Raw genomic sequence first — 56197 nt, 5'->3', positions numbered from 1 at the left:
TGCTACGGTTGCGATAGCGGCGGTTAGGGTTGTTTTACCGTGGTCAACGTGTCCGATAGTACCGACGTTGACGTGTGGCTTGCTGCGTTCAAACTTGGCCTTTGCCATGGGTATTTCCTCTTTTTTTGATGAATCTTTAACAATCAAAGATCGGTAAATAGCTGTTTGACGGCTCATGATGCATAAAAACCATCAAACCGTTGACGCTATGGTTTTACTACTAAAGCTTATTCATTAACAAGGATTGATAGCGGTAATGTTGATAGCGGTAATAATGCCTACAACTTTATATAGAGACATTATACTTGCTTTTCAATCTCTTGCACATTGCCGCGTATTATAACGCACATTGCCAATGCTACTATGTCTTGCTATATCTTATTAGTAAACAGACAGCACTAAAAGGCAACACCTCAGTGTTACCCTTAAATCATTATCTGCCACACTCTATTTATAATTTTCAATATTCTATGATTTCGATAAAACACTTGAATAATAAATGGAGCTCATATTGAGAATTGAACTCAAGACCTCTCCCTTACCAAGGGAGTGCTCTACCGCTGAGCTATATGAGCGTATTCTAGCCAACTACTGGGTTGCACTAAAAAAAATATCACGATACAGCAATAATAACTGACTGTCGTGATGATTGATAGTTGCTGCGATGGTGCATATATGGAGCGGGTGGCGGGAATCGAACCCGCGTCATTAGCTTGGAAGGCTAAGGTGTTACCATTATACCACACCCGCATTTACTCTTATGCTGTTTGACTCTGATAGTGAGTCGTTTAAGATATAGAGTATGCTTGGCGCTAGGACAAACTTTGAAAAAAATATGGTGGTGGGAGAAGGATTCGAACCTTCGAAGCTTTCGCGACAGATTTACAGTCTGTTGGGTTTGACCGCTCCCCAATCCCACCTAGATTGCTTGATATAAAATTACTTTAATTTAAAGCAAATTCATAAAAAGCGACTTTGAAAGAGATGGTGCCGACTGCCGGGATCGAACTGGCGACCTACTGATTACAAGTCAGTTGCTCTACCAACTGAGCTAAGTCGGCTTGTTCTCTTAAAGTGGTGGCTATTCTATCAAATATTTTGACAGACGCAAGCTATTTTTCAGTTTTTTTAGCATTATTTTCATGAGAACCGTCAAACACTTGATTACGTTAGTGTTTTTTCTAACATTAAATCGCACTTTTTATCGTAATTAATATTATCAGCCAAGCAGCAAGCTAAATAGCTTGCTGCTATCTTCTCTACTACCGATTATTTTTACTACCTAAATCAATAATAAAACCTTTTAATTAACTTTATATTTTAATGACTTCTAACAAATGATTCATAAAGTTAATCTATAAACGGACAATTTATACAGTAAATTGGCAAACTGCCAGTGATAATTTAATAACCTTTAAAAGTTACAAGTTATATAAATAGTATTGAGCTGGCAGATGCCTTTTTTAAGGAATTTTATAAACGATTGTTGGCGCTAAAGCAATTATACGACGCCCATATTAAATAACCATAATGCTAGGCCAATAATTAAAACTGCCACAAATACCCATATAAACCAACTGCCGCTGGGCTTTTTCTCAATCTGTCCCGCATTAGCAGGGTTATCAATGGCTTGATCCATGGCATTATTACCCGTTGTGCCAAGGTCGCGAGGTTGTCCCAAATTGGCAGTACCTGAAAACTGCCCAGTAGCAGCTTGCTTGGCACGTAACACATCAGGATCTGCTTCTTCCTGCAAAGCTGTTTTGGTGGTTTTATCATGCATATCAGCGTCTGCTTCTTTCTCTGTTTGAAGAGCTGCCGTCTGTGTTGATTCTCCTACAACAGGGGCGCTCGTTGGAGCTGGTGCTTCTTTAGGCGTCACTACTGTGTGCTCAGTTGACTCAGTGATAACGGGATTCGCTTCAGTCAATGTCGCTGACAAGACTTCATTAATTCCTGTTTCTTTAACGACTGGCTTGTCTAATGTATGTGCAGTTTGCACAACTGCTGCGCTAGGAGTAGCTTGTAGATTATCCTCAGTAGGCAATATCTCTTCGATAACATTTTTTTTAACGACTGGCTCCGCTTCAACAATAGGCGCTATTTCAGTATCAGGACTCAACATCAAAGTTGGTTTATCTGCAACTACTTCCTCATTATCCATAGCAGCCACTGGCGCGCTTACCTGAAAGCTAAAGCTTGCAAAACCTAGCGTATCATTAGCAGCAAGGTTTGTAGATTTATTGGCCTCAATACGCTGGTCGTTGATAAAGGTACCGTTTGATGATTCTAAGTCCTTAACGTACAACTTACCGTTTAATACGCTCAGCACCGCATGATTGCGCGATACCTGCTTGCTGCCGAGCACCACATCATTATCGCTACCGCGTCCCACAGACAAGCTATCACTGACTGTCAATGTCAGAGCACCCAGGGCTTCGGTTAAGGCATCAAGCTGCCATGCTGCGCCATCTGTGGCTACTGGTGTATTGGCATTTTCTGTATGGTTCGTCATGCTATCACTCCTTATTTTTATTAAATGTTTAATGGCTGTCTTTACTTAATCAGTTTCTTTAAACGACTATTTTTTAAATGATAAGTTCAATATTAGCTAAAATTTATTGTTTGCATTATTTAGGCATAAAACGGGGTTTTATAATCCCGCCAAGTTTCTCGTAAGGAATGCTCAGCACGGGCATACCATATGCGTAGGGACTAATAGAGTAATGCTGATAACGAATATCAACCCCTTTATCGGTCAACGTCACATTATCACTTAAAGTAAACGGCCAGTTCTTCTCATAATTTTTGACATCGTTATCGACCGTTTTCACCCATTTTTTATAAGCATCATAAGCCAAGGCTTTAAAGCGAGGTTTTTTGTTGGGCTGCAGCATATCTGCTAATTGGATTTGTTTTTTGCTCTGCTGGTCAAATATCAGATATTCACTATATGGCATGCCGTGAGCGCCACCCGTAAAGACATAGGAGTTTATCTCAAACATCTCGAAATCATTCACATGACCCAAATATTCGGGCGTCACCATTAAGTTATAAACGAAAACGCTGTCTTGCGGCAAATCAGAAAATTGCGAGTTAACAAAACCGTCGATAGCAGCTTTAACTTCTGCTGGGCTACTTTTCTTAGTGATGGACACGGATTCAGTTGGTTTACTATTAACGACCAAATGATTGATACGCTCATTGGTCAGCGTATTTATCCAAGCATGATTGGTATTAAGGTACTTAACCTCAATCTCTGGACAATTATCACGCGCCGCGCATTTTTCTTCTATTTTTTTGGGCAGCTCATACTCTAAATATTCAGTGTGACTAATTAAGCTCCCTGCGTGCGCTGATAGGCTTAATGCGCCAAGTAGCAATCCACTGCTTAACACAGTTATTAAACGCCCCAAGCTGCTCTGAAATGGGAATCGTTGATAGAGTTGTGAATGATTACTATAAACTTGAGTTGCAGATTTCATATAGCCTCTTTAACGTACAAATAAGGTTTATTGATATTCTACCGTAACCATTCTGTAGTATTGTAGCTACACTGTTTGTGTTTTTAAGTACTTAACGCCGATGCTAAAGCTGATATTTAGTTGCAACTGAAAGCTCTTATAATAAAAAAAGACACGATAGCGTGTCTTTTAAAAGTAAGCAGGAAGATTAAAAATCTGATTTTAATGCTCGCGTGTATTACTAAAGCTCACTTCTGGATAGCGGTCTTGCATCAGCTGCAAATTCACCCGTGATGGTGCTAAATAGGTTAAATAGCCGCCGCCATCTATCGATAATTGGTCATGTGCTTTTTTCTTAAACTTCGCCAATGCCACTTCGTCATCGCAATGAATCCAGCGTACAGTCGCAATCGATACTGGCTCAAAAATACATTGCACTTTGTACTCTTCTTTTAGACGGTGCGCGACCACTTCAAACTGTAGGACACCGACCGCGCCCAAGATCAAATCGTTATTAATCTGCGGCATGAACACCTGTGTTGCGCCCTCTTCACTTAACTGCTGCAAACCTTTTTGTAGCGCTTTCGATTTTAGTGGATCTTTTAGAATGACACGGCGGAACAGTTCAGGGGCAAAATGCGGAATACCTGTAAAGTTCAACTCCTCGCCTTCGGTAAAGCTGTCACCGATAGAAATCGTTCCGTGGTTGTGCAAACCAATAATATCACCCGGATAGGCTTCTTCTAACGTTTCACGGTCACCGGCAAGGAAAGTCAAAGCATCCGCAATACGTACGTCTTTACCCAAGCGCACATGCTTCATCTTCATGCCTTTTTCGTACTTGCCTGAGCACACCCGTAAGAAAGCAATACGGTCACGGTGACGCGGATCCATATTGGCCTGAATCTTAAACACAAAGCCGCTAAATTCGGTTTCGGTTGCTGCCACTTCGCGCTCATTGGTCGGGTGCGATTTTGGCGGCGGCGCATATTTAATGAGGGTATCAAGTACCATATTGACGCCAAAGTTACCCAGTGCCGTACCGAACAATACTGGTGTCATCTCGCCCGCCAAGAACGCTTCAACACTAAACTCTTCAAGCGCCATTTGCACCAGCTCAAGCGACTCCTCAAAAGAATCAAACATCAGCTTGCCCAAACGCTCACGAATATCAGGATAATCATAGCCTTCGCGCGTCTCAGCGACCGTCATGTCACCGCCGTGACCTTTTTCATATAGATAAGTTTTGTTTTCGTTTAAATGATAGACGCCAACAAAATCTTGCCCCATACCGATAGGCCAAGTGACCGGAATACATTTAATCTTTAATACGGCTTCGATTTCACTGAGTAGCTCAAGCGGCTCACGAATTTGGCGGTCAAGTTTATTGACAAATGAGATGATGGGCGTATCGCGCATCCGGCAGACTTCCATCAGTTTGATGGTACGTTCTTCGACACCTTTTGCGCCATCGACCATCATCAGCGCACTGTCTACAGCGGTCAGAGTACGATAGGTATCTTCACTAAAGTCGGCGTGACCGGGTGTATCTAGCAGGTTAACCATATGTTCTTTATAAGGGAACTGCATGACCGAGGTGGTGATAGAAATACCACGCTCTTGTTCCATACTCATCCAATCAGACGTCGCATGGCGGTCGGTTTTGCGCCCTTTAACTTCACCAACTACTTGAATCGCTTGCCCCCATAACAGAAGCTTTTCGGTCATGGTAGTCTTACCCGCATCGGGATGCGAGATAATGGCGAAGGTGCGGCGCTTGGCGACTTCTTTGCTTAATTTCTTTGGATCTACGCTCATAATTTCGGCTTCAACGGTTGTGTGATTTAGAAATCAATCTAAATAAATAGGATAAATAATGGGCTTATTGTAGCGGATTTAGCGTCTGGTTGCAGAATTAGCGCATAAAAAAACACTCTCTGAAAGCTAAATAGAGAGTGCTGATATTTTTTATCTTTAGATATTTTTAACTTTAATAATAGCGCTTGATTTCTCTTTCTAAAAAGTCAGCCGCGACATCATTGACTATCGTGCAATCGACCACACCGCGAAAGCTGTTGGTATTTGGATTACTGCTACCTTTGGCCACATAAACGGCTTCATAAATATCTTTACTATATTCCACACCATTATACTGATAAGCCGGTTGGTTTTTATATTCAAAAAACATCACTTGCGCCGCTTTTTGCTTGTTATTTATGCCGACGCCAAAGTTTGAGGTACTATAATCTCTATCATCATTAAAACGCGCTTCGGCTGCTTCAACCCACTTATCAAGCGCGGTATATCCGGTTTTGTCTTTTTCATTAAACGCTAAAAAAGCGCGCTCGCTGGTGACGACTGGAATATAACAAACTGAGCCTGATGGAAACTCTAGGGTGGCTGGGATGTTAGGATAATTATTTAAGCCAGTAATGATGCCGCGACTACTATTTACCGTATTACCTGCGCTATAACTGTCCGCTTTTAAACCTGATAAATCCAAGGTTTTATAAGTGGTTTCATAGTTAAACTTATTATTGGTATTTTTTTCATAGATTGGGCGTTTCACGGTGCGACCATTAACTTCGATATTTTTATGTTCCAGCCGTCCTTCAAATTTATCCGCCAATACTGTTTTATCCAAGGTATTCAAACTCTGATTACTATAGCTATTGACAAGGTTTCTGCTCTGAATCTCATACTTGCCAGTACGGTAGGTTTCATCGATACGTGCAATCGCCGTCGCGCTGGCTTGGCTGTCATAGCTATTAGCAAAGCTCGTCAGCGTTATATTATTACTGCCGCCTGAGCCAAAGAATACGTCTTCTTCTTCGCAGCCGACGAGCGCAAGAGCCATTAAAGAGACCATACTCGGTATCACAATTAGTTTATTCAGCCAGCCATTCATTAAACAGTATCCTTATGATTAGGTGCCCTCATGATAAAGTGCCCTTATGGTTAGGCTTCTTTATCACCCATCCTGAAGATTTTAGTCTAAGACTATTTATTATTAGTTTACATTAATACAGTCGTTATTTATATACTAAAGTCCTGTTGCTGTCGCTACCATAGCCACTTATCAAGCAGGTTTAGCAAGTTACCATATGCAAACTTGCGGTATACGTTTAGCGCTGTCCATTATGCTAATCTAATGGTTTGCTATGTGATAGTGGTTTTCTATGTCAGGTTGCATAGTAAGAAACTGCATAGTGAATAATGTAAATTGATTATAAAAACCAACAACAAAGGATATGTTATGAAAACATTGTATTCTACTCAAGCAACCGTCACTGGCGGTCGTACTGGTAAAGCAAGCCTACAAGATAGTGATTTGACGATTAATATGGTTGCACCGGGTTCTGGTAAAGACGGTAATAATCCAGAGCAATTATTTGCCATGGGTTATGCTGCTTGCTTTGATGGCGCGCTTGCGGCAGTGAAAGGCGAAGAAAAAGCAAAGTTTGACTCGACTACTGAAGTATCAGTAGATTTGATGAAAGGCGAAGGTCTAGACTTTAAATTGGCAGTGAAGATTCATGTTACTGGTGAAAATACAGAACTATCAGCCGATGAATTTCAAAAGCTGGTCGAAAAAGCCAATAAAGTTTGCCCATACTCGAAAGCCACACACGGTAATATCGATAGTAAAGTAACCTCAGAAGTAAAATAAGTCATAAAAATATTAGTTAGTAAGAAGAAAATTAATCAAAGAACTCAGCTGGTCTGGGTTCTTTTTTATTGCCTATGCATTGGCTGTGATTTACGTTAGTACGCATAGTAACTGTTTACTATTTTCACCATCCATTTATTAGTTCGCCATCCATTCGGCAAGAAGGCATTTTATCGTTATAATGAAGTTATCTTTTTATCCAATTTTTTACTCAATATCTGTTTTTACCCAATACTTGCTGCCCAATATTTGATAAGTGACTTTCTATGACCGACAACGATCACAACTCGCACTCGCCTATTAATCCAAATACGCTACCAAACTTTGCGACCATGCCAAATGTAGCGACCATGGATACCAGCCATGTCAAAAAAGAGCAGCCACCATTTATCTTGGTCGATGGCTCTTACTATCTGTTTCGCACTTATCATGCCTTGCCAAAAACCATGCAGAACTCCCAAGGTCTGATAACCAACGCCATACGCGGCACGCTTAATGCGCTACTAAAGCTCATGCGTCGTTACCACCCAACCCATATGGCGGTTTGTTTTGATACCAAATCACCAACCTTTCGCCATGCGATGTCGGAAGACTATAAAGCCAATCGTCCAAAAATGGATGTCGAGCTTGCCGAACAAATTCCTTATATCCATAGTTTGGTCGCCGCCTTAGGAATCCCGTTATTACGTATCGAAGGCGCGGAAGCCGATGATATTATTGGCACCCTCGCCCATCGTGCCGTTGCCGAAGGTCATCACGTGGTTATCTCGACCGGTGATAAAGACATGATGCAACTGATTAATGATTGCGTCATATTAGAGGACAGCTTCACGGGGAAAATCACCGATAGCGCAGGCGTGGTGGAAAAATTCGGCATCAATCCTGAGCAAATGATTGATTTTCTAACATTAATGGGCGACTCCTCTGATGGCATCAAAGGCGTACCCGGTATTGGTAAAAAAACCGCCAAAGATTTACTTAATGAATATGGCAACATCGACAATATGCTTAAAAACGTCGCCGACATCAAAGGACGCGCTGGCAAAAATCTGGTCGAATATGCCGACGACATTCCTTTTAATGCCCAGCTAGCGACTATCGTTACCGACTTAGAAATCGGTCAAGACTGGCAAGATTTAAAAATCAATACCGACCCGTGTGCCCATATCGATGAGCTACGCGCGCTCTATACTGAGCTTGAATTTAGAAACGAGCTGGCATCACTTGACCATCCAAATCATCCAGCTAATGGGAACGGCGCGCAAAGTGTTGCTGACAGTCAGGCGGATGCCGAATCACAAGCACAAATCGCTAAATCCTTACAGTCAAACACCATCGATAATGTCACCGACAGTAAAAGTCATAATAAAGCCTGGCATACGATTTTAGATGAGCCTGCTTTTGATAGCTTGGTAAAACTATTAGAAGACGCACCACATTTTGTCATCGATACCGAAACCACTAGCGTTTATTGGCGTCAGGCTAAATTGGTTGGCTTGTCTTTTGCTGTAAAAGCCCATGAGGCTTATTACGTGCCGCTGACTCATAGTTTAGAAGGCGATGAGCTGATTACTAAGCAGCTTGACCGCGATACCGTTTTGACACGCTTAAAACCTATCTTAGAAAATCCAAAAATCGGTAAAATCGGTCAACATTTAAAATATGATGCCCATATTCTTAGCCTTTACGATATCGATTTATTAGGCAATATTCATAAAAATCCTAATAACTGGGCGATGGATACTATGCTTGCCAGCTATGTGATTAACGCGGCAGCTACTCGCCACGGTATGGATGATTTAGCACGGCATTACCTACAAACACAAACCATTAGCTTTGAAGATGTCGCTGGTAAAGGCGCGAAGCAAGTGAGTTTTGATCAGGTGGCTATTGATATAGCCAGTGACTATGCTTGTGAAGATGCCGATATTACGTATCAGCTGTTTGATGTCTTTAGCGAAAAACTGGCTAATGACGAAAACAATTCTAAGCTGCTACACGAGTTAGAGATTCCAACGGCTGAGATACTCTGTCAAATGGAAGCAAATGGCATTTTAATCAAGCGCCCGTTTTTAAACGAGCTATCCAAACGTTTTGATGAAGAGATTATCGCGCTTGAAAAACGTGCGTATGAAGTCGCTGGTGAAGAATTTAATCTTGGCTCACCAAAGCAGCTCGGTGAAATGCTGTTTGAGAAACTAGGCGTTCCGGGCGGTAAAAAAACCAAGTCAGGTCAATACTCGACTGGCGAAGCAGTATTGTCAAAAATTGATCATCCGTTGGTTGAAATTGTGCTTGAATATCGCGGCTTATCGAAGCTTAAAAGCACTTATACCGATGCGCTTGATAATGTAGCAGATGCGGAGACCGACCGTGTGCATACCAGCTACCATCAAGCATTGACCAGCACCGGACGCTTATCTTCAACCGATCCTAACTTGCAGAATATTCCGATTCGTACTGCGACCGGTCGACTGATTCGCCAAGCGTTTATTGCCCCAGAAGGTCGCGTTATTTTAGCCGCGGATTATTCACAAATAGAGCTACGTCTGATGGCGCATTTCTCAGGCGATGAAAACTTAACTCGCGCCTTTAACGAAGGCTTAGATATTCACACGGCAACGGCTGCTGAAGTATTAGGCAAAGCCGTTGAAGAGGTCAGCGCCACTGAGCGCCGCAACGCTAAAGCCATTAACTTCGGTCTGCTCTATGGTATGAGTGCCTTTGGTCTGGCGAAGCAGCTACAGATGAGCCGCGGCGAGGCGCAAGATTATATCGATATGTACTTTGAGCGTTATCCAAGCGTCAAAGACTACATGATTAATACTCGTGCCAGTGCTTATGAAAAAGGTTATGTCGAGACGATATTGGGTCGTAAGCTTTATACGCCTGATATCAATCATAGTAATCGTATGGTCAAGCAAGGCGCTGAACGCGCAGCGATTAACGCCCCACTTCAAGGCTCAGCCGCTGATTTAATCAAGCTTGCGATGATAGCAGTCGATAAAGTATTGCCAAAAGCGCAAGCAAAAATGCTGCTACAAGTCCATGATGAATTGGTGTTTGAAGTTGATGCTGATAAAGTTGCTGATATTCGCCAACTGATTACCGACGCCATGCAAGATGTCCTGACCACAACGGCTGTTGCAAAAGGTTGGAATGTTGACTTTGCTGTACCGTTATTGGTTGAAACCGATATTGGTAGCAATTGGGACGAAGCACATTAATGATTAAAACATAGGCTTTACTCTACGAATTTTTTGACAGAAAAGGCTGGGCATTTTGCCAAGCCTTTTTGTTGTTTGAAATTTACTGAATAATGACCGTATCTCAACAGCACGCTAGATTGAATAGGCGTATTTCATATTCAGCTAACTCTATCAATAATAATCTCAGCATCGCATAATCCATCCATCATCTTCACTTGGCGAAAAAATTGAAACGCTCTATGACCAATCCATTTAAGCTCAATAACATTGCCTGTTATCTTATCCTTAGTCTAAGCCTATACACGCCAGCAATGGCTGATAATTCTCACACTACACCATCAGAGTCAGAGTCAGAGTCAGAGTCAGAGTCAGAGTCAGAGTCAGAGTCAGAGTCAGAGTCAGAGTCAGAGTCAGAGTCAGAGTCATTAAAAAATATAAAAGCTTTAGAAAACACAGAGAATAAGAAAAATATAGCAGCTGCCGCGCCGCTTGATAGTAATAAATCAGATATTAATGACAAAAGCCTTAACCAATTTGGTTATCAAGCTACCGTTAAAACCAATGAGCAAACTGCTAACCAAAATGATGGTCAATCTATCCATCAAGATAATGAACAATACGCTCAAGCATCCAATACAGAATGGGGCTGGGCAGACGAAAAGCACCAAGAGGCTCAAGAGCAATTGAATGAATGGGCTAATGAAATGGATGGTTGGTTTGGTGAACCTGATGCAAAAAAGCCTGCTACCACCAGTCTACGAGTAGTGCTAGATACGCGCTGGGCTAATGATCCGCAATCAGGTAGTGATGTCAGTATTGAGCCTAGAATTCGTGGGCGCTTACGCCTACCTATGTTAGAGAAACGTTTAAGCTTGATTATCGGTGATGAAGATTTGGATGAAGATGCTTTCTTGAAGCAAAGCGCTACAGGAAGCACTTATAAGACCAACCCAGACAAGCTCGTTAACACCAGAAAAACAAGAGAAGAAAATGCCTCCATTGCCCTGCGTTGGTCACGCTTTAGTGATGAGATCGAAAATAAACTCGGAGTAAAAACTGATGTCGATGTTGGTATTCGTTCTCTCGATGATGTTTATGTCAAACTCAGTATGGATAAAAACTGGTATGAGAGCGATAAATTGACGGTAAGCAACGACAATTTTTATCGCTATGGTCTCGATAGTGAACACTATGCCAGAGGCGGCATTACTTTGAAATACGGCAGTGATGCCAACCGCTTTATCAATAATCGCACCACCATCAGCTATCGCAATCAAGATGATGACGAAAGTACCGATTGGGCCAATGACCTCAGACAAGTACAATATTTAGGTAATGAAAAGCAGCTGGCATACGGTATCTCTAGCAGTGGTTATTTTGATGAGGATAAGTCGTCTTTAAACAGTTATGGACCTGCTATCACCTACCGTCAACCTATTTGGCGAGAGTGGTTATATGTGCAAACAGAGCTAAATTATTATAATGATAAAACTGAGAATAAAGACCATTACCTCGCTGCTCTACTGCGTATGGAAGCTTTTTTTTAATGCTTTTTTTAATGCTTAACAGTGCTTATGAATAGCTCATAAATAACTCCTAAATAAATGGTTATTAGTGATGATCAACACGTTAGATAGTATCCCATATAAGCATTTAACTGATTAAACTTACGTTATTTATACTTGCGGCTGACCAGTTAGTATGAATTCATAACGATATTAGGCGAAAGCGAGCGTTATAATAGCGACTAATCAACGTTAATGATTAAACGATTTTCGGTTTAAAGTGAGCCTTCGCGCTCACTTTTTCATTTGTAAAAACCAGGAGCCTTTATTTTGACTTCAGATGGCGTAATCGAACTACCAGGTATCATTATATTATTCGCCTGCATATTTCGCTGTGCTCAATATATGATACAAAGCCAGCTCAAACTAGGTCAATATTTCTGGTTGGCATCCGTATCAGTATTTTTTGCTGTGATACGCCGTGAGTTAAATTACCTGCCTGAGCTCTTCATTCCCAGTGGTTTTTCATTTTTGAACCATTCTTATGCTTGGTGGGAAGACGCTGTACTATTAACGGTCTATCTGCTGATTGTGGGCTTGCTGGCCTATAGCTGGCGTTATCTATGGACAGTATTAAAAAAGGTACCAGTGTCCCTATATATCGCTGTGGTTGCACTGGCATTATTAGAGTATATGGGTGAAAACGCCATTTTTATCCCTGAAAATATGGGTGAAATAGTAGAAGAAATTGCAGAAACCAGTGTTTATCCCATTGCTTTAATTTACTTGTGGCGTTTTAAGCTTATTGATTTTGAAAGTCATGTTTCATATCAGCTACAGCCTCATGAACCATGTAAAGCCAGCTAGAAAGATTCTTAATTAACTTTAATCAGTTAGAAAACGCTTAGCTGAAGCTAAAAGCCTATACACGGCTGCCCAATACTGGCGGCCGTTTTTTTTGACTTTATATACTTACCTTCTTACATTTTTTGCACATCCTGTGACACCTTACTACTACTAGTTGCGATTATAACGCGGCAAACTTGCATGTATCATTTTGATAATTAGTAACGATCACGTTAATAGCATTTATAACTATAATGAGGACATATCCATGGACAATGCAAAAACCCCACTACCAGAAGAGATGGATCATATCGAAGGCGATAGCAACATTGATGATAACGAAGACGGTAGCCAAGAGATTGATTTAAATAATCCTATGCTGCATCTCTTTGATAATGACGATGTGATCGATAATAGCGCAGGATTTCATAATTCTGAAGTTGGTACGGATGCAACTCAAGGACTAACGCCGATGCATCGCCAAAATATCGATGAATCTCGAATTGATGAAGTGTTGGTCGAAGACAATTTAGACGATAAAGATTATCCTAGTATCGTTGATATTGCCGATAGAGATGCGGCAAAGATTTCTAATGATGATAATTTTTAGAGATTACCTATTCGTAAAACAGAAAGTAATTCAGAAAAAAAATACCGAACATAATGTCCGGTATTTTTTTGACTTAAGAAAAGAGTTAAGCCCAACCATCCAACGTCCCTGCCCAACCTTTTACCAATGGCGCACTCATAGCTTCTAACAAATCTATGTGCGCCTCATCAGCATTCAGCGCTGGAATGTAGTGGTATTCTTGACCGCCAGCTGCGATGAAGTTCTCACGGTTCTCAATCGCCAATTCTTCTAACGTTTCTAAGCAATCCGCTGAGAACGCTGGACTGAGAATTTGTACTGATTTTACACCTGATTTAGCCCACTCATCGAGTATGACATCGGTATAAGGCTTAACCCATTCCTGCTTACCAAAGCGTGACTGGAAGCTGATAATCCATTCATCAGGTCCTAATCCCAGTTCCTGTGCCACTTGCGCGGCGGTACATTTACAACGTCTAGGATAAGGGTCGCCTTTATCCATATACGGCTGCGGAATACCGTGGAAGCTAAACATCAGTTTTTCAGGTTTGCCATGTACTGCTTGAAAGCGACGAATACTATCTGCTAATGCTTTGATATATAAAGGATGCGCGAAGTAGTCTTTAACTATCGTAATATTAGGCAAGTTACGCTGCTTAAGCGACCACTTGGTAATAGCATCGTACACTGCGCCAGTTGAAGTCGCTGAATACTGCGGAAATACGGGTAACATCACAAAATGGTCAACACCTTCGCTACGCAGTTTGTCCATCACATCAGGCAAACCTGGATTACCATAGCTCATCGCAGAATGGACAGAAACGCGAAATGGCGCAGCCTTTTGAGCCAAACGCGTATCTAACATCGCTACTTGTTGGTTCAGGATATTGCGCATTGGCGAGTCGCCATCCCAAATACTGGCATAGGCTGCGGCTACCCGCTTCGGGCGACTTGGCAATACAAACAAATTAAGGATAATCGCCCATAATAATTTAGGAATCTCAATCACTCGCGTGTCTGATAAAAACTGACGCAAATAGCGACGTACTGCAGGCGCAGTAGGTTCGTCAGGCGTACCTAGATTGATTAATAAGACGGCAATACGTGGCGGCAATTCAGGTTTCATAATGGCATTATCTATTATCAGGTTACTATTATTGGGATACGTTATGGTTGGATTCTAAGTCTTAACAAGCAAAAAATGCGTCAATTAATGTAAAAGAGAGTATTGCGCTAAAATAGTAAAGACTAAAATTATTAAGCAGCTAATTTAGCAATAGTACTATTAAGCCTTAATTAACCACGCTTGGCAATTATCAAAATATACTAAGCAGATGATAGTCAATCAAATACCAAATCATGGGTAAATAAAAAGGCCTATATTTGTCATCAGTGTAGCATTTTATCTATCAAAAACGCAGGGCAAAACGCTTGAGCTTTGGTATTGCTACACCGTTAATGCGCTAGCTATTTTCACTTTACTTGAAAGACTGCGTATCAAGGTTGTACTCCTACGTGCATCGCCCTACAATAGACCAGCTTATAACAACAAACTAGTTAGACTAATGACTACCGCCATCCTATGTTCGTTTTATTTATAACCATTTTTTTATCCATAACTGTTGTTTTGTGAGGTAGCTTTGAGCGCATGTTCTGATAGTACCAGTGAGCAGTCCACCAACCATTCTGCTAATACGACCGATATCGTCGGCTCGGTAGGTTCAGTTGGTATCGTCACGCCGCAGACTTTTCATTTCGCTGAGCCGTTGACCTTGGAGTGCAATCGCACCCTGCCCTCATTCGATTTAATCTTTGAAACTTATGGCACGCTCAATAGCGACAAATCAAACGCCATCCTGATTTGCCACGCCTTATCAGGTAGCCATCATGCGGCAGGCTTTCATAGTGACGACGATAAAAAAGCTGGCTGGTGGGACAATATGATTGGCCCTAATAAAGCCATCGATACCAACCAATTTTTTGTCGTTTGTGTGAATAACATCGGCAGCTGTTTTGGCTCTACTGGTCCAACGATCATTAATCCAGATAGTATAAGCAATGAGGGTGAACCGCAGGTTTATGGCCCTGACTTTCCACTTGTTACTATCAAAGACTGGGTAAAAACCCAAGCCATGCTCTCAGACCGTTTGGGTATAGAGGTTTGGCATGCCATTGTCGGTGGCTCTATGGGCGGTATGCAAGCCATGCAATGGTCGGTCGATTATCCAGAACGCTTAAAACGCTGCGTGGTCATTGCCAGTACGCCAAAGCTTTCTGCGCAAAACATCGCCTTTAACGAAGTCGCGCGTCAATCTATTCTCTCTGATCCTGACTTTAAAGAAGGACGTTACTTGCAGGAGGGTACTTATCCTCGGCGCGGGCTTATCCTTGCACGCATGGTTGGGCATATTACCTATTTGACTGATGATGCGATGAAAGCCAAATTTGGCCGTGATTTAAAATCTGGCAAATTTATGTATGGCTATGATGTCGAGTTTCAAGTCGAGAGCTATTTACGCTATCAAGGTGAACGCTTTAGTGAAAACTTCGATGCCAATACTTATTTGCTCATGACCAAAGCTTTAGATTATTTTGACCCGACGCGTGATTATCCGTCAGCGGCAGAATTATCAACAAAATCAGCAGAAGCGTTAGAAACCTCTCTCGCAGAATCAGTAAAAGCCGATTCTACCGAGAATGAGCTTGAGAAAACTTTAAACAATAGCACGGATATTGAGCATATTAATATAGCCAATGCAAAAGAGCTGAGCGCGCTGAAAGCCGCCTTTGCTCATACGCAGTGTCAGTATTTAGTGGTGTCATTTACTACTGATTGGCGCTTTGCTCCCGAGCGCTCACAAGAAATTGTCGATGCGCTGATGGCGACCGGCAAACCGGTCAGCTACATCAATGTCGATGCCCCGCACGGTCATGATTCGTTTTTGTTTGATATTCCACGTTATATGGGGGCTGTTAAAGGCTTTTTGACCGCACCATTTATTGCTAATCGCTTAAAAGCCAAGGGAGCACGCTCATGAGAATGGACCATCAATTGGCTGAGCGTTGGATTGCGCCGCACTCACATGTGCTGGATTTAGGCTGCGGTAATGGCGAGCTGCTGGCACATTTACAGCAGAATCGAGGCGTGACTGGCTATGGACTTGAGATTGACGAAGATAAAATTAATGAAGCCATTACTAAAGGCTTATCTATCGTCGAGCAAGACCTCAATGATGGCTTAAGTCGTTTTGCAGATAATAGCTTCGATACCGTCGTTATGGCGCGAGCACTGCAAGCGGTAAAAGCACCTGATGTATTGCTGCTTGATATGCTACGCGTTGCCCGCGAAGCCGTCATCACCTTTCCCAACTTTGCGCACTGGCAAAACCGCCTACATTTGGGCTTAAAAGGTCTGATGCCGGTGTCAGAAGCGCTGCCTTATGAGTGGTATAACACCCCAAACATCCATTTGTGTACCTTTAAGGATTTCGAAAAACTTTGCGCGCAGCATGATATTCATATCATCAACCGCTTTGCGGTCAGTGATTCTGAAAAAGGTCATAGCCCACTGATGACAGCATTAATCAGACAAGCGCCCAACCTGCTAGCAGACGTCGCTATTTATCGGGTCAGTAAACAAAAACCTGATTAACAGCAGGGTTTATGCCCTTGTTATTAACGACAATTTAACTCAATAGGTAATAATTTTAACCTTAATAAAACGTTAATTTATCCTTACGCTCAAGTAACTGTATGATTTTGTTGAGGACAATGAGGTATAAGTAAGCATTAAATCGTGTAATTAGTATTTGAGTTTCGTAAGCTTGGGTGTTAAGCTAGCAAAATAGTGTCAGTCGCACCCCGATTATGACCGTTTATCGGCTCGGTTAGCGCAACTGTCACACGACCATTATTAATTATATTGCTAATGATTAGGTAAGTTGGTTCTGCAAGAATTCACCTAATTGTTATCGCCGTCTAACTGTCTTTAGCGAGACAATTTCTAGCGGTGCAACTTTTCCTTTGCTTATTAACTGCCTAATTTTGGAGCTGCTATGAAATTATTAAAAGCTGCGTTGTTTACTGCCCTGTTCTCTTGTGCGGGCCTTGCCAACGCTGAGTTAATATCAAACGTGCCACTTGACACTTCACGTTTTGAGCTAATGCCTATCAGTGAGCTGTCTGCCAGCGCTGCCCAAGGTAACAATCACGCTCAGTTTTACTTAGCCAAGCGTTTGCAAAAAGGCGAAGGTATAGCTAAAAACACCCAACAAGCTGTCCAGTGGTATACCAAAGCAGCTCAGCAAGGCGTTGCCCCTGCTCAGTTAAATCTTGCCATCATGTACTTACGCGGTGAAGGTGTGCAACCTAACCTACAGCAAGCACGCGGTTGGTTAGAAAAAGCGGCAATGCGCGGTGATAACCGTGCCAGCTATACGCTTGCTCTGCTAGACGAAAAGCAAAAAAATCTAGTCGATGCTTATAAATGGTACGACTTGGCTGCCCGTGACGGCATGCTTGATGAGAAAGTACGTAACAAAGCACGCGGCAAAATCGGTCAATTGGCATTGAACTTATCAAACTCAGACATCGCTAGTGCTCGCAGCAAAGCCGATACTTGGTTTCAGAGTAAGTAACTTTAAACAATAAACTAAACTTCGATTTTACGCATTGAATATAAAAAAAGCTCAGTATTGTACTGGGCTTTTTTTGTTTGCCGTTTTTATTATCTCTCATATCTCTGTGATACTTTATAACGATAAACCCTCCAAAACTTTCTTAAAGTTTGCTACACTACGCGCGCATTAGCCAATTCCATAGTCGCGCTAGTGTTATAGCATTACCAATTAATTTCAAAAAACACCTTAAACCCAATGCACTAGGTTTGCGACCTAGCCAGCAGGAGAAAACATGAGTACCTCACAAATTACTGACGTCAAAGCACCAAACCATGCCACCGAATACGATAGTGTCACCAATAATATCGTCGTTGCCGCACTCTACAAGTTCACGCGCTTTGCCGCTTTTGAGCAATATCGTGAACCAATTTTAAATACCATGCTTGAAAATGACGTCAAAGGCACTTTATTAATCGCGAGCGAAGGCATTAATGGCACGATTTCTGGCACGCGCCAAGGAATTGATAACGTACTTGAATATCTGCGTAGTATCGAAGCGATTGGCAGCTTTACCTTTAAAGAATCTTATACTGATGCGCAACCTTTTTACCGCACTAAGGTTAAGCTAAAAAAAGAAATCGTCACGATGGGCGTAGAGAATATCGACCCATTACAGTCGGTTGGTCGCTACGTCAAGCCAAGCGAATGGAATGCGCTTATCTCAGACCCTGAGGTTATTCTGATTGATACTCGTAATGATTATGAAGTTCAAATCGGTACTTTTCAAAATGCGGTTAATCCAAATACCGAAACCTTCCGCGAGTTTCCAGAATACGTGGCAAAAGAGCTAGATCCTGCTAAGCATAAAAAAGTCGCTATGTTCTGTACCGGCGGAATTCGCTGTGAGAAATCTACAGCATTTATGCGCGAGCAAGGCTTTGAAGAGGTCTATCATTTAGAAGGTGGCATTTTAAAATATTTAGAGGAAATTCCAGCCAGCGAGTCTATGTGGCAAGGCGATTGCTTCGTTTTTGACAACCGCGTCTCGGTCAATCATGACCTAGAGAAAGGCAACTATGAGCAATGCTTTGCTTGCCGTATGCCGATTACTCATGAAGAAATGCAAAGCGCCGCCTATATCAAAGGCGAGTCATGCCCGCACTGTATCGATAAAGCGACCGAGGAACAAAAAGCCCGTTTCCGTGAGCGCGAGCATCAAATGCAGCTGGCAAAAAAACGCGGCGAAGTGCATATCGGTAGCGATGTGATTGATGTCATTGAAAAGCGTAAAGCCGCTAAGATTGAAGCACGTCGTCAAGCGGAAGCTGCGAATAAAGCCAAAGCGTAATAATTAATTTTCAATTTTGACTTTAGACATTAGACGTTTAAAGTATTAGCCATAAAAAAGAGATGCTCTATTAATAGAGCATCTCTTTTTTTATACCAGTCGTAAAATTAAATCATAATGCTTAATTTTAGAACAGGATACGCACACGAATCGTTTCTTCAACGTCTTTTAGCTGATCTAGCGCAGCGGTTGAATCGTTATAATCCACATCCATCACCAGATAACCAACATCACCTTCAGTCATTAAGCTTTGCGCTAAAATATTGATATGCGCTTCGGCAAACAGACGGTTAATCTGTGATAGTACGCCTGGGACGTTTCTATGGATATGTAGCAGACGATGCGAGCCTTCTTTAAACGGTACAGAAACCTCTGGGAAGTTTACGGCAGTTGCAGTATCACCTTGGTCAGAGTATCGAACAAATTTATCGGCAACTTCAAGACCGATATTCGCTTGCGCTTCTTGCGTTGAACCACCGATATGCGGCGTCAAGATAACGTTATCAAATTTACGTAGTGAGGATTCAAACTCTTCATCAGCAGATTTTGGCTCTTTCGGGAATACGTCAATCGCTGCGCCCAATACTTTACCTGACTCAAGCACTGCCGCCAAATCATCAATCTCAACACAAGTACCGCGTGCCGCATTAATAAAGTAGCTGCCGTCTTTCATGTGCGCAAACTGCTCAGCTTTCATCATATAGCGCGTGCTTGGTACATCAGGTACATGCAAGGTGACGATATCAGCGGTTGATAATAGCTCTTCTAAGCTACTTACTTGCACGGCGTTACCAAGTGGTAATTTGGTCACGACATCATGATAAATGACTTTCATACCAAAGCTTTCAGCCAATACCGACAACTGCGAGCCGATAGAGCCGTAACCGACGATACCGATTGTCTTGCCACGTACTTCATGTGAGTTAGTCGCAGACTTGCCCCAACCGCCGCGGTGTACAGTGGCATTCTTTTCAGGGATACCGCGATATAGCATAATGGCTTCAGCCAATACCAGCTCAGCGACCGAACGGGTGTTCGAATATGGCGCGTTAAAGACAGGAATACCCAAATCACGAGCGGCATCCAAGTCTACTTGGTTGGTACCGATACAAAAGCAGCCAATACCGATAAGCTTGTGGGCGTGCTCAAGCACTTCACGCGTCAGCTGCGTGCGCGAGCGGATACCGATGAAGTGAGCGTCTTTAATCTTTTCGATAAGCTCATCTTGATCTAAGGCGTGACTGATATTCTCGATGTTATGATAACCAGCCCCTTCCAATACTTTTAGCGCATTGTCATGTAGACCTTCAAGCAATAAAAACCGGATTTTATCTTTTTGTAGTGATAACGCCATGTGAGAACTGTCCTATAATTGTCTTATAAAAATCATCAGTGGGATAAGTCTGATGGATGAAACGAAAACAGTCTGGATATCTTACACAAAATTTGGCAGCGATGTTAGCAGATTAAATGAATTATTGCTTATCAAGCCTGAAAACTTTTTATGCTATAGTGAATAATGATATATAAACCTTATAGCCAAACCTTATTAAACTGTTTTTTAATGATTTAGGCGAGATAGCTACATACATAGGCGTATGAATTCATATCTATCTATCATTGCTCTACTCGCTCGCTTATACTTATATCAATTATATAAACCCATAAACTTAATTATTTATCTAAACCCAATTACTTATATAAACACAGTTAACACCGCTGAGTTATATCCATTTAGCGATATAATAATCCCTTTTATGCATAGCGCTTACGTTTCTACCGAGATTTGACCATGACTTCTTTAGCTAGCCAAAGCAACACTACCGCCAAAAACGATTCTACAACCCATACCACTGCTGTCCAAAGCATCTTGAGCAGCTTGCTTGATGTGCATCAATTTGACGCCAGCCAAATCAAAACCGATAGCGAAAGCCTAGAACATTGGGGCAAAGACTGGACCAAGCATTTCGCTCCTGCCGCTGCTGCTATCGTCTTTCCAAAGACCACTGAGCAAGTACAAGCCATCGTGCTCCTTGCTAATGAGTATAATGTGGTCTTAACGCCAAGTGGTGGTCGTACTGGTTTATCAGCTGGTGCAGTTGCCGCCAATGGCGAGATTGTCGTTAGCATGGATAAAATGAATCATATCGGACAGTTTTACCCTGCTGACCGACTGGTTGAGATTGAAGCCGGTGTGGTGACTCAACAGCTACAACAATTTGCTGAATCAAAAGACCTATACTACCCTGTCGATTTTGCTTCTGCTGGCTCGAGTCAAATCGGTGGTAATATCGGCACTAATGCTGGCGGTATCAAAGTCATTCGCTATGGTATGACGCGTCAATGGATTATGGGGCTCACAGTTGTCACTGGTAAAGGTGATATCTTGCAGCTCAATCGCGGTATGGTCAAAAATGCGACAGGTTATGACTTGCGCCAATTGTTTATTGGTAGCGAAGGCACTCTTGGTTTTGTCACCCATGCACAAATAAAACTTGAGCGTCAGCCGCAAGACTTAAACGTTATGGTACTGGGTATGGACAGCTTTAATGATGTCATGAATGTACTATCGGCCTTTCAAGCGCAGATTGATTTGACCGCTTTTGAATTCTTTGATGATGTGGCGGTTGATAAGCTGATGGCACATGGCCAAGTACAAGAGCCATTTGAGTCACGTACCAAGTTTTATACCCTGCTAGAGTTTGAAGCGCCGTATGAGCCTATCATGGATAAAGCCATGGCAATATTTGAGGATTGCATGGAGCAAGGTTGGGTCGTTGATGGGGTGATGAGTCAGAGTCTCGCGCAAGCGGAAGAGCTGTGGAAGCTGCGCGAATATATCTCTGAGACCATCTCAGTATTTACCCCTTATAAAAACGATGTCTCGGTATTAATCAGCTATGTGCCTGAGTTTATCACTGAGATTGACCATATTGTCAGTAGCAAGTATCCTGACTTTGAAGTCTGCTGGTTTGGTCATATCGGCGATGGCAATTTGCATCTGAATATCTTAAAGCCTGAGAACATGAGCAAAGATGATTTCTTTGCCGAGTGTCAAATCGTCAATAAATATGTGTTTGAGACGGTACAAAAATACGGCGGTTCGGTCTCTGCTGAACATGGTGTTGGTATGACTAAAAAGCCGTATCTAAACTATAGCCGCAGCGAAACTGAGATTGATTATTTACGCGAAGTTAAAAAAGTCTTTGACCCGAATAATATTATGAATCGTGGTAAGATTTTTGATATGTAATTGGTTCAATTTATTATTATCGTAATAATTTTAATTGCATAAAAAAAGACGCTAAACGTTAAGTCTAGCGTCTTTTTTATAAGAACTTTTATCATCAGTCATAAAATGAAGCAGTATGCTTTACCATCGTAACCGTATGGCTTATAAATATAGCAGCACCAAACCAACAACTAACAACACACTTAAAAAACCTTGCACCACTAAAAAGGCTTGATGCGGCGCAGCGACATGGCGCACCATATTGCCAAGCGCATTATAGGTGATACCTGCCGCTTTGATATGTGGCGCGGTGTCAAAGGTTTTGATAATTTGCAAAAATTGCTCGGTACGCTCAGCTGACCAACCGTGCGGCGCAAATGGCAAATAGGGCGACAGTTGCGCTGCTTGTTTTTTGGTGGCAGGCGACCATAACCAACGCTCCAAAAACAGCAAACGCATCCGCCAGTCCGAGAAGCTACGCTGCTTAACCACTTGTAATACTAGCACTTGCAAGTCTTTATGGCGGCTATCAACAAAGATACGCTGCGTCAGCGCCGCAACTTTGGCTTTTTCGCCTTCTATACATTGTAAAAAATGACCATTGCCATAACATAGCGTACCTGTGATGCCGTGCTGCTCATTGTAATCACGCGCATGAGCCTCTACTTCATCAAATATCGCCGCATTTAAGCGTGAAGCAAGCGTGAGGGTGCTGACATAAACCAACTGTACCAATGCAGTGTCTGCTATTTCATCTAATTTGCTGAATGCATTAGTATGAGTTAGGGGCATAATTAAAATCCTAAAAGGTTACTGTTAAAGGCAACCAAAAAATTCACCACATAAAATGATGCTTAAGCGAATAAAAACTTCGTTCACAAGTGATAGTGAGTCACAAAAACCTAGCAAATAGTTACGCCGTTTGACTGTGATTGCCTACGAGACTTGCTATCATAACCACCTTGCATAGCTACCTTGATAAAGGGCGTGATAAAAAGCATTATTAAATCGGTAGATTGCTTAAAATTGATTTGTCATAATAAGCAATAGGAAATCGAGGCAAAATACAGTGCCAACATAAGCACTTGTGAACAGGCTAAATCGCCTCATTACAATAAATAATGACAGAAACAATGTTTATAACTCATTGTAAATGCAAAGATAATTGATTGTAACGATTATATCAGACTATAGATATGCTTTTATCGACGTTATTAACTGAAAAGTTACCTAAAAATTGGGCGCAGGCGTTTACTTTTCGCAATTGCATCTATGCAAAAACATCTATGAAGAACCTTTTTTACGACTTTTAATAATTGCCTTTTTATAACTATTATTTTTTATCACTACCCTTTTTATCACTATTTTTTTATGAACACCCTTATCAAAATAACATTAACATCGATTGCATATTACTGATTTATTATCACTGATTTACAGAAACGACAGACAGGAACATTATGAGCAAGATAGAAAAATTAGACGACTTTCACCTCACCATTGCTGAGATTAAGAAAAAAGATTATCCGCAACTTAAAGCCTTGATGGATCGTGTCTATGTCAACTTGGGCGGCGCCTGGTCAAAAAACACCATTAACACCTTGATTGATGCCTTTCCTGAAGGACAGATTGCCTTATTTGACCATGACGAGCTGATTGGCATCGTGCTATCTATGCGCGTCGATTACAACAAGTTCTCTAATCCGCATACTTATGATGACTTAATTGGTCATAAAGAAATTATCAGAGACAACCCCGATGGTGATGCTATTTATGGCTTAGATGCGTTAATCGATCCTGAATATCGTGGTTATCGTTTAGGTCGTAGGCTTTATGATGCGCGTAAAGAGCTGTGCCGTCAGTTAAACTTCCGCGCTATCTTAGCCGGTGGTCGTATTCCCAATTATCATAACCATCAAGATTTGACCCCTGGTGAATATATCGAAGCCGTTGAAGCTCGTGAAATTCATGACTCCGCGCTGTCTTTCCAGTTATCAAATGGCTTTATCGTTAAACGTATTTTGACGGCTTATTTGCCAGATGACAAACAGTCTAAAGGCTTTGCGACCTTACTCGAGTGGGCAAATATTTATTATGAGCCGCAAGATTATAAGCCCAATACGCGTAAATCTGAGGTCAGAATCGGCGGTATTCAGTGGCAGATGCGTGAAGTTGAGTCGCCTGAAGAGCTCCTGCAACAAGTTGAGTTCTTTGTCGATATTATGGCTGATTACAACTCCGACTTTGCTTGTTTACCAGAATTTTTTAACGCGCCGTTAATGGGTTTGTGTGAATCGACCGACCAAAACGTAGCGATTCGCTTTTTAGCCGGTTATACCGAATGGTTTAAAAACGAGATTTCGCATTTGGCGGTTAGCTATAATGTTAACGTCATCAGCGGCTCTATGCCGTTCTTGGACGACGACGATACCTTGTATAACGTCAGCTATCTATGCCGCCGTGATGGTACAGTTGAAGAGCAGCGCAAAATTCATATTACCCCGCATGAGCGTAGCGCTTGGGTGATTGAAGGTGGCGATGAAGTCAAAGTATTCGACACCGATGCTGGTCGTATTGGCATCTTAGTTTGCTATGACGTTGAGTTCCCAGAGCTTGCGCGTTTGATGGCACTTGATGATATGGATATCTTGTTCGTACCATTTTGGACAGATACTCAAAACGGCTATCTGCGCGTACGTCACTGTGCCCAAGCGCGTGCGATTGAAAATGAATGCTATGTGATGATTTGCGGTTCTGTCGGTAATTTACCGCAAGTTGAAAGCTTAGATATCCAGTATGCGCAGTCGTCAATTTTTTCACCATCAGATTTTGCTTTCCCGCATGATGCGATTATGGCGGAAACGACACCTAATACAGAGATGGTATTCTTCTCAGATTTGAACTTAGATAAACTGATTCATGTTCGTAATGAAGGCTCGGTGCATAACCTACTTGACCGCCGTGATGATTTGTTTAGCTTAAAATGGAAGAGAAAAGCCAAAATTCCAGCCAGCAAATTGACTGATGAAGAGCGTAGTGAAAATTCAGGCAGCGTGCTTATTGGCGATCCATTGCAAGACCGCGCACAAAAGCCTTAAGCGTTTATTTTAAGAAACAGGCATTAAAAATAAGAACGTAGAAAATATAATAATACGGCTGATGATTCAGCCGTTTATTTTTATCTATCAAAAACTTTAAGAGCAAAAAAAGCAGCCACTATGACGACTGATTCTAATCTTAATATTGAAAAGACTATTGAGACGCCAATAAAAACGCCCAAGCAAAAGATATTCTCTTTTGCTAAAAACCTGCTTATATATAGTTTGGTATTTGCGGTCATTTATATTGCTATTAACTGGTGGCGCCAACCCGTCATGCCGGCCAATCCGCAATTGCAACTGACTGACTATCAGGGGCAGAGCGTTGACTTAGCAGCGCTGAGTCACGATAAGCCGACGCTGGTATATTTTTGGGGAACTTGGTGTCCGGTTTGTCGGGTAACCTCACCCACCATAGATAAGCTTGCGGCGGCAAATAACTATCCTGTGGTGACCATTGCGATTAAATCAGGCTCTGACCAAGATCTACACGGCTACCTTACTGAACACAATTATCGCTTTACCACCGTCAATGACCAAGAAGGTGAGATATTCGCCGATTGGCAAGGTCAAGTAACGCCGTCTTATGTCGTCCTAAAAGACGGTGAGATGACCCAAGGCTTGACTGGTATGCAGCCGCTTTGGTCGCTGAAATTGCGCTTGTGGTTGTCAGAAGTTTTTTAGCGCTTAGCCAATTAGGTATAATCTAATAAATAGACAGTCAAATTTGTGAGACCTATGATTTAATAGACAAGGTATTTATATTGATACAAGTGACTGGTTTTGGTTAAAAATAGGACGATACTGGTCAGCTCTTTTTACCCTATCCGTTTTGTCATATAATAGCTGCCGTTATCATATTCACTTTTCTAATTATTCTGCTATCTTTTAAAGACATTTTTTGTTGCAATCGTCTCATTAGTATTTATGATGGACGTGACTATTTACAATCAAGTTATAAGCAATTCATAAGAAACAAGTTGTAAGCAACGCTCTCTAAGCAACTTTTTCTAAGTGAAATACCAGCATCGATTATCAAATATTTGACCCCATATTATATTTAACCTTAGGCCTGAATTTCAAACGCAACCTCTAACCACCATTTTATAAGACACCTTCTATGACTGATAAAAGTACTGATACACCAAACCAGGATTATAAAGATACCCTAAACCTTGCCGATACGCCTTTTGCGATGCGTGCAAACCTTGCCAAACGTGAGCCAGATTGGCTTGCTGCGTGGGAAGCGGATGACGTGTACGGTAAAATTCGTCAGGCGCGTACGGGTGCGACCAAATATATTTTGCATGACGGCCCTCCATACGCCAACGGTCAGATTCACTTAGGTCACGCGGTCAATAAAGTACTCAAAGACATTATCGTCAAGTCAAAAACCTTGTCAGGCTTTGATGCACCTTATGTGCCGGGTTGGGATTGTCACGGTCTGCCTATCGAGCAAAAGGTCGAAGCCAAAGTTGGTAAAGTTGGTCAAAAAGTCTCTGCGACTGAATTCCGTGGTCTATGCCGCGAATATGCGAGCACACAAGTTGCATTGCAAAAGGCGGACTTTAAACGTTTAGGCGTATTTGGTGATTGGGATAACCCTTATCTAACGATGAACTTCCATCAAGAAGCCAATATCGTGCGCGCCCTTGCCAAAATTTATGATAATGGTCATGTGACTCGCGGTATGAAGCCGGTTAACTGGTGCTTGGATTGTAGCTCTGCTTTGGCTGAAGCCGAAGTGGAATACCAAGATAAAGTATCTGACGCTATCTACGTGAGCTTTGATGTGCTTGATACTGACAAGGTTGCAGCACTAAGCGACATCGAAGGTAACATCGCCGCGATTATCTGGACCACGACGCCTTGGACTTTACCTGCTAACCAAGCCATTTCGGTACACCCTGAGCATGACTATAGCGTGGTCGCGACTGAAAAAGGTAACTTGTTATTAGCGACTGACTTGGTTGAAAGTGCATTAAACGATTTTAAACTGAGTAGCGATGGCATCCTAGCTACCGTATCAGGACGCGAGCTTGAAGGCCTGCGCGCCCAACATCCATTGATTACAGAGCGTCAAGTGCCACTTATCTTAGGCGATCATGTGACCACTGATAGCGGTACTGGCCTCGTCCATACCGCACCCGGTCACGGTCTTGACGATTATATCGTTGGTCTTAAATATAACTTGCCGGTTGAAAACCCAGTCAGTGGTACGGGCGTTTATCTAGAAAGCGCGGCGGTATTTGCCGGTGAGCACATTTATAAAGCCAATCCGCAAATCATTGCCGCCCTGCATGATAACGGCCATTTAATCAGCCATACTAAAATTGAGCACAGTTATCCACATTGCTGGCGTCATAAGTCGCCGATTATCTTCCGCGCAACCCCGCAGTGGTTTATCAATATGGAAACCAAAGGCTTACGTGAGCGTGCACTTGCTGACATTCCTTCGGTCAATTGGACGCCTGCTTGGGGACAAAACCGCATTGAAGCGATGATGACTGGTCGCCCAGATTGGTGTATCTCACGTCAGCGTACGTGGGGCGTGCCAATTACTTTCTTTATTCATAAAGAAACAGGTGAGCTGCATCCAAATACGCTTGAGCTGATGGAAGTGGCTGCACAAAAAATCGATGCGGGTGGCGTAGAAGCTTGGTTTGATGCCAGCTGTGAAGATTTCTTAGGCAGCGAGGCCGCTGATTATGATAAAGCGACTGATACGTTAGACGTTTGGTTTGACTCAGGCACGACGCATTTTGCCGTCCTTGAGCAGCGCGATGAATTAACCAATCCTGCTGATATGTATTTAGAAGGCTCTGACCAACATCGCGGTTGGTTCCAGACGTCACTATTAACATCTGAGGCGATGTATGAGCGTCCACCGTTTAAGCAAGTATTGACCCATGGTTTTGTCGTCGATGAAAACGGTCGTAAGATGAGTAAGTCACTTGGCAATATCATCACGCCGCAAGATGAGATTAATAAAACCGGCGCGGATATGCTGCGTTTGTGGATTGCGTCGAGCGATTATCGTTATGAGATGAGCGCGGGTAAAACGGTCTTTAAAGGCGCAATCGACATGTATCGCCGTATCCGTAATACCTTACGCTTCTTACTGGCAAATACAGATGACTTTGACCCAGCGACCAACAGCATTGATATTAATGAGCTGGTCAGCCTTGATAAATTCATCATTGAGCGTGCCCAAGCGGTACAAGCGCAAATCATCAGTGCTTATGATGCGATGGACTTTCACCAAGTCACCCAGCATGTCACTGCGTTTTGCTCGCAGGATTTGGGTAGCTTCTATTTAGATATTATCAAAGACCGTCAGTACACCACTCAGACTGATGGACAGCCGCGTCGCTCTGCGCAAACGGCGATTTACCATATCACCCATGCGTTGATTCGCTGGATTACGCCGATTTTATCATTCACGGCACAAGAAGCATGGGAAGTATTAGAAGGTAAAAATGGCAACGAAGCAGGATATGTATTTACGGAAGAATGGTATACCTTCCCAGAGTTTGAGTTAAGTGCCATCAGTACCGACGACTGGCAACGTATCATGCAAGCAAAAGATATGGTGAATAAGCATATCGAAACCGCACGCGGTGAAAAAATTATCAATGCCAACTTATCTGCTGGTGTTGATTTATATGCCGACGGCGCGATGCATGAAAGCTTGGCCAAGCTTGGTGAAGAGCTGCGTTTTGTCCTAATCACCAGTAGCGCAACGTTAAAGCCAATGAGCGACGCACCTGCTAATAAAGCCAACGAAAAAGCCGATAGCAATGAAGATGAATCAGTCGACTTAGTGGTCAAAGTCAGCGCTGCAACAGGTACCAAGTGCGTACGCTGTTGGCATATCCGCGATGACATTGGTACAGATAGCACACACCCAGAATTATGTGCCCGCTGTGCAACCAACGTCAGCGGTAACGGTGAGGTGCGCCACTATGCCTAATTCTACGCCTAATTCTACGCCTAATCCGACAGACTCATCGGAACATAAGCAACCGCAGGTTGAGGTTGACGATTCGCCTACTCCTGCGCATGCGACCACGGGCAGCTCAACCACACCCAAGAGTCGTCTAAATAAGACCCCAAAAACGGTCGCTAATGGCAGTCGCGCCTTTATGTGGTACTTGCTATCACTAGTCGTCATTATTATTGATCAGTGGACGAAATGGTTAGCTGAAACCAATCTGAACTTCCTCGAGCCAGTACCCGTGATTGAGCCTTTTTTAAACTGGACGCTTGCTTATAACTATGGCGCTGCGTTTAGCTTTTTGGCAGACCAAGCTGGTTGGCAAAAGTGGTTTTTTGCGGGACTTGCGCTTATCATGTCGCTGTTTTTAATCGGTTATCTGGTAAAAGCACCGCGTAAAGCTAAGCTGTTATCATTGGGTCTAGCATTGGTGCTTGGTGGTGCTATTGGCAACTTGATTGATCGCTTATTACACGGTCACGTCATTGATTTTATCCATGTGCATTATGCCGATGTTTGGCATTATCCAATTTTTAACATTGCCGATGTTGGTATTTGTATTGGTGTGGCGCTGATTGTCATTGATATGCTGTTTTTAGAAAAGAAGCGTGAGGTCTAGCGTTATAACATCTTAGACTGTCGTCGAAAATACAAGATTCATACCTTGAAAAGTAACTCCTAATAAAATAGCCACTATCAATAGTGGCTATTTTTATGCGCTAACTTTCTCATTTATCAAAAAATACAAAAGATTTTAGTAATCAATCATCCGCATGTGTTTGTTCGAACTCAGCATGCTCAACTTGATATAAGGCCCCTAGACGTTGCTGCAGATCGGCATCCAAAATCTTTTTGGCTTGTTTGAAAAACTCGTTTTCTTCTTCTTTTAGATGATGATGTACTTTATGAATCAGGTCCGCACAAGTTGTATCCCACTTCTCTCGTCCAATACGTCCGTCATCCAAAGTTTCCATCATCTCATCCATTTCATGATGCTCAGTAATGGCGTGACGAGACAAATCGAGACCTTCGTCATGCTGCATAACCGGTATATATAGATGACGCTCTTCAGCGGCTGCATGCGCTTGTAGCTCTAGCTTAAGCGCTTCGTAAACGGCTTTACGCTGTGCCTCACCCTTTGTTTTTTCGAGCTTGTCGCATAATGCCCGTTGAACCTCATGCTTTTCGAGCAGAGCCTCAAAAATATCTTTTTTTAAATCAACTTCATCGGCATTCTTATTGTCATTACTCATTATCTTCCTCTTTAAAATTGTTTATGGGTTAGGTAGTCAAATGGTTTTATTCACTCTCCAAGCATCATAACAATAATAAAAACGCCTATTGTCATTTATCAGTGACTAGTAGACTATTATTTAGTCAATCTTATCTATTTTAACTTGAGGAGGCAATTCAAATCCTATTATGCTAACTATCCACAATCTTATTAAGCCATCTCCGAAAATCGATCTAAAGAAATTCTTTCAAGACTTCTAAGCCACCACCCGCTAATATAAACAATAACCCTGCCAAATTAATAATAACGGTTAAATAATAAGCGATACGGAATTCAGGCTTTTGTGACTTATGCCGCAAGTAGGTTTGCGCCACCATCGCACCGACCCAGCCGCCAAGTGCACTTAACAGATGTAGCGTTGATTCAGGCGTTCGCCAATCGCCACTTTGGGCAGCGGCCTTGTCTTTAGCATACATGCCATAGGTAATGATGCCTAATACTGCATACCAAGCAAGTACCAGCCAGCTTAACTTATTCATGACCACCAATAAAATTAGAACCCCATAAAAGCCAACACCAAGAAACAAGCGTTTCTTTTGTCCTGCTTCAAACTCTGCTTGGGCGCTGCGTTTGTGATTTCGCTGACGAATTTGGCTATTTTTTTGCGCCATTTTCTGCTGCACAAAGCTGAGCTCTTGTACATCCTTTGCCTGCAGGCGACCCTGATTGTCTTGCCCCACTGTAAAAACTACTTGCTCGCCAATTTCGGGACGACGCTGGGCTTTAAAAGCGCTGACATGAAAAAATACTGACTCGCCTGCTTCCGTTTCAATAAAACCAAAACCTTTATCGTCTTGCCATTTTTTAATATGACCTTGTTGTTTAATGCTTAGGTTTTTCGTTTTCATATTCATAGTTTTTATCTATCGATTGTTTTTATAACTATTATATAACTTTCCTGCACTCATAAAAAAAGCTAAGAGCTTTACTCTTAGCTTTTTAGTGACCATAAAAATACCTTAACAAGACATTAAGGTATTAACGGCATTTTTTCTGCTCATACAAGTTGGTCAAATTATTGTGACGATCTTTTGCCGCATTGATAGCTTCTTCAGTATTAGAATAGGTACCAATCAAAGCTGGCCAAAATAAAATTGCGGCAGCCACATTCTTACCAGTCGCTTTACGTTCAGCACGTGCTTTTTGCTCAAAGTCATCCGCTTCAGCTATTTCACTAAGAATTTGCTGACAAGATAGATTAACATCACTTACCTTTTTAGTCTGTACAACATGTGGCGTAGCACACCCTTGAGCCAATAATGCAAACATTCCAATTACCAAAACCGCTTTTTTCATAATCATCTCAGAAGTTGTTTAACTTACAATTATTAATAGATAAGTTACTTATCTTAAATTAAGTTTACATTTATATACATTAAGAAAGATAATGTCAACTTAATTTCATTCTTAGACAACTTTAATTATTTATTATTTTTAGTTGAGCTATTAACGCATTGTATTTATTAATTTTTTAAAAAGACATATGAAGTAGATTGATAAAAACATCAGTAACAGCTTATAAAAGTGCTCTAACAGATATCTGTCACATCAAGACGTTTAGTCTATAGGCTATGCTAAACTCTCTATTATAATTAACCCTCTTAATCTTATTCTATAAAAGACACATTACTATGACCGACTCTCAATTTATCACTCCTAATGAAGATATTCGTATCACCCACGGCAGCCTTGTTAAGCTGCATTTTGAAGTATCGCTAGAAAACGGTACGATGATTGATTCAACCTTTAACCGTGATGAGCCTGTAACGCTGACGATCGGCGATGAGAGCTTTTTACCGGGTTTTGAGCAGGTACTGATGAACCTACGAGCTGGCGATACACGCACGGCTCACCTTGAGCCTGAGCAAGCGTTTGGCGAGTGGAACCCTGATAACATCCAGCATTTTAGTAGCACCCAATTTGCCTTGGTCGCTGACAATCCTGAAATCGGTATGTTGGTCGAGTTTGAAGACAAAGGCAAAAACACCCTGCCTGGCACCATTAGCGCCATTGATGACGACGAAGTAGAAGTTGATTTTAACCACCCACTCGCTGGACAGTCGGTACTTTTTAAAGTGAAGATATTCCAAGTCACCCCGCCGGGCGTCACCGGTATCAAGCTGATGTAGTATCAAAATAAATCTATATTAAAATAAAAAGGATAAACAGATGCAATATCAAACACTGCCACAACTGAATGAAAAAGTCTCAAAAATTTGCTTAGGAACAATGACCTGGGGACAGCAAAATAGCGAAAGCGATGCTCATGCACAGATGGACATGGCGCTTAGCGCAGGCGTGAACTTTTGGGATACCGCTGAGATGTATCCGTCGCCGCCTGATAAAGACAAGCAAGGCGACACCGAACGCTTTATGGGTACGTGGTTTCACAAAACCAAACAGCGCAACAAGGTCATTCTTGCCAGCAAAATATCACCGATGGATTTTTTGCGAGATGGTCAGACGCGTTATACCGCTGAGCAAATCAGCAGCGCTATCGATGGCAATCTTGAACGTTTGCAAACCGATTATATTGATATTTACCAGCTACACTGGCCTGAGCGTCAAACCAACTATTTTAGCCAGCTCGGTTATACTGAAGAGATGGCAGCACAACCGCTAGATGATTTGACGCCTTTTTTAGAGACAATTGAAGCGTTAAATAACGAAATTAAAAAAGGTCGGATTCGTGCTTATGGCTTATCAAATGATACCGCTTGGGGACTGATGCGCTATCTATGGGAAGCAGATAAAAATGGTTTAATCGCGCCTATTACGGTGCAAAATCCTTATAGTTTGCTCAACCGTTTATATGAAGTGGGCATGGCAGAGATTGCCCATCGTGAAAATGTCGGTCTACTTGCCTACTCGCCGCTTGGCTTTGGGGTATTGTCTGGTAAATACCTTGATGGCAAACGTCCTACTGGCGCGCGCCTGACGATGTATGACCGCTTTGCTCGCTATACCAATGAAGAAGCAAAAGCAGCCACCACTCAATATGCCAAAATTGCCGCAGATGCTGGTTTGGACATGGCACAAATGGCATTGGCCTTTGTCAATTCACGCTCGTTTGTCACCAGTAATATCATTGGAGCGACTACCACTGAACAGCTACAATCCAATATTGATAGCATCAACTTAACCTTAAGCGCAGACGTCCTAAAAGCTATTGAGGCGGTACATACCCAGCATCCTAATCCATCGCCATAACGTTACGTCGCAAAATTCTAATTTTTTTCAGGTTTTAATAGACTGAACTGCCAGTATTTGCATAGCAAAGAAAAAGGCGCAAACCTTAGTATGATTACTAAGATTTGCGCCTTTTTTATTCCTACTTTTTCTATTGAGCTTTTTCTATCTCAAACAGTTTCATACTAACTTATACTTTAGCTGCTTTCGTTAAGACGCGCGAATGTAATTCAGCCAAGCCTTCTTGCATATGTGCTTGTAATAAATCGGTCAGCTGGCTTTTATTCAAACCTTTAGGATCTATTGGCTCAAGCGGTAAGACAAAAGCCGTCACGTCTTTACTATCAAGCACTTTTTTTAGGCTATCTTTCATCGTCAGCTTACCGTAGTAAGGCAACTCTTCACTTAAAGTGCCGTCTTTATTTACATAGGCAATCACCAGCGGGCGCACCGGTACATCAGCATCTATCGCCGCTTGTAGCAAAGTGCCATGGATACGCTTAATTTTTTTACCATCAGTTGTCGTTGCTTCTGGAAAGAAGATAACCGAAAAACCCTTGGTTAAAAAATTGGCAATTTGGGCGGCGACCGTGCCAGCATCACCGGAACCACGCTCGATAAATACCGTACCTGCGGCATGCGCCAACTTACCAAATATTGGCCAATCGCCAATTTCGGCTTTTGATAAGAAAAAAGCCGGGCTCACCGTACCAACCACGGGTATATCCATCCATGACACATGATTGGAAACCCATAAACCGTGGTGTTGCTCTACACGCTCGACTGCCACAACTTTTACGCCAAAAGAGCCTGCCATTTTTCGGCAAAAGGCTTGAATATAACGTGGCAGTGTTTCGCGCGGTGGCTGCTTAAAGGCGCCGATACGTTGGGCGGCGCGTAGGCCGCCAGCGATAGTGGTGGTCATGCCAGCGATTTGTTTGCCGCGACCTAATTGCTGTTTGAGTGAAAAGCCTGACTTAGATTGGCTCATCTGTATCCCTCGTGGTTAAAAATTTATGAGTTAAAAAATTCTTTATTAAAGAGCTTAGTGCTTAAAAAACGTATGATTATATCTCTTAAACGAGCGTCATGAGTATAACAAAATTTATTTACTCAGTGACTAATTGTTCACTGAGTTATGAGTGGCTTTTGTTAATATTTTGCAGTAATTAAATAATAGCTCGTTTTTACACAGTTCATTTTTACTGCTGTCACTACTCAATAGATTAGTACGTTTAAAAAAGTCAACCTCGCCGTTAATTACTTTTTTACGAGAAGCCTGATACTTCCCTCATTAGAATATTTAATAATAAACCCTGTAACATAAAAGCATGGCTAATTGCGTTAATACGCTTTAATATCAAGTGATAAGACCACATATAGAGGGTCATACGAAGGCTATATCGACAGTTAATAAATCGATAACCGCCATCTATTTACTTAATTACATAGGTGATACTCTTTGGAATATTTTGAAAGACATGAAGGTGGCGAGCGCGCCATTATAGTACATTTAGACATTCGCCAAATTCAAGATCCTGATGATCTAAACGAATTTGAGCTACTTGCAGATTCGGCAGGTGCCGACCGCTTAGCACTGGTCACAGGCTCACGCGCACGTCCTGATGCCAAATACTTTGTTGGTAGCGGTAAAGCACAAGAAATAGCAGAATTGGTGCGCGAACATGACGCTGATATCGTCCTTTTTAATCACAATTTATCGCCATCACAAGAGCGTAATATTGAAGCACTGGTACAATGCCGTGTCCTTGACCGCACAGGCTTAATTTTAGATATTTTCGCACAGCGCGCCCGTACTTACGAAGGTAAGCTACAGGTTGAGCTTGCGCAGTTGAACCACTTATCGACGCGTTTGGTGCGTGGTTGGACGCATTTGGAGCGCCAAAAAGGCGGTATTGGTTTACGTGGACCCGGCGAAACCCAGCTTGAGACCGATCGTCGCTTACTACAAGTGCGAGTCACCCAGCTTAAAAGTAGAATCGAGAAAGTCAGACAGACACGCGCACAAGGACGAGCACGCCGACAAAAATCAGACGTACCGACTATTTCACTCGTTGGTTATACCAATGCTGGTAAATCTACCCTATTTAACCGCTTGGTTGACGAAAACATTTATGCGGCTGATAAACTGTTTGCCACGCTCGACCCTACCCTGCGCCGTTTAGATTGGCAAGGTGTTGGCCGCGTGGTTTTAGTCGATACCGTCGGTTTCGTTCGACATCTACCGCATGAGCTGGTTGAGTCGTTTCATGCGACATTAGAGGAAACCTTAGAAGCCGACTTATTGCTACATGTCATCGACTCTTCTAGTGAAGATATGCACGAGCAAATCGAGGCGGTTAAAGCTGTCTTAGCTGAAATTGATAACGATGTGCCAGTGCTCAATGTTTATAATAAGATTGATTTGACCGATGAGCCTGCGCACATTGGCTATGCTAAAGAAGGCCAGCCTAACCGTGTATATGTTTCTTCTAGTAAAAACCTAGGCATGGAAGAGCTGTCATTAGCCGTCCAGCAGTTACTGACTGGCACACTGACGACGTTTGAATTGACGCTACCTTATAATGCCGGTCAGTTAAAAAACTCCTTATATGAGTTGGGCGTTATTCAGGAAGAGAGCTATGATGACAACGGTCATGAATGCTTAACCATTCGTCTGCCAAGTGATAGGCTCAAGCAGCTATTGGGGCAGGCCAATTTAAAACCATTAGATGTCTTGCCGTTGGCACAAGCAACATTGCTGATGCCGATACTTGAAGAGTTTGAGCAGATTGATGAAGATGACAGTCATCATGAAGAAGCGTCTTTAACGGCAGAAGAAGAAAACGCCTTTGCTGAATTTGAAGCGTTAAATTCTGCGACACAAGAATCTGACTCGAAAAGTTAAATAAACACTTCTTATATTATGTAATCCACATGGTATTTAATAAAAGGACGCTATCAAACGATGGCGTCCTTTTTTATATTTATAGGGCTTAACATTCATTATACGAGATATTTAGAAACAGCTTAATAGCTGCAATCCGCGCTTAGGCTTTATTAGTCTGCCTACTCTCTATATAATCAGCCTCTATGCGTGCGTTTGAATACAGTTGACCAGTGATTGTCGTTAGTTAACTACTGAACGCCACATTTATTAATAAGCTTAATCACTAAAGCCTTATGGATTTTTCATATAAACAGCACATTTCTGTACCCATTTTATCAAAGACTAACTATATCTGACTTAGCTAGGATTACTTATGAACTCCACTTCTACTTCCAACATACCATTATGGATGGCGTTAATATTGACGCTGATAATGGTCGTGGTGGTTCGTGAGTCCGCCGTCATTGTTTGCCAATGGGCAGGTATTGAAAAAGCCGCAAATATCATTGGTTTGCTAACAATGTTTGTTATTTTGATTATTTGGCGACTGATAAAAGGGCTACCGCACTGGCTAACCCAAGCAAGCAATAAGTTACTGGTTGATAGTGGTTTTGCCTTTTTGCCGGTTTCTGCCGGAGCCGGCTTATTGCTATTTGCGTTAGGTGATGAGTTTTGGGGTGTGATGCTGACGATGATTATCAGTACGCTTATTCCGCTTTGGGGACTGGCTATCCTTGCCAATCGCTCTCTGAATAATAGCGGCGCTACAGATAACAGTGACATTGACAGTACGAATGCGAATACGACCAACAAGCACAAGGGACAGCATTAAGCTGTAGGAACAAGGCAACGTTATGAGTTTTAATAGTGTGTTTACCGCAACCCTTGCTGCAATATTATTAACCTTGGCAGCCCATGTCATCGCCCGCGTCCTTGCGCGCAAGCTATCGTGGTTACCGATGGTCATCACCGCATTGGCATTAGTACTGCTGTTTTTGTTTATCTTGCAATGGGATTACAACAATTATTACAGCGTAGCAAAACCCGTATTTGACCATTTATTAGGTTATGTGACGGTATTATTGGCTGTACCATTGGCAGCGATGAATTTTAAAGGCTTGCCAGTCAAAAAGCTCACGATGATTGTAGCGCTAGCCAGCGTAGTTGGCGCCTTGCTACCCATGTCATTAGCCTATCTATTTTCACTCAGTAATGAGACTATTTTGGCATTTGCTACCCGTTCAGTGACCACACCGATTGGTCTAAGCGTCGCTGATTTGATTAAAGCCCCGCTGGCGATGGCAAATTTGATTATCATTGTTTCAGGACTAATCGGTGGTACGTTAGCGCGTTTCTTATTTCGCGGTATTGATGATGACCGCGCCAAAGGTTTAGCCCTTGGTTTAGCAGCGCATGCATTTGGCACCGTAGAAGCGTGGCAAATTAGTCATACGGCTGGACGCTATGCCGCCTTTGGCTTAGCAGTCAACGGGTTGGTTACCGCTGTTTGGGTGCCTATTTTTATCAGTGCGTTATCCTAATAAAATGCTTTAAGTTAAATCTAAATACCTTAGCCCATCCTCCTTGATGGGCTTTTTTCACCTGAATCAATTTCATTTGATAGAATTTCTAGCGGTATCTCTTACTTATTTTTAATGCAAAGATAAAGGCGAAAATATTGCTCTTATAAGTCCATTAACCACCCTTATTCTATTACCATCTTGATTTCATTGAGCTTTCTTACAAATTAAAAGGCCTTTTGACTGCGCGTGCACGCATTCAGATATGGCAAAAACTTATTTTGTGTTATAGTAAGCAACTATTATTTTTTGTATCTATTGCAAGTGGTTTTGTTAGACGCGAATTCTTAGGTAGTCGCCATACTGATATTGGCTCACTATAAAATCCTACAAACGCGATAACCGCTTTGACGCGCGACATCACGCGCTTATAGGCAAAGCAATTTGCTATTACTCGATAAAAAGTGATAACCCTATGATAAATCTTGCACCCCTAATGACACGTTGCTTGTCTCCCGTTTTACTTACTGCCATTGCCTTCTCTAGCCTACCTATCGCCGCTCAAGCAGGCAATATGTATATCTACAAAGACAAAGGTGGACAAGTTCTCCTCACTAACGTCAATCCTAGTGGCAATTTTGATAAATTTAGTAAAAAAGTAAAAACGACTTATTATAAAGATTCTGGTGCTTACAATGCTGGTAGCAATACTAATGCAGATTATGGTAGCAGCGCGGCGAGCAGTAGCGGCAGTCGTAACTCTTACGATAGCTATATCCGTGCCTCTGCTGATCGCCATGGTATAGATCCTGCGCTGATGAAAGCCATGATGCATACGGAGTCTGCCTTTAATCCTAATGCACGCTCACCTGTCGGTGCGCAAGGTTTGATGCAGCTGATGCCAGCGACTGCTCGCCGCTTTAAAGTGAGTAATCCTTGGAATCCTGCCGATAATATCGAAGGATCTGCGAAATATATCGCTTGGCTGATGAAACGTTTTAATAATAATGTTGAATTTGCCGTGGCTGGTTATAATGCTGGCGAAGGGAATGTCGATAAATATAATGGCATTCCTCCGTTTAAAGAAACCCGTAACTATGTCAAAAGCGTGATGAGCCGCTATCATAGTTTATATAAAAATGATTCAGCACTATCGGGTAATACAATGAATGCGAATAACAGTAATACTGCCAATACCAGTAATAGTGGCGGCCTCCAAAACGTCAGTTACGGCACCAGTAGCAATAATGCAAGCTATGCTAACTCTGCTTATTTAGCATTGCGCTAATTCAAAAGACAACAGCCACAAAAAAGCCCATTAAATTAATAATGGGCTTTTTTTGCTTAATAATGGGCTTTTTTTGCGTTCAAACAAAGCTATTTTAAAATCTTTGAGCACTTTATTAAGTTATTAATATTAAATAATCAATAAAGCACTCACTGCATTTTAAAACTTACTTATTCGCTAGTGCTTGGGTTGCAGCAACTTCAGCAGCAAAGTCTTCTTGCTTCTTCTCGATGCCTTCGCCGACTTCTAGACGTTTGAAACCAACTACTTTTACGCCTTCAGATTTTAATACGTCACCAACTTTTTTCTCGTTGTCCATGACGTATGGTTGACGAAGTAACGTGACTTCGTCTAGGTACTTACGTAAGCCACCTTCAATCATTTTTTCAACGATATTGTCAGGCTTACCAGACTCTTTCGCTTTTGCTTCGATAATGTCTTTTTCGCGTGCTAGTACGTCAGCCGCTACGTCTTCATCATCTACTGCCACAGGGTTGAATGCTGCAATGTGCATGGCAAGGTTTTTGCCGGTGTCTGCACTGCCGCCTTCATAAGAAACCACCACACCGATACGTAGACCATGGCGGTATGCAGCAATGTTAGCGCCTTCAAGTACTTCAACACGGCGGATTTGGATATTCTCACCGATTTTTTGTACTAGAGATACACGAGCTTCTTCAATCGTTTGACCATTGCCATATGGCAATTCAGCGATAGCAGCTACGTCAGTCTCATTATTTTCTAGGGCGATGTTTGCTACTTTTTCTGCAAATGCAGCGAAGTTTTCATCTTTTGCAACGAAGTCAGTTTGGCAGTTAACTTCTAACAAGAATGCTTTGTTGTCGCCTTGAGCGATAATGATAGCGCCGTCAGCTGCGATGTTACCCGCTTTTTTAGCCGCTTTCGCTTGACCTGATTTACGTAGGTTATCAATGGCAACTTCAACATCACCATTTGACTCTTCTAACGCTTTTTTACATTCCATCATGCCAAGACCAGTACGGTCGCGCAATTCTTTTACCATTTTGGCAGATACTTTTACTTCTGACATAAGAGTTACCTTTTATTATGTACATGAATATTGTTATTTAGAGGTATGCTTAAAATCTATTCGATAACTTGATTAATATTAAGTCAACATTGCTCTTAATATTAGACTTAAGCCTTCATATAACCACTCATCGTTAACGATTATTTATATCATCAAAAAAGCAATATGGCTCGTATAGACGATAATACTCGCCCAATCATGACACGCTTATTAACTTTGACCATAAACCATTAACAGTAAGGCATGACGAGTAAAACTACATCATGCCTTTTATGAGCTTATAAGCTGTTAATAACCTTATATGAGTGCTGATAAGACAACTATCAAGACACCTTTACAAAGTTAAACCTTTGCGGTCAGCGATTTATTCTGCTGGAGTAGCAGCTTCTTCAGCTTTAGCTTCAACTGGCGCTTCTTCAGCAGCAGCAGGTGCTTCTTGGTCAGCTTTACCGCCCGCTTGAGTTTGTGCGTATTCTTTACCAGCGATGATTGCATCAGCCATAGAAGTTACATACAAAGTTACCGCACGGATAGCATCATCGTTAGCTGGAATGATGTAATCAACGTTATCTGGGTTAGAGTTAGTATCAACAATACCGATAACTGGGATACCTAGATTTTTAGCTTCTTTGATAGCAATCGCTTCATGATCTACGTCTACAACGAAGATTGCGTCAGGTAGGCCGCCCATGTCTTTGATACCGCCTAGTGAACGCTCAAGTTTTTCCATATCGCGAGTACGCTCTAACGCTTCACGCTTAGTAAGCTTAGCGAAAGTACCGTCTTCAGCTTGTTTTTCTAGCTCTTTTAGACGATTGATTGACTGGCGTAACGTTTTCCAGTTAGTCAACATACCACCTAACCAGCGATGGTCAACGTATGGCATACCAGCACGTGCTGCTTGCTCAGCGATAACGCCGCTAGCTGCACGTTTAGTACCAACAAATAATACTTTGTTTTTCTTAGCAGCTAGGCCGTTTACGTAAGTCAATGCTTCGTTAAACGCTTTTACTGTGTGCTCAAGGTTGATGATATGAATCTTGTTACGGGCACCAAAGATGTATGGTCCCATTTTTGGATTCCAAAAACGTGTTTGGTGACCAAAGTGAGCGCCAGCTTGTAGTAAGTCGCGCATTTCGATTTTGGTTGGATTGTTTGTAGCCATGTGAAATTCCTATTGGTTGGGTTATGCCTCCACATCACAAAAACTGCCTATCTAGCGACACGCATTTGCTGATAGTTGATGCTTATAATGCAGCACCGTGACTATCTATTAGACGCAAATTAATCAAGTCGCCAAACACCCAGCAATTTTTTGCCATGATGTGTGTGTCATTGGTTGATGGGTTGGTTTGAAAAATAAGCTATGATTTGAACGTATAGAATACTATTTTATAAAAAAGAGTACTCTATGATAAAAAATAGCTGGGCTGTATTTTATCATATAAGGCTAAGTAATCGCTAGCGCTATTATAAGACTTAAGTGGATGATAACGCATAAAAAAACGACGTATTAACGTCGTTTTCACTTCTCATCGTTATTTACAGCATTACTCACTATCTATACAGCGGTTTAATCTATAAGGCAGGTTAAATTAAGCGATAGAAATACCGATAACTGCCTTGTAGCCGCGCCATGTAAAAGGCGTAACATAGCTTTGGCGATCTTTTGGTAAATAAGGAATGCTGGGTATGCCTTCGATAATTTTAGGCGGCGATATAATAAAATCAGCGCCAAACTCGGTACGGGCGTTACCTGAAATGGTATTTGCCATCTCACCCAATAAGTCTTTCATCATCGTAATAGAGGAATCAGGCTCGCCCATTACTTTGATGATTTCACGCAAAAGAGTGCTCGGAGCGCTAACATAAACGCAGCCTTCAAGCGGTCCAGAGATTTTAATCATACCGCTATAGTCATAACCCACGGCATTTTTATTACTATTCAAATACGGCGTATCAATCACTACTGACTCATCATCAATCTGTGCAAAAAACGCACTGATCGAGCTTAAAAAGACGCCTAATTTATCTACATTAACCATAATCGTTTATCATCCATATTGATCTTCATGAGGGATTGTATTCAATCTTGCAAACAAACCACAATCTCGCCAATTTGACCGCGCCAACTGACTGGAATGATAAAAGAACGTCCGTTTTTAGGTAGGATAATGCTTTGCGGTGAGCCTTTAAATACCAGCGGTACAGAGATATGAAACTCCGCGCCAAACTCGTTGCGAGCATTACCGGATATGGTATTCGCAACCTCACCTGCAAGATCGACCAAATTATCTTCGCTTTTATCCGTTTCGCCCATGCTATCTAGAATACTATCTAATAACGCGCTGGTGGCAGAAAAATAAACCACACCTTTTTGCACCCCCGAGATACCAATGACGCCGGTATAGTCATGGACTTTTGGCTGTTGATTTTCTAGTAAATAAGGGGTATCAACGACCAGCTCTTCATTGCCAAACTGATTAAAATAATTGGTAATGATACTCACAAAAATTTGTAACTTTTGCTCTTTCATAATATGTGTTCTTTCATAATATATTTACTAAATTGATTAGGGTATGTCTTCATTTTAAAAATAGTCATAAAAACGAGCTAAGCTCATGAGTTAAATGGCGGACATACCCTAGAGGTTAGTCTTGTACAAGCTCATACAAAGACTCTACCAGCTCTTCTTCTGAAAAAGGCTTGCACAAGAATCCGCTCGCGCCCAGTGACAAAGCTTCAATACCAGTCGATTTATCAGACAACGCCGATACCACTAAAATCCGTACTTCAGGATCTATCGCAATGATTTTTGCAATGCATTCAAGACCATCCATTTGCGGCATGGTTAAATCCATGGTAATCACATCCGGACGATGAATATTAAATTTCTCAATCGCTTGCACACCACTGGTCGCCGTCGCAACTAACATAAACTGACCTGAATCGTAAGCACGCTGAATACGGTTTCGAATGATATTTGAATCATCAACAATCATTAATTTGTGCATAATGTCTCTTTATCCTTAATTACGCGGTCGGTAAGGTAATGACAAAACGGGTCATTTTGCCAAGCTCACTGTTTACATTAAGCTTACCGTCATATTCTTTTACTAAAGCCTTGATGACATCTAAGCCCACGCCGCGTCCACCATCTTCATCCGCATGCTCTTTAGTCGAGAACCCAGAAGAAAATAATGTTTTAAGCAAATCACCTTCAGTAAGCGCGCTTGCGTCTTCATGACTGAAGCGACCATCGGCGATTAATTTATTACGGATGCCTTCGTAGTTGATACCCTGACCGTCATCTTGTAACACGATGACTAGGTTTTGAGCGTCACGCTGCATCTCTAAATCAATACTACCTACGGCAGGCTTACCAGCAGTCTGACGCGCTTTAGGAGACTCAACCCCATGTACCACTGCATTACGTAATAATTGAATGCTGATTTCCCGAACTGGTTTTTTAAGACCTTCAGGGATAGTAACGTGCGCTAAATTATGACCATTTAGCTGTACTTGTTTGCCTTGTCTAACCGCGATATCTTGCGCAAAATCTTGATAGTACGCTAACTGCTCATCCGCTAAATCATCACTCAAATCAATGTTATTGCCGCCGGCAAAAGACGCAGTCTCAATTGATTTATTTGATGCTGGCGCATGGGTAGCGATTGATGAACTCGCCGATACAGGTGCTTTTGTCATCGGCTGAGTGCTAGCATTATTCTTTGGCGCAGCTTGGTTGATGCGCTCACCTAATGTCTCAATAGTATTCGAGAGGCTAAGTAAGTCGTCTAAATGGACAGCCAGTGGTAAGAAATTATTACCTGATAGTTTGCCCTGATTTTGCAAGGCATCCAGTTTGTCTTCAGCGTCTGAGGCGATTTTAGTAAAGCTGTGCAGCTTAAGTGCCGACGCTTCACCTTTTAAGCTGTGCATTTCGCGATAAATCGCATTCAGCTTACCTTCAAGCTCAAATTGCGAGCTACCAGGATTTTTCAAAATGTTGTTCATCTTATCGATATGAACTTTGGTGTTATTAATAAATTCATTAATAATTTTTGGATTGACGTTTAAGATGGTGGTCGACATTTCAATTTGCATGTCATTTTGCGAACGCTCTTTTTCTAAGCGCTGCTCTAGATAAACAGCATCTGAGACGTCATTGACGTTGACCAAAATGCGGGCAATATCTTTGTCTTCATAAACGCGTGAAAACTTAAAGTCTAGGAAGCGGCTTGTGGTGCTCTCTTCGCCAGAAGCGTTGTGCAGCATGACTTTATGCAATGGGTTTAAAGAATCAACCAGTTTTTCTTTGACGCGTGGGTTATATAACTGCTCGATAAACTGACGCGTGGTTTTCAAATCTTTGTCTGAAATACGGCCACGTAGTACATCGGCAAAGTTTTCACCTGACAATCTTTCTTCACCAATAATGCCGTTTAGAGCACGTGAATGCTGCTGACCAATATTCAAATCTTTATCTAACAAGAATAGACCCGTATTGACGGTTTCCATGATTTCTTGCGTTTCGCGACGAGCAGCCAATGCTTCAGCATCGGTATCACGCAAACGACGTACAAAGAAGAATACGAAGATTAGGAAGTAAGCAAAAATAGCTGCAACACCCAATATCTGAATCAGACGAATCGTATCTGCTTGGCGTTCGGCGTTAATAAACACTTCATCGGTGAGCTGGTCCAACGAGTCATTAATGAGCAAACTTGAGGTCTTTGCTTGCTCTACTGCTTGAGTCAATTCATCAGACGAATCGACCATGATATTATCAGCGTCTTTTAGATAAGCTTGGATCTTAGGTGCTAAAAGCTGCCATTGCTCATTAGCCGCCGTAATCTGGGTCTGAGACTGACTATTAATCTTTGGTAAATTATAACTTTTACTATCAACGTCGGTGATTTCGCCACCTTGCTCGATGGCATTAATAGAGCTGGTAATCAGAGTTGCATTTTGCTCCAAACGCTCTAAAACTCGCTGGATATGCGGAGAGTTAGTGTCTTCGCCATAACTACTATCTAAGTCGAATAGATCTTTAATTACCGCTTGGGCGCTGTTGGCGACTTGGTTGGTTTGATCAATTAAGACCGTATTTCTTTCAAGCAAGCTTGATGTATAGAAAGTAAATGCCAGCAATGCGCCAATCAAGGATAAAAACAGTGCAATTGAAACAATTAGACTGCGATAGCGTTTATTGTCAATATTATGTGGGGTTGCCATCTTCTCTAAGCTCCTTTATTCGTTTGCTGAGTGGTTGTATTACTAGTAGTAGCAGGAGCCGTTCCGCCCAACCATTTTTGCTCAATCTCTTTAAATGTGCCTTTATCTTTCAGCTTAGCAATACCTTCATTAACGTTCTTGATAAGCTTAGCATTACCCTTTGCCATCAATATCACTTGCTGGGCTGAAGGGTTGTCTTCACCTTCATAAGGCACGATAGTCACTTTATATTCAGAGTGGTTTTTTGCCGTATATTGTAAAATAGGTAAATCATGCAAAATGACGTCAACCTTTCCTTGCATGAGGTCTTCAAATAGCAGAAAGGCTGTGCTTTCAGTAGTCATTTGACTATATTTGCCCATGGCTTTGAGCTGATCATCTTGCTTTGAGCCTTCCATAGCAGCGACATGCATACCTTGTAAGTCTTCAATGCCATTAATTGTCACATTGCTTTTTGCATACATGATTGAAGAGGGATTAAAGAAATAAGTATCAGATAAACCGTACTTTTCAGCACGGTCATCTTTGTAGGAAATGCCTGATATCGCTAAATCACGACCACCTGATGCCACGCTATCAAACATGTTTTGCCAAGTCTCTTTATAAAACTCGACCTTAAAACCTTGCTCCTCGCCGATAGCACGAATCGAATCAATGTCAATACCTTGCATATTGCCGTAGTCATCTTGGAAAGAAAACGGAGGCATTGTGCCTGTAGTCGCAACTTTTATCACTGGCGCTGTATCAGGTAGCTGACTGACGAAGTTGTCTTTACTATCGGTCGCACCGTTGGCAGTGGCATTGACACTTTCTTGATTAGAAGAATTACCACATCCAAATAAACCCACACTCAACATAATCGGTAACACTCGATATAACTGCTTCATATCCTATCCTTATGCCTCGGCGTTATCTTACAAATCAAAGAAAATCCTATTAAAAAACATTGTAATACTTATACAACAATCTATTACAAGAAGTTACGCTGGATAATAATTGAGCAATTCTACTATTGCAATAATTTTGTTTGGCTATAGCGTACATATTTTCATATATGGCAATAAACTTATATAGAATGGTAGGTGCGAACGAAGTCATTACTTAAAAATATAACAAACAAATATTCATTAAAAATGTATTTATTGAGCCAAAAATCTAATAAGCAGGAAGAACTAGAGGAAATAACAGACATAAAAAAAGTATTCAGACGTTTGCGACGCACTGAATACTTTTTTACAAAAACTAAAATTGAATGAAATTTATCGATTAATCAATCCGCATTATCCAAATTCAAATTACGGTCTATTTGCCAAATTAAATAAGTGCCAAGACTCATCAGCGCAAACATCGCGATACCTATCTTTAGCACCGGATTGACGGGGAATAAGTTTAATAATAGACCGCCAAAAATACCGACTGAAAACATCAAAGAGCCCTGCATCGCACTTGCCATGCCAGCACGGCGCTTTTGAAAAGCGAGTGCAATCGCCGAGGCGTTTGGCTGCGTCAGACCTAAGCCGGCAATACAGAAGAAAATACAGGCTAAAACCAGCGGCAACCATGCATCCGTACCAAAGACTATACCTATTACAAATAACGCCCCGGCAGAAATGACCTGCATCATCGCCCCAAACCGCAGGATACTTAAAATACGAAAACGATTGGTTAACCATTGATTCAGCTGGGTTAGTCCTACAAACCCTGCCGCATTCATCCCAAATAACCATCCAAAATGTGTGGCTGAGACACCATAGGTATCCATGATTAATTCAGAAGCCGAGCTAATATAGACAAACATAGCCCCCATTAATAAGCCGCCGCCAATCGCTGGATAGTTAAAAGTCGGGTCTTTTAATAAATCCCAATATTGACTGAGTACTTCTTTGGCAGGACGAACATTTCGGTTTTCTTCAGTCAGCGTTTCAAAGAAAAAGAACTTGGTGAGTAATAAGTTTAGCGTGCCAAAAGCCGCCAAAAACCAAAAGATAGAATGCCAACTAAAGAACTGTAAAAATACAGCACCAAGGGATGGCGCTAATATCGGTGCTAAGCCCATCACCAATATCATAATAGAAAAGGCTTTGGCGGTTTGTTTGGCTGTCAGTCGATCCCTGATTGCCGCGCGAGTCACAACCGCACCAACGCAAGCACCGAGCGCTTGAAAGGTACGACCGACAAACAATACGTATTCATTATCGGTAGTTGCACAAACAATCGAGGCAATCACATATAAGGTCATACCGATATATAAAGGTTTGACGCGACCGACGCGATCACTAAAGGGACCATAAAACAGCTGCCCAAATACCAAACCAACAAAATAAGCCGGAACAGAGTTGGCCATAAATGCGGTCGATACACCAAAATCATCTGCCATCGATGGTAATGCTGGCAGATACATATCAATCGATAATGGTCCGACTGCTACGATAAGCCCAAGCATCATAATCCATGCAACGGGTAAATCAGCAGAGCGCACTCGGTCAGCAGCATTTGGTTTATTGGGCAGGGAGGATTTTGGAGCAGACATAGTTAGACCATATGATAGAGTGATGATTATTTTATTATTGATGCGCGGTTTGTTGTGTAATTTTAATAGGCTTTTATTTTAAACCAAGCTTTGTTAAAAATAACTTCTACAAACAATGATGCATACTGACAGGCAGCAACGCAAGCCGTCTACAAAAACAGATAATGCTATATTGCACTATCTGCTTGTAATTCAATAGATGCTTGATGTGAATAAAATAAACCTGTATCACTCAAATACAGTGGCTAAATATGGCTAATTTGTCTAACGGAATTGACGTTTGCCAAAAGCGGTACTGGCTTGCTTGGCTTTTCTAAGCGCCAGCTTACGGTTGCGACCGAACATCATTTTTAACTGCCAGAATTTTTCTTTATACAACGTCGTAGCTGGCTGTTGGAACATGGCATTAATAACGCGTTTACTTGCCAGCACCGCATCGGGTGAACGCTCAGCAAACTCGGCAGCAAGCTTTTGCGCCTCCTCAAGTGGCGTCTCACTACAATGGCTGACTAACCCAAGCGCTTTACCTTCCTCGGCATTCACGGTACAAGCCGTCATTGCCAGCTCTTTTAAGATATCAGCGCGTACGACGCCAAACCCTGATTGCGTTAAGCCCATGTCAGGAACCAGCCCCCACTTGGCTTCCATAATAGACAATTTGCAATCAGGATGGCTGATACGCACATCACATGCCAGCGCCAGCTGTAAGCCTGCGCCAATACAATAGCCTTCAAGCACGGCAATAACAGGCACAGGGACATCACGCCAAACCAAGCAGACGCGTTGAAATAGACTTTGCCAAGGTTTAACCAGCTCCCATAGCGCAAAGGCTTGATTTTTAGGATGGTTTAAATCGCCCAAATCGATACCAGCACAAAATGTTCCTTCCGCGCCATTAAGAATCACCGCGCGTACGCTTTTATCTTTACTGATACGACCGGCGACTGCTATCAACTCTTGCACCACTTTAAAACTCATGGCGTTCTTTTTTTCCGGTCGATTGATGGTCACCGTTATTATGTTGTCGGTCGCGCTGACTTGTAATGTCTCATACTGGTAAGTGGCAATAGCGTGCATAATCATCCTTAATAATAAATAAAACAACTGTAATGGTTGGTGCTCAGATTAATATTAACAGCCTTGCACGAACCCTTCCTTATCAATAACTGACTGCTAGGGTATCGTTTACCGTTCGCACCCTTTAATCTCTGTCTAAGTACTGTATCGGTTTTAAAGTAAATTAACTATAAAACCAACTGTCCTAAATCATTTTCCACGTCATATCATTTTCACTCAAACGATGATAATTAAGCTGCGGATAAGCCGATAAATCCAGTGTTTGTAAGTTATTTAACGCGGTCAATAGCGCGTTAAAATAAGGTTCAAGCATCGTAAATTGGGCGGGCGTGGTATGTTGGATATTTAATAAGCATTTATCCTCTAAATCTTGGCTGGCCTGACGCAATTGCGGCACGCCTGTATAACGACTGCCACCCAATATACGATGGGCAATTTGCGCAAGCGTACTGCGGTTGCGACTCTCCCATGCCTGTATCAACGCTTGCTTTTCATCATTGATAGTATCAAGCATCATAATAATCAGCTTGGCAGCCAAATCGGGTTTATTGGCTGAACGCGTTAAGGCATCTTGCCAATTTAAAATCTCCAAAGTATTAAGAAAGTTTGCGCCCAAGCCCGTATTATTTTGACCTTGCGTTGTTTCTACAATCTGCTTATCTTTAGTACTATCTGTCATTTGATAGGGCGGATAAAACAATGGTGCTTGACCCTGCTCTTGATAGCGCAAATTCTCATAGCGTGGTTGGGTCTCGCGCGGTGTCTCACGTCTATAATCTTCACGTGGCTGACTGTCACGCAAGTAATCATCGCGAATTTTCTTCAGCGATAAAGGGCGGGTAATTTTTGCTGGACTCATCGCTTCAGCACCTCGATTACCCTTATCACCTTTCACTATAGGATAAGTCGGCGCTGTCAGATCTGTATACGCCGTTAAAGAGTCTTGCATTAATGCATTATTGAAATTAGAACTTGGCAAATCCGAGCTAGGCGAATTTACAGGGTGTAAATCATCATTAGCAAGGGCATTCAATGGCAGTACTGAAGTGGTACGACCAAGCCATTTTTGTAGCACTTGCAATAATTGTGGCTGGCTAATAGGTTTACCCACATAATCATTGATGCCGCTCGCAATCAACTTATCGCGCTCATCAGCTAAGCCATGAGCGGTCAAGGCAATAATTGGAATATGATTATCAGGGGTTTCGATATTACGGATTTGGCGCGCTGCTTCATGCCCTGACATACGAGGCATTTGAATATCCATAAATATCAAATCGATGCTATTTTTGTCCGCCGCATTGCTCTTATCATCTGTCGTAGCATCGTCAAGATGTAATGAGCCAACCGCCGATTTACTGACATCGTCGCGGGCCTCAGCTTTAGATATTTGGGTCTTTTTCGACAGACTTTGTTTTTCAGTTTTAGCAGTTTTGATATGTTTGGTTTGCTGTTTACTGATGATTTCTATCGCATCAAAACCACTACTGGCAGTAATCACATGGATACCAAGCTCACTTAATAGCGCATCAAGTACCAGTAAGTTTGGCAGATGATCGTCGACGGCTAAGACAGTAACGCCCTTCCAACGTGGCTCTTGAATCCCACTTGGAGCGCTGCGCTTTTGCGTATCAAGCATCGCATAGAGCTGTCTTTTATCCAATGGCTCATACAAAATATTGGCATGATAACGATTGAGCAGCGCTTGGTCAGCGGCAACTTGATAGCCAAATACCGCCAGCTTACCCTGATAATGCAGGCGAATCTGTTTGAGCAGCGCCATCATATCGTCTTGCGTATCGTCATCAACGATGACCCAATCCCAGTAATTGCCGCGCTCTTTGAGCGACTCAAGAACGCCCGGTAAAGAATTGGCTTGGGTTAGGGTAATCGGTAAATGTTGCAAGCTGGCTTTAAGCACCTGTATCGATGCCAGATGATTAATCCAAACGAGCACATTAAATTCATCCGTATCGCTGGCAAGCGGTGCGAGTACTGGCAGCTCAATCGTTTGTCCAGTCGCCGCTTCTAAAACATCGACATGCGCTGGCATCCGAAACCAAAACGTTGCTCCCTGATTAGAGATATTTTCTTGCACATTGTCATAAAAGCCAATATCGCCGCCCATCAGCCGCGTTAATTGCTTGGAGATGACCAGACCCAAACCTGTACCGCCGTATTGACGCGTAATCGATGGATCACCTTGACTAAAGCTTTGAAAGAGCATTTTTTGGTCAGACAGCGAGATACCTTTACCGCTATCTTGCACGCTAATCATCAAGTAATTGTCGCGATGATCGTCTAAGCTGACGCGAACGACCACGTCTCCACTATCGGTGAATTTAATGGCATTACCGACGATATTGGTCAGTACTTGTTTAAGACGCAGGGCATCGCCGTTGATGCGCATCGGCACGTCGTTATAAAACAACACCGCCATACGTAGACCTTTTTCTGCAGAAACCGGCGATAGCATATCGACCACGTCATAGATGGTGTCATAAAGGTCGAACTCATGACGATCAAGTACTAGCTTGCCTGCTTCAATCTTGGAAAAATCTAATACGTCGTTGACTAACGCTAATAGATGCGCCGACGATTTACGAATAGTTTGTACGTACAAGTCTTGTTCAGGATTAAGCTCACCGTGACGTGCCAGCAAATTAATAAAGCCATCGATACTGTTTAATGGTGTACGCAATTCATGACTGATATTGGCCAAAAATGCCGATTTTGCTTGGCTGGTTGAGATTGCGGCATCACGGGCATTACGGATAGAGATATTTTGCATTTCCATCTCATCAAATGCCAAGCGCAAATCATCTTCGGTTTGCTCAGCATGGTCTTTCAAATCTTGGAAGCTTACATGTAGACGACGTAAGGTCTTGACCAAATCTTGCTGTAATAAATTCAGCTCACCATTTGATTCCACTGGAATAGGCTGATAAAGATTGTCGACATGGGTACGTTGTAATTGCAGGCGCAGCTCGTAAATTGGCGCAATCCAACGTTTTGAATAGATATTTAAGCTTAATAACAAAATTAAAATCGTAAATAAACCGGTAATCGCCAGTGCCATGGCAATACGATAACGAGCGATATAAAGCGGCTCGTTATCCATATCGATCATTAACCACAATTGCTGCCCATCAAACTCACCCAAGCTACTACCGTAAGCTGTGCCAATGGGCGTTGGTTTTTGCGATAAGAAGCGCTCTGAAGATTCTATCAGTGGCCAAGTTTCATCGATACCATAACCGACGCTTGCTAGCACTTCATTATCCTGATTAATAATGGCAATACGCTGGACATGCTGCTCAGACTGCATGCGCCCTAACCTATCTTGAATACTTTCCAGGGTTTCTATCGCCGCTTGCGACTTCGTATTTGTCTTGCTTTTACCATCGCCTTTTTCTGCTTGCTGCTTCTCTTTCTCTACTAATAGCTCAGGAACCAGCTCCGCAATCGTTGGCGTATAACGAATCAGCACCGCCTCTGCTAACGCTTCTTGCTCTGAATTGCTAGCACGCATGGTTTCATAAAACACCAACATGCCACCGACCGCTGCCAATAAACAAATCGGCAAAAACACCAATATAATCAGCTGACCATAAGCACTACTAGTATCAAAACGTTTTTTATAAGCCATGCTGGGTTTACTCTCCACTAATATTGGCGATAAATACTATTGGTGATAAGTATTATTGTTGCGGTTAGATGCTCATTACTTACTAATCACTAAAGGCAATCTATTAACGATAGCTTGAGATTATCTTAGCAGGATTCTAATGAAGGCGGTTAACCATTCATTAGCAAACTTTTACTGCTTCCCTTACTAATGCACGTTCATTGTTCCAAGGCTATTGCTAAGCAGTCATCTCTTAATATTTTTTTATAAGTATAAACAAACTGCCTATCCTCAATAAAAATTTATGCATTAAGCGCAGCCGAAAACAAAATGATATAATGACGCAAATTTTTATTGACCACGATAAACATTCAACAGTTATAAAGTACTGACCTATTATTGATAATGTCTTAGTACCTATCATTTAAACAGCGTCAATTAATAAACAGTACCAATTTATAAATAGTGCCAATTAAAAACTTAATCATTAATAAGGATACCTTATGTCCGCTACGGCCCAGTCAAACGCCAATTTTATTACGCAAATCACTGACCTTGCCGATTGCGTGGGTAAGACGCCCTTGGTCAAGTTAAACCGCCTGCCTGAGCAAGAGCAGATTGCCAATAGCGCGGTATTACTCGCCAAGCTTGAAGGTAATAATCCTGCCGGTTCGGTAAAAGACCGTCCTGCCTTTAATATGATTTATCAGGCTGAGCTGCGCGGTGATATTAAACCGGGCGATATGTTGATTGAAGCGACCAGCGGCAATACGGGCATTGCTTTGGCCATGGTGGCGGCGATGCGCGGTTATCCAATCACTTTATTTATGCCAACCAATTCGACCCAAGAGCGTAAAGATGCGATGGCAGCTTATGGCGCCACGCTTATCGAAGTGGACGAAGGTATAGAAGCCGCGCGTGATATGGCACTGCAAATGCAAACGGACGGTAAAGGTATTGTGCTCGATCAGTTTAATAACCCTGATAATAAACAAGCGCATTATTTGACTACTGGTCCTGAGCTTTGGGCGCAAACAGAAGGTAAACTTACCCACTTTATCAGCTCGATGGGCACCACAGGTACTATTACAGGCGTCGCGCAATACCTTAAAGAGCAAAACCCTGAGGTCAAAATCATCGGTTTGCAACCTGACGAAGAAGCGTCTATTGCTGGTATTCGCCGTTGGCCGGCTGCTTATATGCCGGGTATTTTTGAAGCAGACTTAGTTGATGAAATCATGGATGTTGATCAACGTGTTGCTGAGGTTTATATGCGAAAACTGGCGAAAACTGAAGGTATTTTTGCTGGTGTGTCATCAGGCGCAGCAGCATGGGCAGCCACCGAAGTCGCAAAAGAGAATCCAGGTGCAGTCATTGCCTTTATCGTTTGTGATCGCGGTGATCGTTATTTATCGACAGGCTTATATAATGTTGATGACAGTCTAGACAGTGCGCAATAAAAAGTAAGCAGTAGAAAGTAAGAAATACGCTCAACGCAGTAGCATAAGCTCATAAATCTTAAGTTAATCAATTATAAGTTTACCAATCATCATTCAAAGCCAATAGCTAGGTAAGATTATTTATGTCAAACGCCCTTTCGTCCAAACCTCTATTGGTCTTTGATATTGAGACGGTTGCCGATACCGATGCTGCCCGCCGCATTTATCCACAATTGGCTGAGCTAAACGATGCCGATGCCTTAAACGCATTGACAGCGCTGCGACTCCAAGAAGCGGGACATGACTTTATGCGTTTGCCATTGCAGCGTATTGTCTGTATTTCTGCGCTCTATATTAAAGATGGCAAATTTTCTTTATTTTCTCTGACTGCCGATAAGTTTAGCGAAAAAGAAATACTGAGCAAATTTTTTCGCGCCTTTAGTGATATTGAAAAGCTGCCACAGCTGATTAGCTGGAACGGCTCAGGCTTTGATATTCCCGTGCTTATTTATCGCGCGATGCAGTATGACTTATCCGCGCCGTGGTTATTTGAAGAAGGCGAGCGTATCAAAAACATGCGCTTTGATAATTACGTCAATCGTTTCCACAGTCGCCATCTTGATTTGATGGACAGGTTTAGCCAATACGGTGCCAGTCGCCGCGAAGCCATGGATGTCGTCGCTAGTCTTTACGGCTTGCCCGGTAAAACCAATGTCGATGGCAGTATGGTTGGCGAGCTGGTCAGCAATGGGAATTGGCAAACGCTGTCAATATATTGCGAATCTGATGTGATGAATACCTGGCTGATATATTTGCGCTGGTTGCGATTAACAGGGCAATTGTCCTCGCCAGATTTTGATGCGTGGCAGCAGCAAAGCCGTGATTATTTGGCACAATATACCCAAGCAGATGGCAGTCCACGCCATCATGAATTTATTGCCGATTGGTCATCTGCGCCTGCACCATAGCAGACATTTTCATCTAACGGCTGTCTTTATAAAAGCTTATTCATAAAAGCGTCTTTATGAAAATTTTTTATAAAGATAACGTTTTAACAACTAACGTCTCACCCTCATTTATCGTTATTTATCATTTATTACTTACTATTTATTATTAAGGCAGGTTTATGCAGCCCACCGACTCAAAAGATTCTACCAATTTAAACGCCAACCAACAGCCTAACGAGACTCAAACTATTACTATCCCGCCAAGCAAAAAAAAATCTAAGCCATCATCAAAAACCCGTCGCCGTTTAAAGGATGCCGAGCCTTTACCTTTTAACATCGATGGCCTGTCACATGATGGTCGCGGCGTTGCAGTATATGGCAATGGTTTTGGTGAAGTAGATGGTCACATCGAAGATAAGCATGGCAAAAAGATTTTTGTCAGCTTTGCGCTACCGGGCGAAAGCGCCTTAGTCAAAATTACCAATAGCCGTACCAGCTTTGAAGAAGGTGATGCCGTAAGTATTACCGC

Annotated in this window: 45 protein-coding genes and 4 tRNA genes (1 of these 49 only partly in view); 23 read left to right on the top strand and 26 right to left on the bottom strand. The window is 42.2% G+C overall.

The genetic code is table 11. The annotated features are described in order from the left end of the window. The 9 genes from JMW39_RS09730 to JMW39_RS09690 all read right to left on the bottom strand — a co-directional run. The coding region (locus JMW39_RS09730) for a GTP-binding protein (RefSeq protein WP_227671040.1) at positions 1-108 on the bottom strand (108 nt) is incomplete at its 3' end. Positions 109-500: 392 nt separating this feature from the next. Continuing rightward, positions 501-575, bottom strand: a tRNA-Thr gene (locus JMW39_RS09725). Positions 576-676: 101 nt separating this feature from the next. Continuing rightward, a tRNA-Gly gene (locus JMW39_RS09720) sits at positions 677-750 on the bottom strand. Positions 751-836: 86 nt separating this feature from the next. Beyond that, positions 837-920 (bottom strand) — tRNA-Tyr (locus JMW39_RS09715). Between the two features lie 65 nt (positions 921-985). Beyond that, a tRNA-Thr gene (locus JMW39_RS09710) sits at positions 986-1061 on the bottom strand. Between the two features lie 440 nt (positions 1062-1501). Beyond that, positions 1502-2515 carry an FHA domain-containing protein gene (locus JMW39_RS09705; protein WP_201546286.1) on the bottom strand — a complete coding sequence of 338 codons (1014 nt, stop codon included), beginning with the start codon at positions 2513-2515 and terminating at the stop codon, positions 1502-1504. Positions 2516-2630: 115 nt separating this feature from the next. Continuing rightward, positions 2631-3485, bottom strand: coding sequence for an RsiV family protein (locus tag JMW39_RS09700; protein WP_201546285.1), 855 nt, complete (start codon positions 3483-3485; stop codon positions 2631-2633). A gap of 201 nt (positions 3486-3686) precedes the next feature. Next, a complete protein-coding gene (locus JMW39_RS09695; RefSeq protein WP_201546284.1) occupies positions 3687-5282 on the bottom strand; it encodes a peptide chain release factor 3 in 1596 nt (531 codons plus the stop codon). 172 nt (positions 5283-5454) lie between these two features. Then, positions 5455-6333 carry a hypothetical protein gene (locus tag JMW39_RS09690; protein WP_201546283.1) on the bottom strand — a complete coding sequence of 293 codons (879 nt, stop codon included), beginning with the start codon at positions 6331-6333 and terminating at the stop codon, positions 5455-5457. Between the two features lie 387 nt (positions 6334-6720). Between JMW39_RS09690 and JMW39_RS09685 the strand changes: the two genes are divergently transcribed. From JMW39_RS09685 to JMW39_RS09665, 5 genes are all read left to right on the top strand, one after another. Further along, positions 6721-7134 carry an organic hydroperoxide resistance protein gene (locus tag JMW39_RS09685; protein ID WP_201546282.1) on the top strand — a complete coding sequence of 138 codons (414 nt, stop codon included), beginning with the start codon at positions 6721-6723 and terminating at the stop codon, positions 7132-7134. A 266-nt stretch (positions 7135-7400) separates the two neighbouring features. After that, on the top strand, positions 7401-10361 hold the full coding sequence (polA, locus tag JMW39_RS09680; RefSeq protein ID WP_201546281.1) for a DNA polymerase I: 2961 nt from the start codon (positions 7401-7403) through the stop codon (positions 10359-10361). Between the two features lie 221 nt (positions 10362-10582). After that, on the top strand, positions 10583-11890 hold the full coding sequence (locus JMW39_RS09675; RefSeq protein ID WP_201546280.1) for a hypothetical protein: 1308 nt from the start codon (positions 10583-10585) through the stop codon (positions 11888-11890). A 288-nt stretch (positions 11891-12178) separates the two neighbouring features. Next, on the top strand, positions 12179-12715 hold the full coding sequence (locus JMW39_RS09670) for a hypothetical protein (RefSeq protein WP_201546279.1): 537 nt from the start codon (positions 12179-12181) through the stop codon (positions 12713-12715). Positions 12716-12962: 247 nt separating this feature from the next. Continuing rightward, positions 12963-13304, top strand: coding sequence for a hypothetical protein (locus tag JMW39_RS09665; protein WP_201546278.1), 342 nt, complete (start codon positions 12963-12965; stop codon positions 13302-13304). An 85-nt stretch (positions 13305-13389) separates the two neighbouring features. Here the strand turns inward: JMW39_RS09665 and hemH are convergent, their stop codons facing one another. Beyond that, the gene (gene hemH, locus JMW39_RS09660) at positions 13390-14409 is read right to left on the bottom strand and encodes a ferrochelatase (RefSeq protein ID WP_201546277.1); all 1020 of its coding nucleotides are present in this window, start codon (positions 14407-14409) and stop codon (positions 13390-13392) included. A gap of 577 nt (positions 14410-14986) precedes the next feature. On the opposite strand from hemH, the gene metX reads away from it, so the two are divergent. The 4 genes from metX (at position 14987) to JMW39_RS09640 (ending at position 19250) form a co-directional block, all read left to right on the top strand. Next, positions 14987-16321 (top strand): homoserine O-acetyltransferase MetX, encoded by a 1335-nt coding sequence (gene metX / locus JMW39_RS09655; RefSeq protein ID WP_201546294.1) that lies wholly within the window; start codon positions 14987-14989, stop codon positions 16319-16321. Continuing rightward, a complete protein-coding gene (metW, locus tag JMW39_RS09650) occupies positions 16318-16935 on the top strand; it encodes a methionine biosynthesis protein MetW (RefSeq protein WP_201546276.1) in 618 nt (205 codons plus the stop codon). The genes metX and metW overlap by 4 nt, the downstream gene beginning before the upstream one ends. A gap of 403 nt (positions 16936-17338) precedes the next feature. Then, the gene (locus tag JMW39_RS09645; protein WP_201546275.1) at positions 17339-17920 is read left to right on the top strand and encodes a tetratricopeptide repeat protein; all 582 of its coding nucleotides are present in this window, start codon (positions 17339-17341) and stop codon (positions 17918-17920) included. 274 nt (positions 17921-18194) lie between these two features. Beyond that, positions 18195-19250, top strand: coding sequence for a rhodanese-related sulfurtransferase (locus tag JMW39_RS09640; protein WP_201546274.1), 1056 nt, complete (start codon positions 18195-18197; stop codon positions 19248-19250). Positions 19251-19377: 127 nt separating this feature from the next. On the opposite strand, the gene serA is transcribed toward JMW39_RS09640, so the two are convergent. Beyond that, entirely contained in the window at positions 19378-20604 is a 1227-nt protein-coding gene (gene serA / locus JMW39_RS09635; RefSeq protein WP_201546273.1) for a phosphoglycerate dehydrogenase, read from the bottom strand. 438 nt (positions 20605-21042) lie between these two features. Here serA and JMW39_RS09630 point away from each other — a divergent pair, with 438 nt between their 5' ends. Further along, on the top strand, positions 21043-22503 hold the full coding sequence (locus JMW39_RS09630; RefSeq protein WP_201546272.1) for an FAD-binding oxidoreductase: 1461 nt from the start codon (positions 21043-21045) through the stop codon (positions 22501-22503). Between the two features lie 141 nt (positions 22504-22644). On the opposite strand, the gene JMW39_RS09625 is transcribed toward JMW39_RS09630, so the two are convergent. Then, positions 22645-23274, bottom strand: a complete 630-nt coding sequence (locus JMW39_RS09625) for a BLUF domain-containing protein (protein WP_227679478.1) — start codon at positions 23272-23274, stop codon at positions 22645-22647. A gap of 668 nt (positions 23275-23942) precedes the next feature. On the opposite strand from JMW39_RS09625, the gene JMW39_RS09620 reads away from it, so the two are divergent. The 4 genes from JMW39_RS09620 to lspA all read left to right on the top strand — a co-directional run bounded on the left by JMW39_RS09620 (position 23943) and on the right by lspA (position 30196). Then, a complete protein-coding gene (locus tag JMW39_RS09620; protein ID WP_201546271.1) occupies positions 23943-25580 on the top strand; it encodes a carbon-nitrogen hydrolase family protein in 1638 nt (545 codons plus the stop codon). Positions 25581-25700: 120 nt separating this feature from the next. Beyond that, positions 25701-26264, top strand: a complete 564-nt coding sequence (locus JMW39_RS09615) for a protein disulfide oxidoreductase (protein WP_201546270.1) — start codon at positions 25701-25703, stop codon at positions 26262-26264. Positions 26265-26700: 436 nt separating this feature from the next. Next, positions 26701-29553 carry an isoleucine--tRNA ligase gene (gene ileS / locus JMW39_RS09610; RefSeq protein WP_201546269.1) on the top strand — a complete coding sequence of 951 codons (2853 nt, stop codon included), beginning with the start codon at positions 26701-26703 and terminating at the stop codon, positions 29551-29553. After that, on the top strand, positions 29546-30196 hold the full coding sequence (gene lspA / locus JMW39_RS09605) for a signal peptidase II (RefSeq protein WP_201546268.1): 651 nt from the start codon (positions 29546-29548) through the stop codon (positions 30194-30196). The genes ileS and lspA overlap by 8 nt, the downstream gene beginning before the upstream one ends. A 142-nt stretch (positions 30197-30338) precedes the next feature. Here the strand turns inward: lspA and JMW39_RS09600 are convergent, their stop codons facing one another. The 3 genes from JMW39_RS09600 to JMW39_RS09590 form a co-directional block, all read right to left on the bottom strand. Next, positions 30339-30830, bottom strand: coding sequence for a hemerythrin domain-containing protein (locus tag JMW39_RS09600; RefSeq protein ID WP_201546267.1), 492 nt, complete (start codon positions 30828-30830; stop codon positions 30339-30341). Between the two features lie 214 nt (positions 30831-31044). Continuing rightward, positions 31045-31725 carry a DUF1294 domain-containing protein gene (locus JMW39_RS09595; RefSeq protein ID WP_227679477.1) on the bottom strand — a complete coding sequence of 227 codons (681 nt, stop codon included), beginning with the start codon at positions 31723-31725 and terminating at the stop codon, positions 31045-31047. 124 nt (positions 31726-31849) lie between these two features. Further along, the gene (locus tag JMW39_RS09590; RefSeq protein ID WP_201546266.1) at positions 31850-32167 is read right to left on the bottom strand and encodes a hypothetical protein; all 318 of its coding nucleotides are present in this window, start codon (positions 32165-32167) and stop codon (positions 31850-31852) included. 335 nt (positions 32168-32502) lie between these two features. On the opposite strand from JMW39_RS09590, the gene JMW39_RS09585 reads away from it, so the two are divergent. Together JMW39_RS09585 and JMW39_RS09580 are read left to right on the top strand one after the other, a co-directional pair. Beyond that, positions 32503-33000 carry an FKBP-type peptidyl-prolyl cis-trans isomerase gene (locus JMW39_RS09585; RefSeq protein ID WP_201546265.1) on the top strand — a complete coding sequence of 166 codons (498 nt, stop codon included), beginning with the start codon at positions 32503-32505 and terminating at the stop codon, positions 32998-33000. A 40-nt stretch (positions 33001-33040) separates the two neighbouring features. Beyond that, positions 33041-34081: an aldo/keto reductase gene (locus tag JMW39_RS09580; RefSeq protein WP_201546264.1), complete on the top strand. Its 1041-nt coding sequence runs from the start codon at positions 33041-33043 to the stop codon at positions 34079-34081. Positions 34082-34250: 169 nt separating this feature from the next. Here JMW39_RS09580 and JMW39_RS09575 read toward each other — a convergent pair whose 3' ends face one another. Then, a complete protein-coding gene (locus tag JMW39_RS09575) occupies positions 34251-35051 on the bottom strand; it encodes a lysophospholipid acyltransferase family protein (protein ID WP_201546263.1) in 801 nt (266 codons plus the stop codon). Between the two features lie 471 nt (positions 35052-35522). On the opposite strand from JMW39_RS09575, the gene hflX reads away from it, so the two are divergent. From hflX to JMW39_RS09555, 4 genes are all read left to right on the top strand, one after another. Further along, positions 35523-36968: a ribosome rescue GTPase HflX gene (gene hflX / locus JMW39_RS09570; RefSeq protein ID WP_201546262.1), complete on the top strand. Its 1446-nt coding sequence runs from the start codon at positions 35523-35525 to the stop codon at positions 36966-36968. A 355-nt stretch (positions 36969-37323) separates the two neighbouring features. Then, complete coding sequence (locus tag JMW39_RS09565) at positions 37324-37782, top strand: CidA/LrgA family protein (RefSeq protein ID WP_201546261.1); 459 nt, start codon at positions 37324-37326, stop codon at positions 37780-37782. A gap of 22 nt (positions 37783-37804) precedes the next feature. Next, the gene (locus tag JMW39_RS09560) at positions 37805-38491 is read left to right on the top strand and encodes an LrgB family protein (protein ID WP_201546260.1); all 687 of its coding nucleotides are present in this window, start codon (positions 37805-37807) and stop codon (positions 38489-38491) included. Between the two features lie 454 nt (positions 38492-38945). Continuing rightward, positions 38946-39758 (top strand): lytic transglycosylase domain-containing protein, encoded by an 813-nt coding sequence (locus tag JMW39_RS09555; protein ID WP_201546259.1) that lies wholly within the window; start codon positions 38946-38948, stop codon positions 39756-39758. A 166-nt stretch (positions 39759-39924) separates the two neighbouring features. On the opposite strand, the gene tsf is transcribed toward JMW39_RS09555, so the two are convergent. The 10 genes from tsf to JMW39_RS09505 form a co-directional block, all read right to left on the bottom strand. Continuing rightward, entirely contained in the window at positions 39925-40809 is an 885-nt protein-coding gene (gene tsf / locus JMW39_RS09550; RefSeq protein WP_201546258.1) for a translation elongation factor Ts, read from the bottom strand. A gap of 364 nt (positions 40810-41173) precedes the next feature. Beyond that, positions 41174-41974: a 30S ribosomal protein S2 gene (rpsB, locus tag JMW39_RS09545; protein WP_201546257.1), complete on the bottom strand. Its 801-nt coding sequence runs from the start codon at positions 41972-41974 to the stop codon at positions 41174-41176. A 430-nt stretch (positions 41975-42404) separates the two neighbouring features. Continuing rightward, positions 42405-42854, bottom strand: a complete 450-nt coding sequence (locus JMW39_RS09540; RefSeq protein WP_201546256.1) for a chemotaxis protein CheX — start codon at positions 42852-42854, stop codon at positions 42405-42407. Positions 42855-42895: 41 nt separating this feature from the next. Then, entirely contained in the window at positions 42896-43345 is a 450-nt protein-coding gene (locus JMW39_RS09535) for a chemotaxis protein CheX (protein ID WP_201546255.1), read from the bottom strand. A 115-nt stretch (positions 43346-43460) separates the two neighbouring features. After that, positions 43461-43823 (bottom strand): response regulator, encoded by a 363-nt coding sequence (locus JMW39_RS09530; RefSeq protein WP_201546254.1) that lies wholly within the window; start codon positions 43821-43823, stop codon positions 43461-43463. Between the two features lie 19 nt (positions 43824-43842). Beyond that, positions 43843-46047 carry an ATP-binding protein gene (locus JMW39_RS09525; RefSeq protein ID WP_201546253.1) on the bottom strand — a complete coding sequence of 735 codons (2205 nt, stop codon included), beginning with the start codon at positions 46045-46047 and terminating at the stop codon, positions 43843-43845. A gap of 5 nt (positions 46048-46052) precedes the next feature. After that, positions 46053-46934, bottom strand: a complete 882-nt coding sequence (locus tag JMW39_RS09520; RefSeq protein ID WP_201546252.1) for a substrate-binding periplasmic protein — start codon at positions 46932-46934, stop codon at positions 46053-46055. Positions 46935-47317: 383 nt separating this feature from the next. Continuing rightward, on the bottom strand, positions 47318-48577 hold the full coding sequence (locus JMW39_RS09515) for a multidrug effflux MFS transporter (protein WP_201546251.1): 1260 nt from the start codon (positions 48575-48577) through the stop codon (positions 47318-47320). Between the two features lie 264 nt (positions 48578-48841). Continuing rightward, positions 48842-49654, bottom strand: a complete 813-nt coding sequence (locus tag JMW39_RS09510) for a crotonase/enoyl-CoA hydratase family protein (protein WP_201546250.1) — start codon at positions 49652-49654, stop codon at positions 48842-48844. 184 nt (positions 49655-49838) lie between these two features. Continuing rightward, positions 49839-53303 (bottom strand): ATP-binding protein, encoded by a 3465-nt coding sequence (locus JMW39_RS09505; protein ID WP_201546249.1) that lies wholly within the window; start codon positions 53301-53303, stop codon positions 49839-49841. Between the two features lie 482 nt (positions 53304-53785). Between JMW39_RS09505 and cysM the strand changes: the two genes are divergently transcribed. The 3 genes from cysM to rlmD all read left to right on the top strand — a co-directional run. After that, positions 53786-54742: a cysteine synthase CysM gene (gene cysM / locus JMW39_RS09500; RefSeq protein ID WP_201546248.1), complete on the top strand. Its 957-nt coding sequence runs from the start codon at positions 53786-53788 to the stop codon at positions 54740-54742. A gap of 122 nt (positions 54743-54864) precedes the next feature. After that, positions 54865-55689, top strand: a complete 825-nt coding sequence (locus JMW39_RS09495; protein ID WP_201546247.1) for a 3'-5' exonuclease — start codon at positions 54865-54867, stop codon at positions 55687-55689. 158 nt (positions 55690-55847) lie between these two features. Continuing rightward, positions 55848-56197, top strand: the 5' end (the start) of a protein-coding gene (gene rlmD / locus JMW39_RS09490; RefSeq protein WP_201546246.1) for a 23S rRNA (uracil(1939)-C(5))-methyltransferase RlmD. 1192 nt of this gene lie beyond the right edge of the window; the window shows 350 of its 1542 coding nt (coding positions 1-350); the start codon lies at positions 55848-55850; its stop codon lies off the right edge, out of view.

It is taken from the genome of Psychrobacter immobilis (genome assembly GCF_904846175.1).
Taxonomy (GTDB): domain Bacteria; phylum Pseudomonadota; class Gammaproteobacteria; order Pseudomonadales; family Moraxellaceae; genus Psychrobacter; species Psychrobacter immobilis_E.
This window is presented reverse-complemented; position numbering and strand designations above follow the sequence as displayed.

Coding starts and splice junctions, on each gene's coding strand:
- JMW39_RS09705 (WP_201546286.1), bottom strand. CDS start 2,515: ATGACGAACCATACAGAAAATGCCAATACACCAGTAGCCACAGATGGC.
- JMW39_RS09700 (WP_201546285.1), bottom strand. CDS start 3,485: ATGAAATCTGCAACTCAAGTTTATAGTAATCATTCACAACTCTATCAA.
- JMW39_RS09695 (WP_201546284.1), bottom strand. CDS start 5,282: ATGAGCGTAGATCCAAAGAAATTAAGCAAAGAAGTCGCCAAGCGCCGC.
- JMW39_RS09690 (WP_201546283.1), bottom strand. CDS start 6,333: ATGGTCTCTTTAATGGCTCTTGCGCTCGTCGGCTGCGAAGAAGAAGAC.
- JMW39_RS09685 (WP_201546282.1), top strand. CDS start 6,721: ATGAAAACATTGTATTCTACTCAAGCAACCGTCACTGGCGGTCGTACT.
- polA (WP_201546281.1), top strand. CDS start 7,401: ATGACCGACAACGATCACAACTCGCACTCGCCTATTAATCCAAATACG.
- JMW39_RS09675 (WP_201546280.1), top strand. CDS start 10,583: ATGACCAATCCATTTAAGCTCAATAACATTGCCTGTTATCTTATCCTT.
- JMW39_RS09665 (WP_201546278.1), top strand. CDS start 12,963: ATGGACAATGCAAAAACCCCACTACCAGAAGAGATGGATCATATCGAA.
- hemH (WP_201546277.1), bottom strand. CDS start 14,409: ATGAAACCTGAATTGCCGCCACGTATTGCCGTCTTATTAATCAATCTA.
- metW (WP_201546276.1), top strand. CDS start 16,318: ATGAGAATGGACCATCAATTGGCTGAGCGTTGGATTGCGCCGCACTCA.
- JMW39_RS09645 (WP_201546275.1), top strand. CDS start 17,339: ATGAAATTATTAAAAGCTGCGTTGTTTACTGCCCTGTTCTCTTGTGCG.
- JMW39_RS09640 (WP_201546274.1), top strand. CDS start 18,195: ATGAGTACCTCACAAATTACTGACGTCAAAGCACCAAACCATGCCACC.
- serA (WP_201546273.1), bottom strand. CDS start 20,604: ATGGCGTTATCACTACAAAAAGATAAAATCCGGTTTTTATTGCTTGAA.
- JMW39_RS09630 (WP_201546272.1), top strand. CDS start 21,043: ATGACTTCTTTAGCTAGCCAAAGCAACACTACCGCCAAAAACGATTCT.
- JMW39_RS09625 (WP_227679478.1), bottom strand. CDS start 23,274: ATGCCCCTAACTCATACTAATGCATTCAGCAAATTAGATGAAATAGCA.
- JMW39_RS09620 (WP_201546271.1), top strand. CDS start 23,943: ATGAGCAAGATAGAAAAATTAGACGACTTTCACCTCACCATTGCTGAG.
- JMW39_RS09615 (WP_201546270.1), top strand. CDS start 25,701: ATGACGACTGATTCTAATCTTAATATTGAAAAGACTATTGAGACGCCA.
- ileS (WP_201546269.1), top strand. CDS start 26,701: ATGACTGATAAAAGTACTGATACACCAAACCAGGATTATAAAGATACC.
- lspA (WP_201546268.1), top strand. CDS start 29,546: ATGCCTAATTCTACGCCTAATTCTACGCCTAATCCGACAGACTCATCG.
- JMW39_RS09600 (WP_201546267.1), bottom strand. CDS start 30,830: ATGAGTAATGACAATAAGAATGCCGATGAAGTTGATTTAAAAAAAGAT.
- JMW39_RS09595 (WP_227679477.1), bottom strand. CDS start 31,725: ATGAATATGAAAACGAAAAACCTAAGCATTAAACAACAAGGTCATATT.
- JMW39_RS09590 (WP_201546266.1), bottom strand. CDS start 32,167: ATGAAAAAAGCGGTTTTGGTAATTGGAATGTTTGCATTATTGGCTCAA.
- JMW39_RS09585 (WP_201546265.1), top strand. CDS start 32,503: ATGACCGACTCTCAATTTATCACTCCTAATGAAGATATTCGTATCACC.
- JMW39_RS09580 (WP_201546264.1), top strand. CDS start 33,041: ATGCAATATCAAACACTGCCACAACTGAATGAAAAAGTCTCAAAAATT.
- JMW39_RS09575 (WP_201546263.1), bottom strand. CDS start 35,051: ATGAGCCAATCTAAGTCAGGCTTTTCACTCAAACAGCAATTAGGTCGC.
- JMW39_RS09565 (WP_201546261.1), top strand. CDS start 37,324: ATGAACTCCACTTCTACTTCCAACATACCATTATGGATGGCGTTAATA.
- JMW39_RS09560 (WP_201546260.1), top strand. CDS start 37,805: ATGAGTTTTAATAGTGTGTTTACCGCAACCCTTGCTGCAATATTATTA.
- JMW39_RS09555 (WP_201546259.1), top strand. CDS start 38,946: ATGATAAATCTTGCACCCCTAATGACACGTTGCTTGTCTCCCGTTTTA.
- tsf (WP_201546258.1), bottom strand. CDS start 40,809: ATGTCAGAAGTAAAAGTATCTGCCAAAATGGTAAAAGAATTGCGCGAC.
- rpsB (WP_201546257.1), bottom strand. CDS start 41,974: ATGGCTACAAACAATCCAACCAAAATCGAAATGCGCGACTTACTACAA.
- JMW39_RS09540 (WP_201546256.1), bottom strand. CDS start 42,854: ATGGTTAATGTAGATAAATTAGGCGTCTTTTTAAGCTCGATCAGTGCG.
- JMW39_RS09535 (WP_201546255.1), bottom strand. CDS start 43,345: ATGAAAGAGCAAAAGTTACAAATTTTTGTGAGTATCATTACCAATTAT.
- JMW39_RS09530 (WP_201546254.1), bottom strand. CDS start 43,823: ATGCACAAATTAATGATTGTTGATGATTCAAATATCATTCGAAACCGT.
- JMW39_RS09525 (WP_201546253.1), bottom strand. CDS start 46,047: ATGGCAACCCCACATAATATTGACAATAAACGCTATCGCAGTCTAATT.
- JMW39_RS09520 (WP_201546252.1), bottom strand. CDS start 46,934: ATGAAGCAGTTATATCGAGTGTTACCGATTATGTTGAGTGTGGGTTTA.
- JMW39_RS09515 (WP_201546251.1), bottom strand. CDS start 48,577: ATGTCTGCTCCAAAATCCTCCCTGCCCAATAAACCAAATGCTGCTGAC.
- JMW39_RS09510 (WP_201546250.1), bottom strand. CDS start 49,654: ATGCACGCTATTGCCACTTACCAGTATGAGACATTACAAGTCAGCGCG.
- JMW39_RS09505 (WP_201546249.1), bottom strand. CDS start 53,303: ATGGCTTATAAAAAACGTTTTGATACTAGTAGTGCTTATGGTCAGCTG.
- cysM (WP_201546248.1), top strand. CDS start 53,786: ATGTCCGCTACGGCCCAGTCAAACGCCAATTTTATTACGCAAATCACT.
- JMW39_RS09495 (WP_201546247.1), top strand. CDS start 54,865: ATGTCAAACGCCCTTTCGTCCAAACCTCTATTGGTCTTTGATATTGAG.